Source organism: Acutalibacter sp. 1XD8-33, from assembly GCF_003612555.1.
In the GTDB taxonomy this organism is placed as follows: Bacteria; Bacillota; Clostridia; order Oscillospirales; family Acutalibacteraceae; genus Acutalibacter.
Genome location: NZ_RAZF01000004.1, coordinates 115,343 through 173,013, shown reverse-complemented (window position 1 = coordinate 173,013; position 57,671 = coordinate 115,343). Strand labels below are relative to the sequence as shown.

General features: G+C 52.0%; 56 protein-coding genes, 1 tRNA gene and 3 pseudogenes (1 of these 60 cut by a window edge). 24 read left to right on the top strand and 36 right to left on the bottom strand.

Features of this window, described 5'->3' with window-relative positions:
• Positions 1-339, bottom strand: the start of a protein-coding gene (locus tag D7X94_RS05220) for a glycoside hydrolase family 130 protein (protein ID WP_120426672.1). It extends 663 nt beyond the left edge of the window; only the first 339 of its 1,002 coding nucleotides appear in the window; the start codon lies at positions 337-339; the stop codon falls past the left edge of the window.
• A 427-nt stretch (positions 340-766) separates the two neighbouring features.
• Here D7X94_RS05220 and D7X94_RS05215 point away from each other — a divergent pair, with 427 nt between their 5' ends.
• On the top strand, positions 767-1,756 hold the full coding sequence (locus tag D7X94_RS05215) for a C39 family peptidase (RefSeq protein WP_120426671.1): 990 nt from the start codon (positions 767-769) through the stop codon (positions 1,754-1,756).
• Between the two features lie 13 nt (positions 1,757-1,769).
• Complete coding sequence (locus D7X94_RS05210) at positions 1,770-2,213, top strand: hypothetical protein (protein WP_120426670.1); 444 nt, start codon at positions 1,770-1,772, stop codon at positions 2,211-2,213.
• Positions 2,214-2,300: 87 nt separating this feature from the next.
• Here D7X94_RS05210 and D7X94_RS05205 read toward each other — a convergent pair whose 3' ends face one another.
• Complete coding sequence (locus D7X94_RS05205) at positions 2,301-3,296, bottom strand: carbohydrate kinase family protein (RefSeq protein WP_120426669.1); 996 nt, start codon at positions 3,294-3,296, stop codon at positions 2,301-2,303.
• A 254-nt stretch (positions 3,297-3,550) separates the two neighbouring features.
• The gene (locus tag D7X94_RS05200) at positions 3,551-4,900 is read right to left on the bottom strand and encodes a glycoside hydrolase family 32 protein (protein WP_120426668.1); all 1,350 of its coding nucleotides are present in this window, start codon (positions 4,898-4,900) and stop codon (positions 3,551-3,553) included.
• 264 nt (positions 4,901-5,164) lie between these two features.
• Here D7X94_RS05200 and D7X94_RS05195 point away from each other — a divergent pair.
• Positions 5,165-5,241, top strand: a tRNA-Val gene (locus D7X94_RS05195).
• Here D7X94_RS05195 and D7X94_RS19815 read toward each other — a convergent pair.
• From D7X94_RS19815 to D7X94_RS05130, 14 genes are all read right to left on the bottom strand, one after another.
• On the bottom strand, positions 5,198-6,883 hold the full coding sequence (locus D7X94_RS19815; protein ID WP_120426730.1) for a recombinase family protein: 1,686 nt from the start codon (positions 6,881-6,883) through the stop codon (positions 5,198-5,200). The two genes, D7X94_RS05195 and D7X94_RS19815, sit on opposite strands and share 44 nt — an antisense overlap.
• Positions 6,884-7,104: 221 nt before the next feature.
• Positions 7,105-7,746 (bottom strand): hypothetical protein, encoded by a 642-nt coding sequence (locus D7X94_RS05185; RefSeq protein WP_120426667.1) that lies wholly within the window; start codon positions 7,744-7,746, stop codon positions 7,105-7,107.
• Positions 7,707-7,991: a hypothetical protein gene (locus D7X94_RS05180; RefSeq protein WP_120426666.1), complete on the bottom strand. Its 285-nt coding sequence runs from the start codon at positions 7,989-7,991 to the stop codon at positions 7,707-7,709. The genes D7X94_RS05185 and D7X94_RS05180 overlap by 40 nt, the downstream gene beginning before the upstream one ends.
• Positions 7,988-8,182, bottom strand: a complete 195-nt coding sequence (locus tag D7X94_RS05175) for a DUF5049 domain-containing protein (protein ID WP_120426665.1) — start codon at positions 8,180-8,182, stop codon at positions 7,988-7,990. Before D7X94_RS05175 ends, D7X94_RS05180 begins: the two co-directional genes overlap by 4 nt.
• Positions 8,167-8,637, bottom strand: a complete 471-nt coding sequence (locus D7X94_RS05170) for a gamma-glutamylcyclotransferase family protein (RefSeq protein WP_442857883.1) — start codon at positions 8,635-8,637, stop codon at positions 8,167-8,169. The genes D7X94_RS05175 and D7X94_RS05170 overlap by 16 nt, the downstream gene beginning before the upstream one ends.
• Positions 8,624-9,571 (bottom strand): amidoligase family protein, encoded by a 948-nt coding sequence (locus D7X94_RS05165; protein WP_120426663.1) that lies wholly within the window; start codon positions 9,569-9,571, stop codon positions 8,624-8,626. The genes D7X94_RS05170 and D7X94_RS05165 overlap by 14 nt, the downstream gene beginning before the upstream one ends.
• Positions 9,572-9,799: 228 nt before the next feature.
• Positions 9,800-9,970, bottom strand: coding sequence for a hypothetical protein (locus D7X94_RS18355; RefSeq protein ID WP_158590901.1), 171 nt, complete (start codon positions 9,968-9,970; stop codon positions 9,800-9,802).
• Positions 9,970-10,971 carry a DNA-methyltransferase gene (locus D7X94_RS05160; protein ID WP_120426662.1) on the bottom strand — a complete coding sequence of 334 codons (1,002 nt, stop codon included), beginning with the start codon at positions 10,969-10,971 and terminating at the stop codon, positions 9,970-9,972. Before D7X94_RS05160 ends, D7X94_RS18355 begins: the two co-directional genes overlap by 1 nt.
• The gene (locus D7X94_RS05155; protein WP_120426661.1) at positions 10,965-11,918 is read right to left on the bottom strand and encodes a replication-relaxation family protein; all 954 of its coding nucleotides are present in this window, start codon (positions 11,916-11,918) and stop codon (positions 10,965-10,967) included. Before D7X94_RS05155 ends, D7X94_RS05160 begins: the two co-directional genes overlap by 7 nt.
• Positions 11,918-14,077 carry a type IV secretory system conjugative DNA transfer family protein gene (locus D7X94_RS05150; RefSeq protein ID WP_120426660.1) on the bottom strand — a complete coding sequence of 720 codons (2,160 nt, stop codon included), beginning with the start codon at positions 14,075-14,077 and terminating at the stop codon, positions 11,918-11,920. The genes D7X94_RS05155 and D7X94_RS05150 overlap by 1 nt, the downstream gene beginning before the upstream one ends.
• A gap of 23 nt (positions 14,078-14,100) precedes the next feature.
• Positions 14,101-14,298, bottom strand: a complete 198-nt coding sequence (locus D7X94_RS05145; RefSeq protein ID WP_120426659.1) for a hypothetical protein — start codon at positions 14,296-14,298, stop codon at positions 14,101-14,103.
• Positions 14,299-14,301: 3 nt separating this feature from the next.
• Positions 14,302-14,889 (bottom strand): MT-A70 family methyltransferase, encoded by a 588-nt coding sequence (locus D7X94_RS05140; protein WP_120426658.1) that lies wholly within the window; start codon positions 14,887-14,889, stop codon positions 14,302-14,304.
• 196 nt (positions 14,890-15,085) lie between these two features.
• Complete coding sequence (locus D7X94_RS05135) at positions 15,086-15,307, bottom strand: hypothetical protein (RefSeq protein ID WP_120426657.1); 222 nt, start codon at positions 15,305-15,307, stop codon at positions 15,086-15,088.
• A gap of 2 nt (positions 15,308-15,309) precedes the next feature.
• On the bottom strand, positions 15,310-15,627 hold the full coding sequence (locus D7X94_RS05130; RefSeq protein ID WP_120426656.1) for a hypothetical protein: 318 nt from the start codon (positions 15,625-15,627) through the stop codon (positions 15,310-15,312).
• Between the two features lie 400 nt (positions 15,628-16,027).
• Between D7X94_RS05130 and D7X94_RS05125 the strand changes: the two genes are divergently transcribed.
• Both D7X94_RS05125 and D7X94_RS05120 read left to right on the top strand, forming a co-directional pair.
• Positions 16,028-16,600 (top strand): hypothetical protein, encoded by a 573-nt coding sequence (locus D7X94_RS05125; RefSeq protein ID WP_120426655.1) that lies wholly within the window; start codon positions 16,028-16,030, stop codon positions 16,598-16,600.
• Positions 16,601-16,727: 127 nt separating this feature from the next.
• Complete coding sequence (locus D7X94_RS05120; RefSeq protein WP_120426654.1) at positions 16,728-17,972, top strand: hypothetical protein; 1,245 nt, start codon at positions 16,728-16,730, stop codon at positions 17,970-17,972.
• Between the two features lie 974 nt (positions 17,973-18,946).
• On the opposite strand, the gene D7X94_RS05110 is transcribed toward D7X94_RS05120, so the two are convergent.
• Both D7X94_RS05110 and D7X94_RS05105 read right to left on the bottom strand, forming a co-directional pair.
• Positions 18,947-19,990 carry a hypothetical protein gene (locus D7X94_RS05110; protein WP_120426653.1) on the bottom strand — a complete coding sequence of 348 codons (1,044 nt, stop codon included), beginning with the start codon at positions 19,988-19,990 and terminating at the stop codon, positions 18,947-18,949.
• Between the two features lie 224 nt (positions 19,991-20,214).
• A complete protein-coding gene (locus D7X94_RS05105) occupies positions 20,215-20,787 on the bottom strand; it encodes a tyrosine-type recombinase/integrase (protein WP_120426652.1) in 573 nt (190 codons plus the stop codon).
• 168 nt (positions 20,788-20,955) lie between these two features.
• Here D7X94_RS05105 and D7X94_RS05100 point away from each other — a divergent pair, with 168 nt between their 5' ends.
• Positions 20,956-25,740 (top strand): InlB B-repeat-containing protein, encoded by a 4,785-nt coding sequence (locus tag D7X94_RS05100; protein ID WP_120426651.1) that lies wholly within the window; start codon positions 20,956-20,958, stop codon positions 25,738-25,740.
• Between the two features lie 58 nt (positions 25,741-25,798).
• On the opposite strand, the gene D7X94_RS05095 is transcribed toward D7X94_RS05100, so the two are convergent.
• The 4 genes and pseudogenes from D7X94_RS05095 to D7X94_RS19800 form a co-directional block, all read right to left on the bottom strand.
• Complete coding sequence (locus D7X94_RS05095) at positions 25,799-26,377, bottom strand: hypothetical protein (RefSeq protein ID WP_147401668.1); 579 nt, start codon at positions 26,375-26,377, stop codon at positions 25,799-25,801.
• Positions 26,378-26,463: 86 nt separating this feature from the next.
• Positions 26,464-26,712 (bottom strand): annotated as a pseudogene (locus D7X94_RS19810) (integrase core domain-containing protein); the annotation flags it as partial.
• Between the two features lie 29 nt (positions 26,713-26,741).
• Positions 26,742-26,987: pseudogene (locus D7X94_RS19805) on the bottom strand (transposase); the annotation flags it as partial.
• A 79-nt stretch (positions 26,988-27,066) separates the two neighbouring features.
• Entirely contained in the window at positions 27,067-27,582 is a 516-nt protein-coding gene (locus D7X94_RS19800; protein WP_120426648.1) for a helix-turn-helix domain-containing protein, read from the bottom strand.
• A 580-nt stretch (positions 27,583-28,162) separates the two neighbouring features.
• Between D7X94_RS19800 and D7X94_RS05080 the strand changes: the two genes are divergently transcribed.
• The 3 genes from D7X94_RS05080 (at position 28,163) to D7X94_RS05070 (ending at position 30,773) form a co-directional block, all read left to right on the top strand.
• Positions 28,163-28,366: a helix-turn-helix domain-containing protein gene (locus D7X94_RS05080; RefSeq protein ID WP_120426647.1), complete on the top strand. Its 204-nt coding sequence runs from the start codon at positions 28,163-28,165 to the stop codon at positions 28,364-28,366.
• Between the two features lie 46 nt (positions 28,367-28,412).
• Positions 28,413-29,693 carry a metallophosphoesterase gene (locus D7X94_RS05075; protein WP_158590900.1) on the top strand — a complete coding sequence of 427 codons (1,281 nt, stop codon included), beginning with the start codon at positions 28,413-28,415 and terminating at the stop codon, positions 29,691-29,693.
• A gap of 165 nt (positions 29,694-29,858) precedes the next feature.
• Complete coding sequence (locus D7X94_RS05070) at positions 29,859-30,773, top strand: hypothetical protein (RefSeq protein ID WP_120426645.1); 915 nt, start codon at positions 29,859-29,861, stop codon at positions 30,771-30,773.
• 861 nt (positions 30,774-31,634) lie between these two features.
• On the opposite strand, the gene D7X94_RS05065 is transcribed toward D7X94_RS05070, so the two are convergent.
• Both D7X94_RS05065 and D7X94_RS05060 read right to left on the bottom strand, forming a co-directional pair.
• On the bottom strand, positions 31,635-31,994 hold the full coding sequence (locus tag D7X94_RS05065) for a flavodoxin (RefSeq protein WP_330558171.1): 360 nt from the start codon (positions 31,992-31,994) through the stop codon (positions 31,635-31,637).
• A gap of 97 nt (positions 31,995-32,091) precedes the next feature.
• Positions 32,092-32,790, bottom strand: a complete 699-nt coding sequence (locus tag D7X94_RS05060; RefSeq protein WP_120426644.1) for a nitroreductase family protein — start codon at positions 32,788-32,790, stop codon at positions 32,092-32,094.
• Between the two features lie 45 nt (positions 32,791-32,835).
• Here D7X94_RS05060 and D7X94_RS05055 point away from each other — a divergent pair, with 45 nt between their 5' ends.
• Genes D7X94_RS05055 through D7X94_RS18120 form a run of 3 tightly spaced genes read left to right on the top strand, consistent with a single transcriptional unit; the run spans position 32,836 to position 33,812 of the window.
• The gene (locus tag D7X94_RS05055) at positions 32,836-33,036 is read left to right on the top strand and encodes a hypothetical protein (protein WP_199715017.1); all 201 of its coding nucleotides are present in this window, start codon (positions 32,836-32,838) and stop codon (positions 33,034-33,036) included.
• Between the two features lie 33 nt (positions 33,037-33,069).
• Entirely contained in the window at positions 33,070-33,381 is a 312-nt protein-coding gene (locus D7X94_RS05050) for a hypothetical protein (RefSeq protein ID WP_120426643.1), read from the top strand.
• A 2-nt stretch (positions 33,382-33,383) separates the two neighbouring features.
• A complete protein-coding gene (locus D7X94_RS18120) occupies positions 33,384-33,812 on the top strand; it encodes a hypothetical protein (protein ID WP_147401667.1) in 429 nt (142 codons plus the stop codon).
• 390 nt (positions 33,813-34,202) lie between these two features.
• Here D7X94_RS18120 and rbr read toward each other — a convergent pair whose 3' ends face one another.
• Entirely contained in the window at positions 34,203-34,742 is a 540-nt protein-coding gene (rbr, locus tag D7X94_RS05040) for a rubrerythrin (protein WP_120426641.1), read from the bottom strand.
• 223 nt (positions 34,743-34,965) lie between these two features.
• Here rbr and D7X94_RS05035 point away from each other — a divergent pair, with 223 nt between their 5' ends.
• Both D7X94_RS05035 and D7X94_RS05030 read left to right on the top strand, forming a co-directional pair.
• Positions 34,966-35,361, top strand: coding sequence for a zf-TFIIB domain-containing protein (locus D7X94_RS05035; protein ID WP_120426640.1), 396 nt, complete (start codon positions 34,966-34,968; stop codon positions 35,359-35,361).
• A 43-nt stretch (positions 35,362-35,404) separates the two neighbouring features.
• A complete protein-coding gene (locus tag D7X94_RS05030; protein ID WP_158590899.1) occupies positions 35,405-36,592 on the top strand; it encodes an AI-2E family transporter in 1,188 nt (395 codons plus the stop codon).
• A 153-nt stretch (positions 36,593-36,745) separates the two neighbouring features.
• Here the strand turns inward: D7X94_RS05030 and D7X94_RS05025 are convergent, their stop codons facing one another.
• On the bottom strand, positions 36,746-38,341 hold the full coding sequence (locus tag D7X94_RS05025; RefSeq protein WP_120426638.1) for a VanW family protein: 1,596 nt from the start codon (positions 38,339-38,341) through the stop codon (positions 36,746-36,748).
• 946 nt (positions 38,342-39,287) lie between these two features.
• On the opposite strand from D7X94_RS05025, the gene D7X94_RS05020 reads away from it, so the two are divergent.
• Positions 39,288-40,427, top strand: coding sequence for an MGDG synthase family glycosyltransferase (locus tag D7X94_RS05020; protein ID WP_120426637.1), 1,140 nt, complete (start codon positions 39,288-39,290; stop codon positions 40,425-40,427).
• Positions 40,424-41,140 (top strand): DNA alkylation repair protein, encoded by a 717-nt coding sequence (locus D7X94_RS05015; protein ID WP_120426636.1) that lies wholly within the window; start codon positions 40,424-40,426, stop codon positions 41,138-41,140. Before D7X94_RS05020 ends, D7X94_RS05015 begins: the two co-directional genes overlap by 4 nt.
• 12 nt (positions 41,141-41,152) lie before the next feature.
• Here the strand turns inward: D7X94_RS05015 and D7X94_RS05010 are convergent, their stop codons facing one another.
• Positions 41,153-42,013, bottom strand: coding sequence for a C39 family peptidase (locus D7X94_RS05010; RefSeq protein WP_158590898.1), 861 nt, complete (start codon positions 42,011-42,013; stop codon positions 41,153-41,155).
• Positions 42,014-42,427: 414 nt separating this feature from the next.
• Between D7X94_RS05010 and D7X94_RS05005 the strand changes: the two genes are divergently transcribed.
• Positions 42,428-45,496: a CAP domain-containing protein gene (locus D7X94_RS05005; protein ID WP_147401665.1), complete on the top strand. Its 3,069-nt coding sequence runs from the start codon at positions 42,428-42,430 to the stop codon at positions 45,494-45,496.
• Between the two features lie 555 nt (positions 45,497-46,051).
• Here the strand turns inward: D7X94_RS05005 and D7X94_RS04995 are convergent.
• The 4 genes from D7X94_RS04995 to D7X94_RS04980 form a co-directional block, all read right to left on the bottom strand.
• Entirely contained in the window at positions 46,052-46,249 is a 198-nt protein-coding gene (locus D7X94_RS04995) for a hypothetical protein (protein ID WP_147401664.1), read from the bottom strand.
• Between the two features lie 84 nt (positions 46,250-46,333).
• Positions 46,334-46,537 carry a recombinase family protein gene (locus tag D7X94_RS04990; protein WP_442857881.1) on the bottom strand — a complete coding sequence of 68 codons (204 nt, stop codon included), beginning with the start codon at positions 46,535-46,537 and terminating at the stop codon, positions 46,334-46,336.
• A gap of 123 nt (positions 46,538-46,660) precedes the next feature.
• Positions 46,661-46,861: a hypothetical protein gene (locus D7X94_RS04985; protein ID WP_120426631.1), complete on the bottom strand. Its 201-nt coding sequence runs from the start codon at positions 46,859-46,861 to the stop codon at positions 46,661-46,663.
• Positions 46,862-46,955: 94 nt separating this feature from the next.
• Complete coding sequence (locus D7X94_RS04980; protein WP_120426630.1) at positions 46,956-47,192, bottom strand: helix-turn-helix domain-containing protein; 237 nt, start codon at positions 47,190-47,192, stop codon at positions 46,956-46,958.
• Between the two features lie 182 nt (positions 47,193-47,374).
• On the opposite strand from D7X94_RS04980, the gene D7X94_RS04975 reads away from it, so the two are divergent.
• A complete protein-coding gene (locus D7X94_RS04975) occupies positions 47,375-47,689 on the top strand; it encodes a recombinase family protein (RefSeq protein WP_120426629.1) in 315 nt (104 codons plus the stop codon).
• Positions 47,690-48,094: 405 nt separating this feature from the next.
• Positions 48,095-48,394: a hypothetical protein gene (locus D7X94_RS04970; RefSeq protein ID WP_120426628.1), complete on the top strand. Its 300-nt coding sequence runs from the start codon at positions 48,095-48,097 to the stop codon at positions 48,392-48,394.
• 77 nt (positions 48,395-48,471) lie between these two features.
• Here D7X94_RS04970 and spoIVB read toward each other — a convergent pair whose 3' ends face one another.
• The 3 genes from spoIVB to D7X94_RS04955 form a co-directional block, all read right to left on the bottom strand.
• On the bottom strand, positions 48,472-49,614 hold the full coding sequence (gene spoIVB / locus D7X94_RS04965) for a SpoIVB peptidase (RefSeq protein ID WP_147401663.1): 1,143 nt from the start codon (positions 49,612-49,614) through the stop codon (positions 48,472-48,474).
• 556 nt (positions 49,615-50,170) lie between these two features.
• Entirely contained in the window at positions 50,171-50,788 is a 618-nt protein-coding gene (locus tag D7X94_RS04960) for a class I SAM-dependent methyltransferase (protein WP_120426626.1), read from the bottom strand.
• A gap of 335 nt (positions 50,789-51,123) precedes the next feature.
• Positions 51,124-52,353, bottom strand: coding sequence for a helix-turn-helix transcriptional regulator (locus D7X94_RS04955; RefSeq protein ID WP_120426625.1), 1,230 nt, complete (start codon positions 52,351-52,353; stop codon positions 51,124-51,126).
• A 218-nt stretch (positions 52,354-52,571) separates the two neighbouring features.
• Here D7X94_RS04955 and D7X94_RS04950 point away from each other — a divergent pair, with 218 nt between their 5' ends.
• The 5 genes and pseudogenes from D7X94_RS04950 (at position 52,572) to D7X94_RS04930 (ending at position 55,619) form a co-directional block, all read left to right on the top strand.
• Positions 52,572-53,132, top strand: coding sequence for a TetR/AcrR family transcriptional regulator C-terminal domain-containing protein (locus D7X94_RS04950; RefSeq protein ID WP_120426624.1), 561 nt, complete (start codon positions 52,572-52,574; stop codon positions 53,130-53,132).
• 316 nt (positions 53,133-53,448) lie between these two features.
• Positions 53,449-54,015: a ParA family protein gene (locus D7X94_RS04945; protein WP_120426623.1), complete on the top strand. Its 567-nt coding sequence runs from the start codon at positions 53,449-53,451 to the stop codon at positions 54,013-54,015.
• 1 nt (position 54,016) lies between these two features.
• Positions 54,017-54,438: pseudogene (locus tag D7X94_RS04940) on the top strand (ParB/RepB/Spo0J family partition protein); the annotation flags it as partial.
• A 92-nt stretch (positions 54,439-54,530) separates the two neighbouring features.
• Complete coding sequence (locus D7X94_RS19000; RefSeq protein WP_243111181.1) at positions 54,531-55,142, top strand: leucine-rich repeat protein; 612 nt, start codon at positions 54,531-54,533, stop codon at positions 55,140-55,142.
• A 63-nt stretch (positions 55,143-55,205) separates the two neighbouring features.
• Positions 55,206-55,619: a leucine-rich repeat protein gene (locus D7X94_RS04930; RefSeq protein WP_120426622.1), complete on the top strand. Its 414-nt coding sequence runs from the start codon at positions 55,206-55,208 to the stop codon at positions 55,617-55,619.
• Positions 55,620-55,755: 136 nt separating this feature from the next.
• Here the strand turns inward: D7X94_RS04930 and D7X94_RS04925 are convergent, their stop codons facing one another.
• Positions 55,756-57,579, bottom strand: a complete 1,824-nt coding sequence (locus tag D7X94_RS04925; RefSeq protein WP_120426621.1) for a GmrSD restriction endonuclease domain-containing protein — start codon at positions 57,577-57,579, stop codon at positions 55,756-55,758.
• Positions 57,580-57,671 lie beyond the last annotated feature (92 nt).

Sequence of the window (57,671 nt, the reverse complement as noted above, 5' to 3'; positions counted from 1 at the left end):
AATATAGCACACCCGGGGGTCATAGCGGTATTCCTTGCGGATCACGTCCTTCTCGCCCTCAAAGACGATGGGATCCGGGTTGATGTCCCAGTGGATGCCGTCTTTGGAGAAGCCGGCGAAAATGTCCATCTCCACGCCCCGGTTGTCACAGCGGAACACGCCGGCATAGGCGTCGCCGTAGACCACCACGGCGGAGTTGAAGATGCTGTTGGAGGTGGGGATCGCGTCCCGGGGGATGATGGGATTTTCCGTGTAGCGCCAGACCGGCTTGTCGAAGCCGGCGGGCTTATCCTGCCAGGGCATGTTGGGCAGAGCGGGTTTTCCAATGATTTTTGCCATTTTTGAAGCACTCCTTTTTATATGACTTCGCTTGAAACCGGCAGACCGGGCGGTTCCGGTCCGCGTCCTTTCTTCTTTAGTATACCGCAAACCGGGGAAAAAAGAAAGAACTTTTTGGCAAATTTCACAAAATAATTTCAGGAAACAAATTGACAAAACATATATGATATGCTAACATATAAATATTATATAATATTTCAGACAAAAAGGAGGTAGTTCAGATGGGATTTCACCCTTAGCAATAGAATTTTGATATTACGGACTGCATAAAATAAAAAGGAGCGAATGAATATGAAGCGTTGTATTGCGTTGGTTTTGGCTTTTGCCATATTCCTTTCATTGAATGTGTTCGGCTCTGCAAAGGAAGATGGTATACTAGTTTCGCCTTATTCTGAGTGAAGAAGTAAGAAATTACGCGATTGGGTTTATGACATATTCCCAAGAGAAAGATGATATCTGGATCCGAGACTTTTCACCGCTGACCGATGGTGGCAGTAATGTGACCGGATATTACATCACATTTAATGATTCAGAGGCTCCTGCTGGATATCTTTTATTGAGCTTAATTTCAGGAGAGCCTTCAATCATCGAATTCGCTTTTGAGGGGCCTGGAATTATCGACTTTGAGGCATCGGAAATTTCCGCTGACGGAAACTCCGGAACAGAGGATATTATTTTCACCGGGCCTGGAGAGTTATATTTATATGGAGGCGGGGGGAAATACTATTCAGTTTATGATCATGAAATGGTTGATGATGGTATCCAAACGGTAATATCACCAAGAAGCTCCATATCAAGTGGCATTCTCGACTGGAGCGAAGCGGGAATAAAAAATTCGTCTGTTTTTAAAATATCAAATTTTGGTTCTGGTGGGGACTATTGGATTGTTGAAGATTTTGACCATCCCGATGGTGGGTGTACTCCTGCTGCGGGCACAAACATTTTGTGGTACTGGTGCAAGAAGCGATACTGCAAAAGTATTGATATGCGAGTTCCTTTCCCGGCCTCAGATTTTGATATGGCAAATACAATTTATACTTCTTTGAGAACAGGAATGAAAACTGATGACAAGCAAGGTACATATGGGAATATGATTATAAATGGATTTGAATTCTTTTTTGTACACCCGGCCGACAGCAATGGACCTTGGAACTATAAGTATTTTGATTCTGGAACATCTTTCTCAAGTTATAAAACTGCGTTGAACGGGAATTGCCCTATTCTGTTCAATATGGCAACAAAACCGCTTTCAAACGGAAAAAGAGACGGCCACTCTGTTATGGCGATGGGGTATGCTCAAAACAATAGCGGAACCAACTATTTGATGGTAATGGATGGTTGGTATAAGTATGGGAGATTTATAAAGAAAGGAACCTTTTACACTGAAAATGGAGATAAGATATGGGTAAAGAATTAGGAGGCGCATTTTTGTGAAAACAGCTCTTTCCGCCCTGATCTTTTTGGGCGTTCTGACGGGGGCCTCTTCTATGCGTCCCGCCATCTCCGCCGCCGACCCCGGCCGCATTTGGTTTTCCCACTGGCGCGCAAGGGAAGTGGTGGTATCCTATAAGGCCAGCAGCGGCCCGGTTCATTATATCGGCGTGCTGGAATTCTCCGGAAACAAGGAAAAGCCCGAAACCTGCGTGGCATATGAGACGTTTTTGAAGTGCCCCGCCAAGGAATATGACCAGGTGGAGGTGGGGGACATCATCGACTGCGACAGATACGTGCTGGAGCACAGCCGCATGGGCACGCTGGACCCGGGGGACATCAAAGCGAACCGGGGCAATTGGGAGCAGTATCCGGACGATCCTTTCTATAAAATGATGGAGCGCTATGAGGCCCAGACGGCGCAAAGCCCATCCCCGCCCTAGGCCATATTCAGCTTATGTGAGCACGCCCTAAGACAGAACAGGACCAACCGGTTTTCCGGCTGGTCCTGCTGGTTTTTGAACTATATTTTAGAAGGGCGAGAAGCCTGTCTCCAGCAGGGGAACCTCCTCCATGCAGGCGAGGATCTCCTCCCGCTGGGCCAGGGCGGGAATGCCGCCGGGCTTTGTGGCGCACATGGAGCCCGCCGCGTTGGCAAACCGGCAGAAATCCGCCAGCTGGCCGGGATCCAGGGTGTCCAGCTTTTCCGGGCTGTCAAAACCGTTCTGGTAGAGCTGAGACAGAAACGCCCCCCAGAAGCTGTCGCCCGAACCGGTGGTGTCCACCACTTTGGTGTCAAAGGTGGGGTGGTGGCTCAGCTGGCCCTTATAGGAGGAGACGCAGCCGTCCGGTCCCAGGGTGACCAAAATCAGGGTGATGCCCATCTGGTGGAGGGCCTTCACCCCCTGGGAGATGCTGTCCGTGCCGGTGAGCAGGCCCAGCTCCTCCTCGGAGATCTTCAGCAGGTGGCACAGGGGCAGGCCCAGGGCCATCCCCGCCACACCCTCCTCCTGAGAGGGCCAGAGCACCGGCCGCCAGTTGGGGTCGTAGGAGATGAGCTTGCCCAGGGAGCGGGCCTTCTTCACCAGCTCCAGGGTGGTGGTTTTCCCCGGCTCGGTGGTGAGGGAGAGGGAGCCGAAGTGGAGCACCGAGCAGCCCTCCACCGCCTCCATGCGGACCTCCTCCAGGCGCAGCTGGGTGTCCGCGCCGGGGTTGCGGTAGAAGGTGAAGCTTCGGTCCCCACGCTCGTCCAGGTGGACGAAAGCCAGGGTGGTGCGGAAGTACTTGTCCTCCACAAGGTTCTCCACGTCCACGCCGTTTTCCCGCAGGCAGCGGCCCAGGGACTTGCCGAAGCTGTCGTCCCCTACCTTGCCGATGAAGCCTGCGCTGACCCCCAGCCGGGCCAGCTGCACGGCCACGTTCCCCGGCGCGCCGCCGGGATTGGGGCACACCGCCTGGGAATATCCCTCCGCCTTGACGGGGGTGAAATCAATGAGCATCTCGCCGGTCGTGATAATCTCTGGCATAGAAACCGTCCTTTCTTTAATGCTTTATGTGTGGCCTCCGGCGGCTGGGGGTTTCACCCCCCGTCCCCCACAGCCTTTGAAAAGGCTGGCGAAACTTTTTCCCTGGTCAGCTTTGACCGGTCCAGCTGGTCTTAAGCTGGTCGTCGTGTGGGGGCGAAACCCCACGACCTTGCCGTAGCCGCGCCCTTTGCGGCGGAGGCCACACAGTATTGCTATGAAAAGTCTATAGATCAGGCTACGTCTCCCACGAAGCCTCACTTCAGGCCATGGACCAGGACCTCCGCCCCGGCGCCGGCCTCCACGTGGGTATAGGGCTTGTTGGGGTACACCAGCTGGGTGAAGGTCCGGGTGCCGTTGTCCACAAACAGCTCGCAGACCGAGTGGTCGAACACCAGCTCCATGGTCCATTCGCCCTGATAGAACCGGGGCTCGGCGGTCCTGCTGCTCCAGTCCGCCGCGAACTCCCCGTCAAAGTCCTGGGCCCCGGCCTGGGTCCGGTCCGCAAAGGCCCGGTTGGCCTCGTCTACCCCGAAGCGGAAGGCCTCGCCGTCCTCGTTGGACAGGGTGACCGTGCAGGCCCCTTTGCCGGTGACCGTGAGCTGGAACACCTCCCCGGGCAGAGCGCTACCGGGAACCCCCGGGCCAAAGGCCTGGGCTGCGGGCTTCTGGGCCAGACGGATCCCGCCCGTCTCCGTATTGACCAGGGAGAGCTCCCGGGGCAGGGTGTGCTGACAGCAGAACTCCCCGGTGGGCAGATTGCCCGCGTAGACCGGGTTCGCAGCCCAGCCCACCAGCACCTGGCGGTCCAGATTGGCGAAGGTGACCCCGGCGTAGTTGTCGAACCCGGCGTCGATGAACTCCGCCTGGGTGAACCGGCCGTCGCAACGGAAGGTGTCCCCGTCGAAGGTCCCGGTGAAGTACTGGGTACGGGCCCCGTGGTTCACCGGGTTGGGGCCCATGCTCACCAGCAGCACCCAGAGGGTTTTGCCTTCCACCTCCAGGGGGAACAGGTCCGGGCACTCCCAAACGCCCTCTGAGTAATTCCCCTGGGGGCCGAAATCGCCGGTTTTTTCCCAGTGGAGCAGGTCGGAGGAGGCGTAGAACTCCACATGATCCCCCACGGCCAGGGCCATGGTCCAGCCACCCTTGATGGGGTTGGGAAAGACCTTGGGGTCCCGGAAGTCCTGGATCTCCGTGTTGGGGATGATGGGGTTGCCCGGGTATTTGGTGAAGTTCACCCCGTCCAGGCTATAGGCCAGGCACTGCTGCTCGTGGTCGCCGTGGGCGGTGTAGAAGAGCAGGATAGGGGGGCGGCCCTCCTCTCCCAGACCGGAGGCGTTCTCCTGGTCCAGGATGGCGCTGCCGGAGAACATCATGCCCATCTCGTCAGGGGCCAGGGCCGGGGACAGGTGCTCCCAGTGGAGCAGGTCCCCGCTGACGGCATGGCTCCAGTGCAGGTCGCCCCAATGGGGTTCTGGGCCGTACTGGGCAAAAAGATGGTATTTTCCCTGGGCGAAGATCAGACCGTTGGGGTCGTTGATCCAGCCGGTCTTAGGGGTATAGTGCAGTTCGGGGCGAAAATCTCTGATGCCTTGGGTACTCATGGAAGGACCTCCTTGAAGAGTTTGTAAAGCCGCGCATAAGGGCGTGGGGGAGGGAATGCTATCGTTGTCATTTTCCTAATAAACAACCCATAAAAACCCCAGGCTGCGCTGCGAACCTCGGAATGTTTGCTCTCGTACATTATAGCACGACGGAGGAAGGATGTAAAGGCGCGGATGGGAAAAGCCTGGAGGATATGGAAAGAAAAGTTTCCAAAATTAGGGATTGACTTTTCGGTGGAGATCTGATATACTAAACACTGTCATGGGGGTATAGCTCAGCTGGTTAGAGCGCCTGCTTCACACGTAGGAGGTCACAGGTTCGAGTCCTGTTATCCCCACCAGATTGTCGTTATTCAAACCATGTCCAAAAAAATGCGAGATGCGGTTTGCGATGACGGAGAAGATGTCCGTGAGTGCTTCGGCACCACGGGCTTTTTCTTTGTTGTAGTGGGCAATTTCGCCTTTAATGGGGCCTATTAGCATATTGAAGGGTTCCCGGAACTCAGCCGTAACGTTGCCGTCTTCACCCACCCATAATTTCGAGAAAATGGCTTGGTTGAGCATCTTCTTATACCGATCATCTACCAAGCGGTAAGTCAACCCACAGTCCTCAATCAGTTCCAGTGCTTTTGAGATACTCTCCGAGACACCAGCGAAAGTCTGCCCGTATATTTTTATTTGGTGTTCTATCGCCGCCAGCTGTTTGGCAATTTTTTGCTGTTCACTCTTCATGAGGTCGAGCGGAATCGCATCGTTATAGTGTGCCTCCAGCAGTTTCTTACGTTTACGTTCCAGTTTGTCCTTCTCCCGGCGCAGTCCATCCAATTCTGTCTCGTATTTTTCCTGCTCGGCTTTGATGTTGGCCTGGAGATATTTCTCCAAGTATTTGCGGAGTTCTGGCGACAAAGAGTAGCGGTCATAAATCTGTTCTACCTGTCGCTCAACTTCGTCAATGAGAACGGCTTTTTGCTTACAGTCTTTCTCTCGCTTGCTATGCCTCCCAGCGCAAATAAAATAGGGGTAGCGGACGCCAGAACGGGCTTTGGCATAGGTCACAATCATCCGCGACCCGCATTGGCGACAATAGAGGCTCCCTTTGAGGAAATGCGGATGTTCACGGGTGCGTTCACCGTTGACGTGCGAGGCTAAAACATCCTGAACCTGTTGCCAGACATCCGTAGCTACCAAAGCTGGGTGGTTTCCGGCATATTCCACCCCTTTGTATGTCACCACCCCTTTATAATAAGGGTTTACAAGGACTGTGTTCAGCACTCGCTTATCGACAGGAACGGAAGGGATTCTGGGCGTGGCACGAGTCGTAAGACCGCAAGCTGCCAAGTGCTCCGCGAGATCATTCACCGTCCAATTTCCGGTGGCATATTCCTCAAACGCCAGCTTTATCAGCGGAGCGCGTTCCTCGTCCAGCACAACTGTCCGCTCTTCGCGCCCCTTATCGTCCATCCGGCGGATATTGAGGTAACCGAGAGGTGCGCGGGTTGGCGTCCCGCCGCTTTTGACTTTTTCACCCATCCCCTTTTTGACTTCGTTCGCCAGATTTTGCGAGTAGAACTCAGCAATAGAGCTCATGATGCCATGGAGCAACATTCCCGCCGGGGTGTCGTCGATACTCTCCGAGGCAGATACCAACTGGACACCGCACTCTCGGAGCGTCCGCATAATGTCGATGTCGTCGCCCCGGTTTCGAGCCAGTCGGTCAACCTTATGGACGATGACATAGTCCACTCGGTCAGCGTTTTCTTTGACATACTCCAGCATCTTCTGGAGTTCCGGGCGGTCGGCAGACTTGGCGGACGCGCCCCGATCGACAAACTCTTTGCCAACAATCGCCCCCATGGAGAGGGCTTTTCTTTTGTTCGCCTCCCGCTGGGCGGGGATGGAAAATCCCTCGTCCGCACCGCCGCCGCGCTCCGCCTGTCCCCGTGTCGATACACGCAAGTAGGATACGGCGAACTTTGGCGACATATCAGCGACGAACGCTTCCATCATATTGTTTGTAGAAAAACTCACCTAAAAGGCCTCCTTTCGCAGTTTTTCATAACCATTATAACTCTGGTGACCCCTATAAGCAAGGGACGCCAGCCATCGTTATCTCTTTGTTAATATATACATAATTCCGTGGTGTTCCTTTGAAGCCAGCCCGCCGGAGCGGGCTGGTATTGCGGCAAAATCGCCGCTATAAGGTGCTACGCCTGTTCAATTTTACAGGTCATTCCGTCCACTTGGATAATACGGTAGTTTTGGTTTTGCCAGCGCACTGTCACAATACGAACGCCAGTATATTCGTTACTGCGCTGTTCGTCCGACAGAATTGTGCCAGAAGAAGTGAGCCATGCGGCGAGTCCCTCCAGAAGATTACAGCCTTTCGCAAACGGAAGTGTCGGACTCAGCGGTGGCGGTGGCACCCGTTTCCGGTTTCTCCTGCGCGACCTCCGCTCTGGGGGAGGCCCCGCCAGCCAACTGCTGTTCCCGGTGAGATTGCGGAGCAGGAGCGTCCGCGCTGTCTGGTATTCCGGGCCGATAAAGCCCAGCCGGATCAGGAACACCCGCATCGTGAACTTGTCGTTCGTGATGGTGCGTTCTCTGGCGACCACCCGCTTCTGGCGCTTTGCCATGTCGCAGATACCGACAATCAGCTTAGTGTAAGCATCGACCTCGCCCTCCAGCCCATCTAGCGTGAACCACGGGAACCGCAGCTTGTTCTCCAGCACTTCCACGTCTACTGTGTCCGTGCCGAGTGCCCGCTTGAACAACTCCGCTTTGCTGGCGATGATTTTCTGGAGGTTGTCTAGTGCCGTGGCGGAGAACCCCGCCCTCGGCAGCTCCACCGTGAAGCATTGTCATTCTCAGGCGTGTAACCGCGCTCCCGGAGCCGGGAAACCAACTGCCGCACATCTTCCGGACTGATATTATCAGGGTAGCTCAAGGTGCCGTTTTTGTCCACGCTGTAAAAGTCGATGGCATAGGCGAAAGTGGGTGCGCCCTGATAGACGGCAGGCTTACCCAAAATCTCGCTGATGGTCTGAACCAGGGCTTTTCTGGCTGCGCCGGTGAGGTTGTAAGGGACACTCATTCCGCTCCCTCCTCTCCAGCGTCTCCGGTGTGGATAAAGTTTACATATCCCCGCCGATACTCCTCCAGATAAATCACCAACTCGTAGAATCCCATGCGGCTGGCAATCACCTGCACTGTGCGGGTGTCGAGCATATTCGTCTCGCCAGTAGCCCGCACCGCCAAAATCTGCTTTCTCACAGTTTTGTCCATTCTGCTGCCTCCTTCGAGTCGCTCACGGCTTTCGCCAAAATGCTGCCGTCGAACCCCGCGCTCTTATAGCCTTCGCGGATGGTGTTGAGGTAGCCCAGAGAGGGCGTGCCGTAAGGATGTCCGGCCTCGTTCATGATGTAGACCATGGCGTAGACCCGTCTGCCATTCACAGTGAGCCGCAGAGTTTCTTTGTGGTAGAGATGCGGCCACCCTTCATAGCGATCAAGCGCCCGCTCATCCTGGGGCTGAATCCGCCAGATGAGCACTGGGACTTCACAGCCCCGCTCCCGCTCGACTGTCGCCACGGCTCCGCCGTTCCCGCCCCGGAACCACAGCCGCCAGCCACGCAAAGTAGCCGTTCCCACCACTTCCGCTGTCGGACAGCGGTGCGCCATCTGCTCCAGATTGAGGTTGGAGCCGTAGGCGATGTAAAGCCTGTCTTTAGGTTTCATTATTCTGTCCTCCATTTCTGATGTGGCTGCGCACATTCTCGCGGGAACCATATCGCCAGGCGGCGTTGCCAGACAAATGCTGGTAAAGATGTTCCCGACAGTTCTTGAACTCATCGCCAATAAAACCGATCCGGTTGAGATAAGTTCTCATGGCGAACCGTTCGTTTTCTTCCTGGACTTTCCGGTAGCTGGCGCTCTTTTGCGTTAGTGCCTGATGATTGAGCGCCAGGGCTAACACGACATACGCCCGGATTTTCCCAGCGTGAAGTGTGCCGTTGAACCCTCTGAGCTCCACCGTGTAATGTCCGTGGAAGAAACTGTGGAGATTGAGAAAATGGTAGCGGCTGTTGTGGTAGTGCTGGTTGCGGTTTTCCCGATAGCCCTCATACCAGATATTCTCTATATCGGCAAAGGTTTTGGGCTTCGTCTGATTCAGCCGATGAACCAGCCAGGTGTCCATTTTCTTACAGTAGCGCATCCGCTCCGGTTCAATCTGTAAAGCCTTGTAGAACAAATCGTTATGACTGGCGATAATGTTCACGAAGTTGCGAATGCTCCGAGGCGTATGGTTGGAGCCGTCCAGATGGATGTGGATGCCGCAGGACGGGTTGGCAAACCCGCCAGCTTTGCGGAGCCTTCGCACCAGCCCTTGTAGCGTGTCGATGTCCTCCCGGTAAAGTAACACCGGGCTAACCAGTTCCACGCTATACTTTCTGGATGCGTCGACGATACGGCCTTCGCTCCGATGCTGACAGGTGAGACTGCCGTCATACATGAACTTCCAGACCCGCCCGTCCCGCGCTATGATTTGATAGGTGTCGTAGTAGTCGCCAAGTTTGGAGATGGTGCCGCCCAGATATTTCGCGGCAACCTTCGCCGCTTGGCAGCGGGTAATGCCCGTGAACTCAATTTCGATGCCAAAATGATTGGTAAACAACTGTTTTGCCCTCCTTTCGTTCTTGTGCGTGTGGTTGTTCAGAGGACATCCACGGATGCGCCTCTGAACGAATGTGCACCGTGGTTGCCAGATTTGTTTACCGAGTTAGCCTCCTTTCTTGTGTTATGTGTTTCCGCTGGCAGTGGTCATCTGTTGGCGATACGGATAACCACTGCGTTACGGAAACACTTGGAAGGTGTATGACCGACCCACAGATGGGCGGCGCGATCAGGCCATATCGTCCCTCTTGGTCTCTTCTAACTTTTTCTGCTCCAGAAGTTGTTTGGCGGCAGCTATAAACACCAGTCCCATTTTCTTGATGTCAGGGTCCTCCCTAAACTCTGGTGTGACTTTAACCGGATGAGATCCTCGCGGTCGTCCCCGCTTTCTTTTCTCCATCACGCCTCCTCCTTTTCCACCTTTTCTGGCGATTCTGGAGCATTTTGGGCAGCTTTATCTGTGGAGGCAGATACTTTAGCGGAATCTTCCTGCCGCGCCCCGTTCGGCTTTCTATGCGCTTCAGCGGCTATCCGGTCCTCCGCCAGCTTACAAAACACCGGGTTGATCTCCACACCGATATAGTGTCTGTCGTTGCGTTTGGCGGCGAGACCAGTGGTGCCGCTGCCAAAGAACGGGTCGAGCACCGCCCCTCCAACCGGACAGCCCGCCAGAATACAAGTTTCTGCCAGCTGCGGCGGAAAGGTCGCAAAGTGTGCGCCAGAGTAGGACGAGGTGTTAATGTGCCAGACATCCCGCTTGTTGCGGTGGGTCGGCAGTTCTTCCTCAGAAACACCAGCCTCACGAGGGCGATTGATAGCCTGTAAGGTCTGCCCCGGCACCCGTTCAGCATATTTATTGCTGCCGCTGCGTCCACTGCGCATCCTGACCAGTGTCGAGGGCGCGATTGGTTCGGCAATAGCGGCGCGGTCAAAATAATAGTTCTTGGATTTGCTCAGTTGGAAAATGTGTTCATAACTTCGGCTACAGCGGTCGGTGACGCTCTCTGGCATGGCGTTGCCCTTCTCCCAAATGATGTTGCTGCGCAGATACCAGCCATCGCTCCGAAGCGCCAAGGCCAGCCGCCACGGGATGCCCAGCATATCCTTCCGTTTTACGCCCTGTTGGGGACGCTTACAGTAGGTGTCGGCAATGTTCAGCCAGAAGGTGCCGTCCGGACGGAGCACCCGCTTCACTTCGTGGAATACCTCGACTAGCCGTTCTATGTATTCTTCCGGTGTAGCTTCACGCCCGATCTGCCCCTCCGCTTCATAATCCCGCAGAGCGTAGTAAGGCGGCGATGTTACGCAGCAATGGATGCTGTCGTCTGGCAAGGTCTGGAGAACAGCGCGGCTATCCCCAGCCAAAATAGTGTCAATCGGAATCGTGATTTTCTCTAGCATAACGTCCCTCCTTCGCCGCCCTGACAGACCAGCGCCCACAGTTCGTCCTTCGTGATGACCGTAAACAGCCGAGGCTGTTTGTCAAAGGCTTCTCTGATATGCTTAATCAATTTCTCTTTCCGCTCCACAGTCGGCACGATCCAGACCGTAAGCGGGAACACGCCCGCCTCCTGCTGTTCCAACCCACTGCGGTAATACTTGTGGTAGCGTTCACACTTATCGACCACCTTGGAGGGCGATTCGGTGGCGAGGTCTACTTCAATGAACCACCTGTCCTCATACTGGCCAGATACCGTTATGGCGAACAAGTCGGGTTTGAGCGACAGCATGGAACCATACTCACTATAGGTGCGCCAGCACTCTGGTTCAGGCTGGAGGGCGGTCAGCTTCATGCCGTGCTGCTCTCGACAGATTTCTGTCAGATGGACAGCCACCTCAGCCACCGCCAGCGCATGAGAGAGGAAAAATGGACTTGGCTCGAAGAACCTCCTCACCGGGCTGGTGGTCTGTTCGTGGAGACGGAGCAACCGCTCCCCAGCATGAGTCAGATGCCAGACCAACCCACCGGAGCCAGCCCGCACCCCACCGATGCGGCGGGCGAGATGGTCAACCAGCCCCAGCCCCCTGAGCCGTTTCAGGGCACGGGCGGCGGCGCGGTGTGCGGCAGTCGGCGTGGCGGAACTATAGAAATACAACCGCTGAATCTGTCCAGTCAGGAGGTAGCGGTAGCGTTGGACAGCGGTGAGAATGCCCCTGTCCCTCTCACTGAGCGCGGCGGCGGTTTCCTCCAGCTGCTGACGGGAGAGGCGGTGCGGCTCCTCCCCGGTGGCAGATGGAAAAGAAATGGAATTGATAAAAGAGTCGTGAACCATAAACTTGGAAAAATCCGGCGCGGGGCGGCTTTCCCGGCTTTTGTCACCCTCTTGAGGTGTCATGCGGTTTGACATTAGCGTTTCCTCCTTCCGATAGGCGTTTCCCCGGCGTTATCGCCTGGGGTGCTGTGGTTGATAACAGTTTTGAGGTAGCTCTCCTCAGTTTCCTCGGCTGGTGTGCCGTAAGTTTTCATGCTCCGGGCGTAGAGTTCCGCTGGGTCGCGGAGTGCTGGCGGTGGCGGCAAAGTCCGCCCCATCACCCAGCCGGTGTTACGTCCTCCCTGTTGGAACGATGTATAAATCTGGTAGCGGGGCAGCGTCATAAAATCCTCGGCAGTAAGTTCCGGAGCCATCGCCGCCATGTCTCTCGCATCCTTGCTGTTTAGCCCGAACACGATTTTGTTCCGACAGTTAGCGTCTATTCCGGCCCGGATCTCTGGCGGCAGTTGGTCGCGGTATTGGTGCGCCAGTGTCATGCCCACACCCAGCCCCCGCGCCTGTGCCAATGCGTCGCTTAGGTCAGCAGAAAGTGAGGATAGGTAGTCCTGTAGTTCATCCACATAGATACTGACGATGTGCCTCCGCTCCGCTGGGATGCTCGCTCTGGACAACGCCAGCACCCAAGTTAGACCTACAATCAGGCTTCCCAGCAACCGCCCTGTTTCATGGCCTACAATCCCCCGGTTAAGCGGCACCAGCACGATTTTCCGTTTGTAGAACAAATCCGTTAGAGAAAACTTTGGCTGGGCTTGTCCGAGGACATTCCTCAGTCCCGGACGGAGCGTAAATTGGCGCAGCTTGTTTAGCACCGGCTCAATCTGCTGCCGCCTTTGTAATTCCGACAGCGCCTCAAACTGCGCCCAGAACGGCATAAGTGCCACTTTGTCCTTCACGCCGCGAGTGATTTTCCGGCGGAAGTTCTCATCGATGAGCAATGGCTGGAGCCAGAGTAGCGAGGCTCCGTCTATCTCCACCAGCGTCAAGAGCGCAGCAGAGAGGATGTCTTGAATGCGCACTCCCCAGCTATCTGCCCACAACTCTTTGAGCACAGAGAGCACCGCATCAGCAATCAGGGCTTTGTTCTGGTAGTTTGGAAACGCCAGCGGGTTGAACCCCACCGGAGCATCACTGGACGGGTCGATCACCACCACATCCTCGGCACGTTCTTCCGGGATACGGGCAAGGATGTCCGTTACCAAATCTTGTTTTGGGTCGAGGACTAGGACGCTGCGCCCAGCCTTGATGTCTGCGAGAATCAGGTGTAACATAGCGGTAGACTTGCCGCTGCCAGTCCCGCCTAGGAATACGCAATGTTCTGTGCTATCTTTGGGCGAGATACTGAGCTTTTTCGGCACCATGTCCATACTGACAGCAAAACTGCGGTCATTTTGAGGACTGGTCGGCTCCCAATACCACAGGGGCGCGAGCAAAAGTCGCGGATGTAGTCCCGGTGTTCCGGGCAGTTCTTCCTCCCCAGCCGGGAGCAACAGGAAGCTGGCGAGTTCTTTCACCGACAGCCGCAGTGGAAAATGCCACGGCACATGGGCGGTGTTGATTTTCTCAGGGCTTTCCGTTTCATCATAGATGCGCACCCCAGCGGACTCCAGGACTTTAAGGGCAGAGATGAGATTGCGGAGGCGGGCGGCAACTCTCTCGTCCGATACACCGATGCGGATCGCCGCCTCGAACCCGTGTTGCTCAGCCTTTTCCCGCACAGTTTTGCGGGTTTCTGCGGTCGCCTTGCTGACCGAGCCGAAGATAACCTCCAGCCAAGTAGCGTGCGGGTCGGGGAGTTCGGCAGATACCGGAGAGGGGGCAAAGCCCCTCCCCAGCACCACCTGTAGGACAGTTTCTGTGCCACGCTTGTCCTCAGCCATCGCCGCCAACGCTGCCCGGATCACTGACTGCGCAAGGTTGGTGTTGAGCGACAGCACCGGACGGGTGATTTTGAGTTGGCGCGCCAACCGAACGGGTGTGCGGTCGTTCCCATAAACCTCGCAAAGTTGGATGTCCCCGTGAGCGCGGAGCGCCTGTGCGATTTTGTCAATATAAATCCGGTCGGCTCCCAGCAGATACGTCACCCGTCCGTTCTTGCCCCGACACTCCCAAATCACTGCCCCGCGAGGGCTGAGCGCCGAGAGGTGGGTGAGAGCCTCCCACACGTCCTCAATGTTAAAAGGTCGCTGCCAGCTGACCTCCAGCCAGCAGATGTTTTCTATACAATGCTTACGCATAAGCCCACTCCTTTTTATCCACTCTACCACTTTCCTTGGGAACGATAGAACTTGTAAACACGCCAGCCGATGACCCCAGCTATGGCGATGACCGCGATGACGAGCAGATACACCCAAATCTCCAACAGATAGGCCACTGCCAGTCGGAGCAGGAAGGCGCTCAGCGCCAGCAGAGCGCACGCTTCCACGATCCGGGTGATAAGTTTCTTGGGCGGCTCCAAGCATTACACCTCCTTCCGTTTGCTAGGTCGGATTATTTTGTCAGAATAGGTCGGGACAGGGTAACCGGGGATAACAAGGTCACTACCTCCGGGAACCTCATTTCCCCAAGCCTCCCACCCCAGTTGTCGGCGGCGGGCGAAAAGCTCAAGGTAGGGACCGTCTGACAGCCGCTCGATGACTGCGAACTGCTCAGCGGGCTTTTCCGAATGCCTGCTTTGTTGCGGGCAGAACATCCAGTTCGGCTGCGCGTGGAACTTCACCGGGGCTTTGCCGCGAGTGGCAAACAGACAGGTTTCGCTGGCGTTACGGATGTAGACTCCAAGACCCAGCCGAGGCTTGATCCAGTAAATCGCTGAACGGTAAGTGAATCCCCATGCCTTGATAACCTCCAGCGCCTGTGGTATCAGCCCATTCGGGCACCAAAGATACAAATGGGCATTATCCTCGCACAAATCCGCCACCGGCATCGCCTTGATACGCTCCAGCGGCATCAGGTCGTAATGTTTGATGGCTCCATAATTTCCGCGCTGATTGATGTCCCACGGCGGGTCTGCGAGGATAGTCTTGTATTTCTTGGAATTGGTGTCCATAAATCTCCTGTTTCTTGCTTTTGGTGGACACTTTACCGAAAATAGCCCTCAGTTGCAAAGTTAAGCGTTATCAGTTTTATTAGCGAATAGACACACCATAACAGGGGTAAAAAGTCAAATAAGGGTAGCCATTAACCACTGTTGTAATTTTTACAACACTATCTTGACAACAGCCCATTTCCCATCTTTTTGACGGTCAAAACGGCTGTCCGCCCATGTGCCGTTGCGCCTCCCGGAGCATAGCGATATAAGCATCCAGGCTCATCTCGTGGAGCCTCGCCTGGTCTGATAAAAGCCGCCAGAGCATCCGGTTTTCCCGCCTCAGATGCTGGACTTCCCGGTCATAGACGGCCTTTACAATCACCCAAGTGATAGCAGCGACAAGGACCGTGATAAACAGCACATCATCTAAAGTCATCCTCACCACCTCCGAACCATGCCCGCCGCTTGCTGTGCGTAAGCGTCCACAATCTGCCGATACCGCGCCGCCGCCTCTGGAGTCATGCTGGAGAACTGCTGCTCCATCATGGAGAGGGCGGCAGTGTGCTCCATTCCGGATTTCGCTAACAGTGCCAGACAGCGGTCGTGGGTTGCCAGCACCATCGCCTCCTCCATCACTTCGCCCATCACCACGCTGGTGCGCCGGGGCAGAAGGTGCGCCCCGATACCGCGCTGGGCAGGGATAACCTCCACATACTCCGCATCAATGACCTCTCCGGGATACCTTTGATAGCTCATACTGTGTTTCTCCTTTCTGATTTTCTGGGTGTGCCGCAAGGACAATGGGACTACCGAGGGGCACCTCCTTTCCCACCTGGGGTGTTCGCCCTTGCGTGATTGGAGCATAACAGAAACGCCGCAAAGTGGTCGATTTGGGGAAAAGTTTTATTTTGCGGGGAAACACGGGGAAATGCGGGGTTTTACGGGAAGCAATTTCTGAGGCAGAATATTTGCCGTTTCTGGCATAAAAACCGCTAATACTTGACATTTTTAACAATGTGTGCTACAATGGTTAGTATAGATTAACTCTAGGCACCTTGACAGCTTATAACAGCGTATCTCCCTGATTATTACAGATTTTGCTTGTTCTCTCTGAGGACGGGCAATCATGTAATAATCAAAAATAAGGGGGATAATTATGAGAATGTTAGAATACCGCCTTGACTTGGTCGGACAAGGTTACACCGTGGTTAGCGGCGATAAACGCTATGAGGACATACTCACAAGGAAGTGTCTGCCCATCCGCATGTATCGGCTTATCGAGTATAATAAGCCGGTCGACCAGTTTGAGGATTTGTTCGAGAATCTTCGGTTTAGCTACGACCTCGACAAAGGCACCGAGGAAGAGTTCCGCGAGAAATATGCCAACATCCTGCTCGGCAAAAGTCCTGAGTGGATAATCATTGCATTCCAAGTAACTGTCGGAGAGGTCTATGTAGACCTCTATAACACCAAGACTGAGGAAACTAGTTATTTCTCACTAAAGACCGACAAACATGGTTTCGGCCTCCGGTTTGAGGTTCCTCGCGCCGATGACGGGCCCGTTGCTGTCTACGATGTCAGAATCTATGGTGTTAAATCCGAGGCAGAGGATGCCCGCACAACCGTCACAGAATACATCAACCATGTGCGGCGGAAGATTGAGTTCTTCCGCAAACCCCCAAGCGGCGAAGAAACCTACATCGAAGTAACCGAATACGCTGATTTGTAAGCAAAAAATGACAGCTGCGGCATCGCCGCAGCTGTTTCTGCTTCTTTTGGTCTGGTATTTGATTTACGCTTTTCTTTTGCTACAAAATATGGTATAGTGAAGAACACAGCGACAAGGGCTGGAGGTGATGGCTTTGATCGAAGACGTTGAGAGTGGCAAAAAGAATATCCGTGACTATCTGGAAAATGCTCGCTCGAACCCGGAAGGGCGTGCATATGAGCTCATCGAATTCCTAGAAGACGGAGATGTTTTGTCTGAAAGGTTTCCTAACAGAATAATCTCCAGAAATTATAGAACCGACAGAACCGAATATAATGCTTTTTGCAAAGCATACATGATCCATCTCTTCAACACCTTTATCGTAAATCCTGAAGATGCCGAAATTATGCTTGTTTCGTTCAACTACTTGCCTGAGTATGAACACGAAAAACGAGCCATCCAGCGTCGAGCCTTATACGCCCGCGAAAAATATGAACCACGCCATCCAGAAAAGAAGTTGGGTAAATCCATAGGTGCCAAAAGCAGAAGCCTTTACGACCAAGAATCCCGCATTATGAACGAACTGTCAAAAGTATTGGCAGAGCAGGCCGTTGCGCTGGGCGGGACGCTGGATATAGTTGATAAGGTTCTGGCAGAACGGGAGCTCGCTGAAGTCGTAGAAACTGTTGATCCCGTCCCGTATGATGTCGAACCGGACGAGCCTCCCGAAACACAAATACCCTCGCAGCTGATACCGCTTATGGAAGTCGAGCAAGTCAAAAACTTCCGCCAGAGCCGCACTCCCAACAAAGATGCGCTATCCCCGATGCCGGATGTTTATGTAAATAACACAGCGGACGCTACCAATGTAACAAACGTGCAGGTAATCGTTGTGATGCCCGAAACCGCCGAAACGGCAACAAACACTCGAAAGCAGCCGTCAATAGAAATGAGAACCACAGCCTTAGCCCCACATCCCAAGACAAAACGGCTCCCTGCTCCCAAGTTCGCTCCAACTCCGCACTACCATCAGAAAAAGAACTTCTGGCTCATAATTCTGGCTTTGATTGTTGTTGGGCTGAGCGTAGTCTATATAGCATTTTCTCATTTGCCTGATTCCAAGGAGCCTGACAATCCTGCTATTGTGGGTTCAGAAAATGTAGAGCCGAGTAGCGGCATCACAGATACCCCGGATAATAGCGGCCCCGGTAACCGTGTTCAAGCTGATGAAAGCGATAGCTCCGGTCCTGATGTTCAAATTGTCGAGAATACCGGTCCCGGCCTCAACATCCAGCTCGACGACCCGCCTAACGAAAACCGTGGCCCTGGCCTTAACATTCAGTTCGACGAAAATACCAACCCAGGCCTTAATATCCAGAAAGGCCAAGAATAGTCCCTATCCCCAGCCCTTCGTGGGCTGGGATTTTCTAATATTACATAGCTTTGGAGATCGGGCACAACAAAGGCAACGAACGGAGAAGCCGTTGTTCCGATTCGCGTTGTCGGACGGCTTGATGTTACTGGTGTCGTTGAAGTAGAAGTAGTAGGCGTTGCTACCGTCAGATTTCGGGGTAGATGACCAATAGTCGCCCTCGTTGCCGGCGCCTCTGAACAGGTTGCTGGTATTCTGATTGACGTAGCCGCCCCTCAGCGTATATCGTCTGTGCCGGATTATTAAGGTAGTTCGTTGTAAGCGAACCTAAAGAAGCCGCTTTATTCTCATTTCGCCATAGCGAGTTAAGACTCAAGTCTAAGGCTGTTGCTATTCGCACTTCGCCGAAGAGGACTTCACGATCTCCCGATAAGAGGAACACAGCCGAGCCGGAGCATGGAGGCTCAAAGCGCGGAATTGTCCCCATAGGCTTTTATACCTACATCACAATTATAACATCGTGCGCATGCTGTAAGCCCCATCGAAAACTAGGTTTGTGGAGATCGGGCACAGAAAAGGCAGCGAACGGAGGCCGTCCCGGGCCGATTGATGCTGTTGGCCGGATTGATGCTGCTGGTGTCGTAGAATTCGAGGCTGTAGGCGTTGGTGCCGTTAGAATTCGGCGTAGATGACCAGTAATAGCCGTTGTTCCCGGCGTTGGCGAACAGGTTGCTGGTATTCTGGCCGACGTAGCCACCCCTAACGAACCACGCTGAAATACGATGTCGGATAGAAACCATTTGAGTTCGATATAAGTCGTAACTTACATAAATTATCTGACCTGTCGCTTTTTATCGCTTGAGGAGGTTTCACGATCTCCATAAAAAGAACTCTGTCGAGCCGGAGCATAGAGAACCCAGGGCGCGACCGCTGTTCCCATAGGGTTTTATGCCTACAGAATCATTATAACACCCGACATTGGTAAGGTGCCGTTTCTAAACCCGTTCCAACGCCTCAAACACATAGTTTTCGCCATCCCAGACAAACGTCCACTTAAACTTGTCAAAAATCTCATCAGCCCCAGGGTAGCTGATAAGACTGGGGATGCTTTCAGATGAAAGGCCATCTATTACAATACTCCACAGTCCATTATCACCAAGCCTACAGAATGTTCCATCGCAACCAGCACCCCCGCCCGGTGACACATAAACCGCCATTTCATATAGATAAATCCTCTTTTCGTCTTTTTCAGCTTTGTATAACTCTCGCTGAACATGCGCTGGAAACCAGCCTCCACAGCCGATTGTTGTCGTGTGAAATTCATCGTTTTGTTCATCGTAACCATGCGGGCAAATTTGAGGCAGCATATCATCCTTTGTAAAAGTATAATCAAGTCCGAAAAGTCTCTTAATTTCTTGTCGCATTTCTGCCCCACTATAGCATTCCGTTACTTTCCAGGTTTCCCCGTTGACTAGTCCAATCTCATAATCACCCACACAGGTCGAACTTGTTAAATTGAAGAAAGCAATTTCCATTATCTTCTTTCGACTCAAATTGTTATGGAGAGCCTGCGCATAAAAAGCAGTTCCACCAGTTGCCGAACCTGTTATTGGGTTGAATTCAGAAAACAGCGTTTGAACAATCTCATTATCTAGGCTTAGCTCAACAATTTTCAGTTCTGGCTTTGGTTCCGGCTCGAACTCTGGTTCCTTGTCACTGTCGCCATCTTTATCCGCATCATCCTCACTCAACACTTCCTCCTGCTCACCCCCAGCTTCGCTGTTCGCAATCACAAACCACGTTACCCCACCAACAGCACCGAGAATCAAAGCCACGGCCAGCGCAATTAACCTCTCCTTTTTCTTTTGTGGATGTAACGGCTCCGTCTCTGGTGCTATCGGCACGGATTCTGCTACATCTTCCACGGGTTGCGGTGGCATCTCCTGTATTGCCGTCATGTTATCAAGTTGCGGCATATCAAGGGTCGGTAAACCAGAATCCTGCCCTGCTACTGTTTTCTTTTCTTCCAACTCGCCCATCTTTGGTCTCCATGTTATCTTTTGACTTTTGGTGACCTCAAACAAAAAGCGACACCGCAAGGTGTCTTATTTCCATTCATAATCACGTTTTTAACGCCGATTACTTATGCGATGTCGCTTAACTAGGCGTTAAAAACCATAATTATAGTTCAAACGTAACTATGCTGAAAATAAGACACTACTATTATAACATACCGGCTTCATCCTTCTCGATTTTACTTGCTTTAGAACAATTCCACTCCCAAATACGCTCTGTCCAGATCGTCCTGCGCTACGCCGAGGTATCGGCGGGTGACCTCGTAGCTGCTGTGATTATAGATATCCATAATCACCACAGGCGACACCATTTTGCTCGTCCAGGCATGATAGCCCCAGGTCTTGCGGAGGCTGTGGCAAGCGATTTTCCCTATAATTCCGACAGCGATAGCCGCCGCATGGATGATGCGCCACGCTTGAACCCGGCTGATTGCTTTCGGCTCCTTCCGGTTACTGGCGAAAATGAACTCGCCCCGTCTGTGCGGGAAATATAGCCGCAGGGCGCTCAAGACAGACTTGTTCAGCGCGATGGTCTTGGTTTTCCCGGTTTTCTTCTCTGTGACCGTCACATGGGCGCGAAACTCCCCTCGTTCCTCATCATATACATCCGACCAGCGCAACCGGAGCAAATCGCTGATCCGGAGCGCCGTGTGCGCCCCTACGACGATCAGGGCATAATTGCGAAGCTGTCCCCGCTTCAAAAAGTATTCTCCTAGTGCTCTCAACTGATTTTTGTCCCGAATCGGTTCTGTCGCTGCCATAATAATAGCCTCCTCGTCTTTGATGCGTTACAGTATAGCGCATCTCTGGGCGAGGGGGCTTTGTAACATTTTGATAGGTCGGTTACATTCTGCCGCCCCTCGGCACCCTGCGCCCTGCCTGTAGGATGCCCATTTCCGGATTTTTTAGTTGAAGGCTGTGGAAAAGGCTTGAATATCGCCGTCCAGAGTGCTAAAATAGGTATCACTTCTATCATTCTGTTACATCTTGAAATAGGGGGCGCGTTTTTTATGCTGAAAAAACGGATTCTGTCGGTGATTTTGTGCCTGTGTATGGTAGCGGGGATGCTACCAGTGACGGTAACTGTAGCTTTCGCGGAGAGCAATCCATTTGATGGGGCTAAGTATCAAGAAGTGAAAGTCAATGGTCAAGTGCGCAAAGTCGTAACGTGCGTTTGGTATGCGTGGCAACAGGCTTATGATAACCTTGGCATAGCTATTCCTTGGAGAGGCAATGCCTGTGATTGGCTGGTAAACGCACAAAAGAGCGGTTATGAAACCGGGACTGAAGCGAGAGTGGGCGCGATAGCTTATTGGGAAGGCGCTGATTGGAATTACGGCTGGGGCCATGTTGCTTATGTAACAGCAGTAAGCGATGGCAGCATAACGTATAACGAAGGCGGCTCAGTAAATTCACGAGCAAACAGCGAAGGCATTTTTATCGGGCATAAGCTTCCAGATGGTTACGGTGGACTCTGGCCAGACGGTTACATCTACCTCGAACCCACCGCATCCGCCCAGAACATTGGCAACGACTTCTACGCCTATATCAGAAATACTCACAGTGGGCTTGCTCTGGAGAATCACAGCAATAACGTCCAGCTTGCTACAGTAGACGATTATGATCCGCGCCAAATCTGGCATTTCACTCATCTTGGATATAATCAGTATAAAGTTATCAATATGTATGATGGCCGCTGCTTGGATACTGACGGGGCAAGTGTGCGGACAATGCCGTATATAGGAGCCTCAAAGCAGCTCTGGCAAGTATGTGCGGCAGAAGATTACTCCACTTATACCCTCTACTATATCGCCCCTCCTGAGTATGGTGAAAGTAACGTCAATCATACAAAGGTTCTTGATGTAGCGTATGGAAATGACGACTATGTTCCCGCCGGGAGAGATGTCCAACTCTCGCAAAACTGGTTTGGCGGCAGTGGCGACAGTTTTTTGAATGGAGGTCCCTTCCATAAAGCGCAGACATTCCAAATTATAAAAATCAGCCAAAAAGATATATCGCGTCTCATGGCCAGTGATCTTGGCAGTGATTTCTACTCCCGCATCGAGTTTAACGGCACCTATCTGCAAACCACAGGCAGTGGAACCCTTATTGAAAACCACAGAGGAATAAATGTCGCAACGACCAAAACACAGGCGGATGATCCGCGCCAAATCTGGCATTTTATGCGACAGTCCGACGGTTCTTATAAAATTGTAAACGAGCATAACAGCTGGTGCTTAGATATTCAAACAAAAACTGCGGGAAACAATAAAAATATTTGGACTTGGAGTGACGACCACGGCGGCAACTCCGAACGCTGGTATCTGGTTCATTCTCCCGGCGATTCTACATACCGAATCGTTTCCGCGCTCAATTATCCCAGTGAACTATATTCTATCGACATTCCAAACAGCAGCACGGCTGAGGGCACAAATGTCGAACTCTTCTCGCAGCAATGGGGCGCAAACCAACAGTTTGCGATTTCCGGCATATCTTATACACACCCCGATAGACCGACAGAGCCAACTAATATCCATATTCAGACAACATCAAATTCGATTACAGTCACCTGGGATGCGGTGCCATCTTCCAGCATATATGACAATCGTCAATATGAAGTGTGGCTGGAATATGAAAATAATGAAACCAGCCCGGTAGAAGAATCTTATCAGATTGTGGATGAGACCAGCTGCGTTTTTGACGCTGTTGATGCCGCGCTCCCCACCGGCAACTATACCGTAGGTGTCCGCTCTGTCAACACGTTGTATCGTGGCTACCGTTCTAATGATTCAACCATAAACCTCACCATCGCGCCCGAAGCCACAACCTATATAGTCAACGTCAGCGCCACAACGGGCGGCACCGCCAGCGGCGGCGGAACTTGCCAGGACGGAGCTTCTATCACCGTCACCGCAACACCCAGCGATGGCTATCACTTCGTCAAATGGACGGAGGGCGGAACTCAGGTCAGCACCGACGCCAGTTACACTTTCACCGTCGATAAGGACAGAACTCTCACCGCCGTTTTCGCGGAAGATGAACAGCCTACTCCAACCTATACGGTTAGCGTCACCGCCTCGGTGGGCGGCAGCGTTTCTGGCGGCGGAACCTATGACGAGAATACTTCCGCTACAGTGATCGCCACCCCTGACACCGGCTATCAGTTCAAAGGCTGGACGGAAAATGGAACTCAGGTCAGCACCGAGGCTCGCTACACTTTTACGGTCAGCGCAAACCACACACTCGTCGCCGTTTTTGAAAAGGAGACCGAGGAGCCGCCCACACCACCGACTCCGGTCACCTACACAGTTGATGTCCATGCCAGCCCCTCCGGAGGCGGCACTGTGACGGGCAGCAATACTTATCAGTCTGGCGAATCCGTCACAGTTACTGCAACCGCTGCCAGTAGCTATGAGTTCAAAGGCTGGACGGAAAATGGCAGTCAGGTGAGCGCCAGCGCCAGTTATACATTTAACATCACTACCAACCGCATCCTCACCGCAGTTTTTGAGAAAATCGCCATCCCTACCTACTCTATCAGCACTACCGCCAGCCCTGCCGATGGAGGCACTGTCTCTGGCAGCGGCACCTATCAGAGCGGCACATCTGTCACCGTCAGGGCGGTCGCCAATACTGATTATCAATTCGTGGAATGGCAAGTGGGCGGGCGCAGAGTGAGTTCCGATGCGACCTACGCTTTCACCATCAGCGAGAATCTGGAACTTGATGCCGTCTTCGAGAAAAAGGAAGAGAATCCACCCACACCACCCATTCCGACGACCTACACCATCAGCGTCAACGCCAGCCCTACAGAGGGTGGCTCTGTCAGCGGCGGCAAAAGTTGTGCGAAAGGCGAATCTGTCACTATCAAGGCTACCCCCAATAACGATTATAAGTTCGTGGAGTGGCGGCTGGACGGCTCTCGGGTAAGCACTAACGCCGACTACACCTTCACCGCCAATGCCTCTCAGACCTACACCGCCATTTTTGAGAAAGTCGACACCCCAACGCCTCCCACACCACCAACGCCAACAACCTATAACATCACCGTAAACGCCAGCCCGACTGTGGGCGGCAGTGTTTCTGGCGGCGACAAGTTTGAGGAAAATACTTCTATTACTGTCACCGCAGTTCCGAACGCCGGATATGAGTTTAAGGGCTGGATGGAAAATGGAACTCAGGTCAGCGCTGCTGCCGACTACACCTTCACCGTCAGCGCCGACCGGACACTTACTGCAACTTTCGAGAAAAAGGCAGAAGAACCTCCAACGCCGCCGGCTCCGGTCAAGTATACCATCAGTGTTAGCGCCAATCCCCCAGCTGGCGGCACTGTCAGCGGCGGTAACACCTACGAGAGCGGCGCGTCCGTAACTGTCGCGGCAAGCCCGTCCAAAAACTATCGGTTCACGGGCTGGTCAGAAAACGGGCAACAAATCAGCACCAATGCCAGCTATACATTTACCGCCGATTCGGACAGAACCCTTGTTGCTATCTTCTCTTATACTGGCGGCAACTCAAGTAGCGACCATACTCCCAGCATCCCTACGACCAATCCGGGCGGCACCCATAGCGGCGGCTCCACAACCACTCCCAGCCCCACACCGTCCCTTCCGGTCAGCACCAGTGAAACCACCAGCAACACCACAACGACCACGGCATCTCCTTCTGCCACGACTAAAGGAGATACGGCAACAATCACCATTTCATCTGCGGTTGCTGATGAGATTATCGAGCAAGCCGTGTCCAACGACAGCGATCAAGTTATAATCTCGCCAGTAGTCAAAGGCGATGTGACAAAAGTCGAAGTGACGATTCCCGCCAATGTTCTGGATGAGGTTGGTCAAAAAACCGATGCCGCTCTTCTCCTTTCCACCCCTGTAGCCGATATAGCCTTCACCAACAACGGACTGTCCAACCTGTCCGAATACGGCGCAGTTACAGTCACGGCAGACACCAGCGAAAACTCCATCGCTCTCACGATCACAGCGGGAGGGCGGGGCATAGAATCCGTTAGAGGTGGCATCACACTGACCGTCCCCATCGAACAAAGCGCCTCCGGAACGGTTGCCGTTTTGGTTCACGATGACGGCACTCGCCAAATCATCCGCAAATCTGTCGCCAGCGATGGTTCAATCGCGATTCCCCTGGATGGCCCCGCCAAGCTGGAGATTATCGACAACACCAAGCCCTTTTCTGATATCCCTGCCGAGAATTGGGCGGCAGATGCGGTAGCCTTTGCCAGCGCACACGAATTGTTCAACGGTACCAGCAACAACATCTTCAGTCCCAACCTCCCCATGACCAGAGGGATGCTGGCGGTTGTTCTTCACAATCTGGAGAATAATCCCGGACAGGCTTTTAGCTCGGCATTCTCCGATGTAGCTGGCGGCACATGGTATTCCGATGCTGTCGCTTGGGCGGCGGAGCAGGGCATTGTTTCCGGCTACGGCAACGGACTGTTCGGCCCCGGCGACAACATCACCCGTGAGCAGTTAGCTGTGATGCTCTGGCGCTATAGCGGAGAGCCAGCCGCCACCAACAAAGAACTGCGCTTCAGCGATGCTGACAGTGCCAGCGATTATGCTCTGGATGCTCTGCGCTGGGCTGTAGAAAACGGCGTTATCAACGGCTATGGCAACGGTATCCTCGATTCCAAAGGGCTTGCCACCCGCGCCCAAGTCGCACAGATGCTCATGAACTATCTGAAAAAATAATCCCCTCATACCAGACCAGCGGTCAGCCAATTTCCTCGGCTGACCGCTGGCTTTTGTGTTATTTCTTGGCATAGTCCCATCGACTTCTAATCTTGACCCCGTTTGCTCTCAGGCAGCGGATCACTACTTGCGGATGGACGTGGAAACATTCAGCAATTTCCTCAGTCGTGCGCATCTCGTCATACATAGCGACCACTGCGTCAGCATTCAGCCTTGCTTGGGCTTTAGCCCTAGTAACCTCAACTCCGTGTTGTCTCAACAGTTTATTGATGGTCGTTTTACTACAGCCAAACCGCTCTGCGAGTTTGATGGTGGTGGTTTCGCCGGATTGATAGGCAGAGACCATCTGTTTGATGTCAGCCTCGGAAAACTCTCTGCGATATGGTTGTTTCAAACGTTTTACTGCTATTTCCCCAAACACATCAATTTCTCGGTTGTGCCTCTCCGCATCATCTGCTATAATAAACGTAGCGGCTTGACCGAAGTTTTTCGCGGCCTGGATGACCTTGACTTTCTGGCGAATAATAGCGTCGTATTGGTTTGGGTCAGGCTCTGTTAAGCCCACCATGTGAAGCGGAGTCGTTTTTCGAATTATTTTATCGAAAAGCGGCTCCGTTTTGCTCTGTAACCGTTGCAATGACTGGATTTTCTGAAAAGGTTGCCTACGGTATATTTCTGAAAATAAGAAAAAGCTGCAAAAAAATATTTATCCAGCTACGTTTTTTAGACACAGGTTTTCTCACAAGCCTGTGTCTTTTTCTGCCCATAAAGTTCCTCAAATCGTACCGGCGACTTGTATGCCAGCGTCTGATGGGGCCGTTGTTCGTTATAGAAGCGCACATACTCGTCCACACTTTTTCGAAAATCTGCCTTAGAGGAGTAGTCCCTTCGATACGCTTCTTCCCGCTTAAACGAAGCAAAGAATGTCTCGGCCACTGCGTTGTCACAGGGACGGCCAGAGCGGGAGAAGGATTGCTTGACGCCGCCCTGTTGAGCAACTTAAAAAGGGTGTCAGAGGTATACTGTCCTCCACGGTCACTGTGAAAAGTCAAATCTGTGGGGTTACTCCGCGCTCGGAACGCATCTTTGAATGTAGCTGTCACCAAATGAGTGCTGCATTTGCGGGAAACTCGGTATCCCACTGCCCTTCGTGAAAATAAGTCGATAATAGCACAGAGATATACTGCATAGCCCTTGATCTTGAAATATGTGATGTCACTGGCCCATATCTCATTGGGACGTGTCACGCTGAATTCCTGATTGACCAAATTGCGTTTCAAGTATGCCGATTTCGATAATTGCTTTTGGCCTTTTCGCGGATACTGATCAGGTCAAGTTCCTGCATAATCTGTCTAATGCGTTTTTTTCTATGCAGATTCCGTTCTCAGCCAGTATGACCCGTATCTTTTCAGCCCCGAAGCGCTGTTGACTGTCGTCAAAAATTCGCTGTACTTGCAGCATAAGTTCTTGCTGTCTATGCAAATACTCTGTTCGGTCGACCTTGCGGAAAATGTGGTTGTAGAATGTTCCACGGGAGATATTTAGGGCTTCACACAGTTCATGAACGCTATATTGCTCAAATTGTTCGTATAGTCTTGCCAGAACTTCAAGGCGCTTACGGCGAGGTACATTATCAATGATATTGGGAATTCGAATAATCTGTAAGATGTGGCTTTGGCGTTCGTGTTGGCGACAGAGGGCTGAGTAATCTTTCGTAGTACTCTGATCCCCCGTCTGCTGATACTCTTTGCGCCAGCGGTAGAGAGTATTTAGAGAAATGTGGTACTTTTTACTGACTGTCGCAAATGGGGTACCAGCAAGACAAATGGCATGGACTATCATCTCCTTTGTGCAGATTACAACAAAGGAGATTGGTTATGCAAGGTATTACCTTACAGTAGCCAGTTTTCAATATAGATGAACTACGCTTTGGGGATAAAACTCTGTACCCCCTCCATCAGTCCTGTCATATCCTCCTCCGCCAGATAATTCGCTTGAACGGGGACAAGCACACAGTCCAACACTTTCGGTTTCGCCATTTGGGATTTCCTTTCATAGATTTAGCCACCTACGGCGAAACAGACGGCTATGTATGGGCATAAGAAAAGCTGCCTTTTCAACAGTGAAAAGACGGCTTTTTCAGTCGGACAGTATGTGATTTTAGAGGTTAATACAAAGCGTGGAACAAAATCGTATCTCCGAATTTTCCGGTGTTTTGTCGTATCAAAGCTGATCCCCTGGTAGTAAATTCGTAGTAATTGGGGTGGATTGTCAGGAAATGCAAGGTAGTGTGCTACTTCACAAGGTTATGCGGCCACTCGCTTGATATTTCCTCAAGAATCACCAAATTATTATATAAATGCCTTGCACTTATCAACCGAATGATTTATAATGCAATTATATAATGGAGGTAGAATATGATATGGTAAGAGAGTTGTGCGAGAAAAAGAGTATTAGTCTTGCGGAGCTTTGTAAGCGTATTGGAGAAACTCCGCAAAATTTCAATAAAAAATTGAAGCGAGGCACAGTCTCTTTTGAGGAAATGATGGCAATCGCAGCGGTTTTGAATGTTGGATATGAGCAGGCATTTGTGTTACCAAATGGAGAAAGAATAGAATTAGAGTAAAAATATAAGTGAAAGTGACTAATGCCAAATCATGTTGGAGGTAAACATGATTTGTAGTAGAAACAACATAAAGGCATCATGGCTTCATGTCTCAGACTTGCATGTGTTTCCTGAAGCGGATACAACATTGATGCTGGATGACTATGTGGAATTAGCGAAAATTATTTCGCCGGAATTCCTGGTCGTGACAGGTGATTTTCGCCACAAAAGATATGAAACTAATTTCTCACTCGCGAGGGATTATTTGGAAATGCTAATAAGTATTTTCAGCATTAACAAACAAGACGTCTTTTTGTTACCTGGAAACCACGATGTGGATTATTATGATGGCAGAGCAGATGCCATTTCTGATATATGCTTGCGTTCAGAAGAAGGACATTATAATGTTTATTCGAAGTATCAATTAAGCAAAGGATTTTGTGACTATAATGATTTTGTGCGTGAATTTTACAGGGGAACAGATGTGGTCGATTCAAGGATAATAGATCCAAGCGGAGTACATTGTGTAGCTTGGAATAATTTGATTAACATCCTTGTAGTAAACACGGCTTTAATCAGTGATGGAGAAAATCATAACCAGATTCTAGATATTAATGCATTATCTCAATGTCAAATTGATTTCACCCTATTCAATTTAGAGGACATTCGCCCCGGATATGCCCATTATAAAAAAATCGATAAACTCAATGAAACACTTTGTAGCCTTCTGAATGAGTTGAAGTTTGATCGAGAACTTTGTCGTCAGGTGGCGGTGTCGATTGTTACTTACAGCCGTTTTGCGAGTGTAAGATATGATTTCCTTGACTGCGAAGCCCTGGATATACAATCTTGCAGGTGTACAATTGAAAAGGCAGAAACGGCAATGGGTGATGGCCTTCGCACGTCACTTGCGCAACTGGATGAAATGCAAAATGATCTTCGGAATGCTGATAACGATTATTATACTCCAATCTTGGTGTTTATGACGGACGGCACACCCACTGACGCTCCTCGCACGGAGTTCGCACAAGTTCGGGAGCGGGTACAAAATGGGAAATTGTTTTTATTTCCTTTGGGTATTGGCAAAGGGACTGATATGGCAAGGCTACGAGATATGTTCCCGATGGGGAAAGTACCACCAATGTTCAGTGAACGCTACAAAATGATTGAACCGGAAGACTACGAAACTATTTTTAAGGAAATCAAAGATCATGTTAGGCGAAAGCAAAGCGTAATGGTTTCCGAGGGTAATAGCATACAAAGTACACCTGTTGTTAAGGATAATAATGTTAACAATAATCAAACCGGTGAAAGTATCATGTATAGATTGTTAGCTGAATTAGCTTAATTACAATGTGAAACGGGGTCGTTATTCAAACTTTTTTATCGAAAAATTGTTCTTCCTTTGTGTAAATACTATTTGATAACTGCCGTAAAAAAAGACTGAGTAGTTTTGTCGTTGAATAAAAGAGATATGGCAATTAATTTGAAGCTCTTTTGAAGGTGGAGCAAAATGAAAGAACACAAAATAGAGAATATCATTGCTGCGCTTGGCGTCATTTTAGCCTTGCTAACATTTTTGTTTGGTAGTGGAGTTATTTATAATCAATCCGATAACCACACTATTTCCGAAAAGGATGCAAATAGTGTGACTCTCCCTGTCACCTCATCAGATTCTGTTTCTTCTGAAAACACACAACCAGAATATAATACCTTTAACACAGAAAGTCCGGTAGACAACAAACAAAAGGATGCTCTTTCTGATGGAAGTGGCTCACCTGAAAATCTCTTGCCCCCCGAGAGCAAGACACCCACAGACAAACAACAAAACAATAACTCCACAGATACAAATAACAAATTCGAACACAGCCCGATACCGGCGCAAAATCAAACAACTAATCCACAGGATAATGCTCCTGGGAACAATAATACGTTTATCCCTGAAGAAAAACATATTATCTCTTTCAATAATCACGAATATCCAGGAGCTATTACTCCCAGCCAATGGACTGCAATATCGGGAGAGACTATTAGTATTTTGTTAGAGCCATCTGACGGATATGTCATTGAACCATTTCAGGAAGTAGGCCTATACAAAGGAACAGATAACAAATGGTACTTTACTATGCCAGAATGTGATATCAAGTTTACGGTTAAACCACAGAATAGTAGTTACCCCAAAGATAGTAATACATATAGCTCAGGAGAAAAGCACAGTATCTCTTTTGATAACCATGAATATCCAGGAGCTATTACTCCCAGCCAATGGACTGCGGTATCAGGAGATATTATTAGTATTCTGTTAGAGCCATCTGACGGATATGTCATTGAACCGTTTCAGGAAGTAGGCCTATACAAAGGAACAGATAACAGATGGTACTTTACCATGCCAGATTGTGATATCTCGTTTAAAGTTAGCCGAAACTGAACTTTTATTCAAGTTTTCTCATAACTCTTTCAGAGGGGAGATAGCATATGCCGTACAACTATCAATAAAGCAGACTTTGCGCCCCCTGTCAAACACACCTCATCTGCAAAACATCACCTCCAGCACTTTCATCTATTAATTAAAAATTCCCATTTGCACAGTGTCTATAACGGTAGTACAATAAGCCATCTCCACGAACGAGGTGATGCAGATGATTTAGCGCAAAAAATCCGAATCGAGGCGAAAAACACCAAACACCATAGGATATACTAAACGCCGATGAGATTTGTAGGTTGGGGATCATAAAAAGGTAATGGCCGTGCAGATGTCAGTTTGCATATCTGTAAATCTTCTCGGCGTTTAGTATATTTAAACCTGTTCAGCTTCTCATATAATCCACCGAAACACCCACTCGAAAAAGTAGAGAAACTATTATCTATTGCATTTTCCAGACCAATTACTTTGAGATATGGCAACTTATATTCTAAAGACAAAAGTAAATCAGATAATTCTATGAACATCTGACCTACGCCCTAGTCGGAGTATCTGATTGATGAAATGTGTTTGTCTGTTGCCGAAAAACCTTGATTTCATGCGGGGTTCCGGGAGTGTCGTTATGAATACTCGGACCATCTAAGGACGGTTATTCTGATACAATACGTATCGAGATAACCGTCCTTAATTTTGCACCAGACCGCTGAAAATGGCCCTTTTTCTAACATTTTGTAAGAAAGTCCCCACCGCTGGCTGGATAAATTTCCAGACCAGCGGTGGGCTTTTTGCGTTTTGAGGACTTTAGAGAGGGAGTTATCGTGGATTTATTGGGTATCGTTATTTTATTGGGGATATCGTTAACTCATATCAATCTTTAATACAGTGACGAAAAAGCGAAACTGCCCCAGCAACATCCTCTTCGTTTGGCCTACCTTTTACAATACCACCAATTAACTTGAACGGCCCAAAGGTATCAAATCCAGGGCAGTCATAGCTCCCCATAATTTTGGCTCCTTTTGAAACAGCAATCTGCTTAATCGCGTCAAGATAACCGTTCCGCTTTACACCATAGGTATAGAGGAAAAGTTCCCTTTTCCCCTGCGGCAGATTCTGTTCTGCCCAATTCAGCACATCTTTATGAAATTTCTGATAGTAGATGCCGGAAGCAAGACCGATCAAATCATAACTGGACACATCGACCTTTGAGGCATCTCCGGCCTCGACCAATGTGGCCCCTCTTGCTCTGCAATCGCATCCAACAGTTTCTTTGTGTTGCCATGGTGTTCAGAGTGATAAACGATCAATGTTTTCATAGCAAATCTCCCTATTGATAGTCGATTTCAATGTAAAATTCTTTCCCGGTGGTGATGGGGACGATACTCTTGATTTCCTTGCCCTCTTGCATCAACGCACATACGGCATGGCGGGCGGCAATTCCGATGTCAATTTTATTGAGCTTGTTTTTCAGAATCAGTCGGGAAACGCCCCTGCCCGCATCTTTTATAAGGACCTTCCCATTTCCCAGCTCCATCTTCCAAGGCTGGGAATTTAGTGACGAGGGCGCAAGGCGAACCGCCTGCGCCACTTTGTTTTCTTTAGCGCAGACTGCCAACAATGGTTTCCGTTTAAATTCCGTTTCACTTTCTCGCACAGGAACATCTGTCTTTCCAATCGCAAGGGCAATGCAAAACCGCTCCGCATCAGCGATTGGCTTAATGTCCATAAACCATCCGCTACCCAATCCGATGCTTTGGACATACAGATCAACTTTTTGCAGGACAAAGCCGACATTGGCATAAGCGGCAAATGTTGAATCACAGTACCCCAGCAAAAAGTGAGAGGCCCCGTGATTTGCAGAGACTTCCGCCGCAGACACCAGCTTAAACGCTCCATGCTGGCCGGTGAGCTGCTCCGCTTCGGCAGCGCACTTTGATATGCCATTCAGTATACCGTCCTCAATAGAGCCTTCAAGATAATTTCGCACCTGCCTGCGGATAAAGATCGTTTCGTATAATGTAGTCATACATCGCTGCTCCTTTCCTGCGCTATGTTTATGGGAAGGGCCAGGATGTCCTTTCTCACACCCCTCGCCTTGAGCTTCAACAATCTGCGGACTAAAAAGGGCCGGACGATTTTGACGGCCCTGGCTGGGTCGATTGGCATTATCGGAATTGCTCTGATCCTGTCCCTCGCCAACGGTGTGAACCGCTACATTGCGGATATTCAGCGGAACACAATGACCTCCTATCCCATTACCATCAGCACATAAACCATTGATATGGCCGGGGGAACCCAAGGCGGTATGCGGAGCGGACGCTCTGAGGCGGAAGAAGTTCGCTCTGGCGTTTACGCGGATTACAGCGAGATAGAATCCAATGAAGCAATGGCTGGCAACATCAAAGAAAATAACCTGACTGCATTTCGGCAATATTTGAACGATCCAGACAGCGAAATCTGGCAGTACCTTGGAGAGAACGGCGCTGTCTACTCCTATAATGTCAGCTTTTCAATCTATTACTACGACAGAGAGGGCAGCTTGATTGCCTCCGATACCGACCCGGATGAAGTAGGTGCTTCTACGCTTTCCAGTGAACCCTCACAGGTCCGGCGGTAAACATGGAGCGCATGAACTCCTTACTGGAAGGAGGCTCCTCTGGCGCGGAGAATTTCTCTCAACTGATGCCTGCCGCAGACGGCGGCGCGGTCAGCCCGATTTTGATGGACAGCTACGAGGTCGTTTATGGCGCATGGCCGCAAGGATATGACGAAGTAATCTTTGTTTTGGATGAACACAATCAAATTCCTGCGAATTCCCTCTATCAGCTTGGCCTGCATCATCGCACTCATTATAAGGCAAATCCCTCTCGCTATCATTTTTTGATAAAAGCTATTTACCATATCGACAATCAAAAGTTCATATTGTTCTTGTTCCGATATTACAAACATTTTATAAATCAACTTTTTCCCCAATCCTCTATGTTTCATAAATGTTGGCAAAAAAATGTTGCTTATCTGAACTTGATGATACTGGCGATTGATAAATAGTCTTAGCAAAACAAATCAAGTTTCTAAGATTTTATGAACTTACGCGAACATAGAGAAGTCATTCCATATATTACGATTCCTAATTTTATACTTGCTTCCTTCCCTTCTTCTGAAGGCTGGACCATTTCCGTGGGGATTATGGCGGGCCCTCCAATTCCCGCGCCACCGGTCACAGTATCATTCTATACCGTCTGGAGAAGCCCAGTCCTTTGGGGCTTTTCCAGATATCCGGACAGAGGTATTGTACCATAAACCCACCGGTGGTTTCAATATCATTTCCAGCCTTCCATGGAAATTCCGAAAGCAAAAAAGGCGGCGCAACCGAAAGCCGCGCCGCCTTAAAAATAAGATCTTGCCCCTGCTTATCCTTATTTTAGATAAAATAGAGCTTTAATAGTTCTCGGGTTTTACTCGGAAGTAGGCCTGTGGATGGGCGCAGACAGGGCAGACCTCCGGGGCCTTTTTGCCAATGCAGATATGGCCGCAGTTCATGCACTGCCAGACAGCGTCCCCGTCTTTCGAGAATACAAGTCCTTCCTCCAGATTCTTTACCAGCTTGCGGTAACGTTCCTCGTGCTCTTTCTCGATCTTTGCCACACCCTCGAAAAGCCCGGCGATCTGGTCGAAGCCCTCTTCCTTCGCCGTCTTGGCAAATTCCGCATACATTTCGGTCCACTCGTAGTTTTCCCCGTCGGCCGCGGCCTTCAGGTTGTCCATGGTGTCTCCAATTCCGCCGTTCAACAGCTTGAACCACATTTTGGCGTGTTCTTTCTCGTTGTCCGCCGTCTCCTGGAAGATCTCTCCGATCTGCTGGTAGCCGTCCTTTTTAGCCTTGCTGGCGAAATAGGTGTACTTGTTTCGAGCCTGGCTCTCTCCCGCAAAGGCGGTGAGCAGGTTGGCCTCGGTCTTGCTGCCCTTTAACTCTGGCATAGAAATTCCTCCAAAATTAATATTTGTTCTTGTTTTTATAATACCCAAATTTCCCCATAATGTCAAGGGGGTGATTTGTAAATTTATCGTGAAGCCCCCAAAAACAGTTGAAAAAACGGCGGGAAGGGGCTATACTAAATTACAATTATTGATATACTTTGCTGAAAGACAAGCGCGCAGAGATGCTTTCTATCAGTAAAGTATGGAAAAGGATTGTGATAGTATGTGGTATCAACGGTTTCAACGCTTTTTGTACGGACGTTATGGTACGGACACGCTCAACATCGCTCTACTGATTCTGGGTGTAGTGTTCACGCTTTTTGGCGTTTTATTCTTCTGGCCCCTCACCTTTCTGGCGGACGGGATCTATATCTACGCCCTGTTCCGCACGTTTTCCCGGAATATTGCTGCCCGCCAGCGGGAATATACCGCCTTTTTGAAGCTCTGGAATCCGGTTTCCTTTTGGTTTCGTACGGAAAAGTTGAAATTCTCCCAGCGGAAAACCTATAAATATTTCAAGTGCCCTTCCTGCCGCCAGCAGCTGAGGGCGCCCAGAGGGCGGGGGAACATTGAAGTCACCTGCCAGAAATGCCATGCTGTGTTCCGCACAAAAACCTGAGAATCCACCGCCTGGTTCTCACCTGAGAGAGGGGAAGAGGAAGATGAAGGACGTTCATTACCGGCAGGCCCTGCGGTATGGCTGCCTGCTGCTCGCTTTTGCCGCCTTGATGACGCTGGCGGTGCTGCGCTTTGACCAGGTCTGGGCCACGTTTGTCAATCTTGGCAACACGCTGGCCCCTGTGCTGGGCGGCCTGGTGATCGCCTATATCCTCAATGTCTTTGTGCACTTTTTCGAGGACTTGGCCTTCCGTCCCTTCCAAAAGGTTAAGTCTAAACTCTGGCATAAGCTCAAGAGGCCTGCCGCTGTAACCCTGGCCTATCTTGTGGTACTGTTGGTGGCGGCGTTTATTTGCTTTTTCATTATTCCCAGCTTGGTGGAATCTATGAGTGGGCTGGCCGTCACAATCCAACAGAACTTGCCCATCTATGTAAACCAAGCGATTGCCTGGGCCGATGATCTGGCCCAGGAGTATGACCTGACTTTTGTTCAGGATTTCCTCACGGGCTTTAATTGGAGCTCCCTTCTCAGCGATGCCACCAAGTTTACCACAGATTTCCTGGCATCCCTTTTCAATGTGACCATCAATGTGGCGTCCGGAGTATTCTCTGTGATTATGGGGTTCATCTTCTCGGTGTATATGCTGTTCGGCAAGGAAAAGCTCATTGCCAGCACCAAGAACACCCTGCGGGCTTTCCTTCCGGAGAAGGCCGCCCGAACCGCCGGCAGAGTGGGGCGGCTGAGCAACCGAGTTTTCTTCTCCTTTATCAAAGGACAGCTCACGGAATGCGTAATTCTGGGGGTGCTCTGCTATGCAGGCATGAACATCCTGCGGCTGGACTATTCTCTTCTGATCTCCTCGGTGGTGGCGCTGGGGGCGCTGATTCCTATTCTGGGAGCATACATTGGCGCAGCGGTGGGGGCTTTTATCCTGCTGCTGGTACACCCTATCGATGCCTTGATTTTTATCATCTTTTTGGTCATCTTGCAGCAGGTGGAGGGGAACCTGATCTATCCCCGGGTGGTGGGGTCCTCCATTGGTCTCCCCCCCATCTGGACGCTGTTTGCGGTGGTATTCTGGGGAGGCGTGCTGGGCATTGTGGGTATCTGGATTGGCACGCCTGTCACGGCGGTGGCCTACCGTCTGCTGCGCACCGCTGTCTATGCCCGGCTGCACAAGCGGGAACAGCAGGCGAAGGAGGAAAGCGGATCCTCCCCCGAAGAGAATTGATTTCCTGCCGGGTTAAGGCTAGGAGACCCTTTGCCAGGGCACAAAAAGCGGTTCTTTCCAACAGAAGGGAAGGAACCGCTTTTTTCTATACTTTTATTGGGTGTGATACTGTATGCAAAAAGGCCACAGGAAATTCCTGCAGCCTCGGGCTTGCTATTCTCCTTCCTCTCCGCCGTCCGGGTTGTCTGTGGGATCCACAGACGGGTCCGGCGTGGGCGTTTCCTCAGGGGGCTCCGGCGTAGGCATTTCTACAGGGGGCTCCGGCGTAGGCACAGGAGTCGGCTGAGGAGGCACCGGGGTGGGTTCGGAAGTGGGCTTGGCTGTGGGTGAGGGCGAAGGCGTCGGCTCTGTGCTGCCGCTCTCCTTCCCTGTGTCAATCTTGCTGGTATCCGTGCCGGGACCTACCGCAAACACCCTTCCTGTAGGCCGGTAATACGAACTGGGCAGATCCTCGGTCTTAACCTGTTGGCCTCCTTTATAAAACACTCTCCAAGCGCTGGCGGAATAACCGTTGTTTCCCGAAGATTTGCGCACATACTGCCCCTTGGCCAGGGACAGGTCCTCCTCAAAGCGCACATCGCTTAAGGGCCCCTCAGATCCTGTCTGCTGGGATCCCAGCTCGATGTTGTCCCATTCCGCCGGGAAGCAGCCGTAGAAATTCACCGTCAGGGTCACCCCGTCCATCCATGCGGAAATATAGACCGGATTCTCCAAAACATTCTTAAACCGGAAATCAATGGAGCCATAATCCACCGTGGCGTCCAGCCCAATGGGGCAGTAGCCGGAGGGACTGCTGTGGCAGTCGCGCTCCACCACCTCCATCCCGGCCATCATAGCGGCGTTATAGATCGTAGTGGAGCCTTGACAGATACCGCCGCCATAGACCTGCACGCTGATTCCCCCCACCAAGCCCCCGGCCTGAAGCCAGCCGTCATTGGGGTTTGTGCTGTCGCCGATGGTGGAATTGTAGGAAAAGACCTCGCCGGGCTGAAGCACGGTGCCGTTCACCCGAGAGAGGGCCAGGGCCATGTTGCTGTTGCCGTTCGCGTTATTGTTAGAGACAGTACTGTAGGTAGAAAGCTGCTTAAAATTCTCCTGGAGGTATTTCTTGGTGAGCTTGGGCTTGGTCTCCACGAAAGCCGCCTGAATAGCCCCGCCGTGCTTCTGGGCCAGAAGCTGCCGCACGCTTTTCATGGTGGCGTTCAGATCCACTCGCCGGCCTCCCTGCTCATCAGTAAACACAAAGGCCCCAGCATTGGCGTCGTAGCTCTCCACGGTGGAATTCTTTGCCTCTTGAAAGCACAGCTTAGCAGCCTCGGTGAGCTTATCCTTTCCCTGCTGGGACAGGTCCGCCACAAAGGGAATCGTGAAATCTTCTGTCCTGCCGCTTTTCAGCATGTCCTCCACAGTCAGCTCCAGAATATCCTGTACTGCGAAATCCTCACCCTTCAAGGACACTGTGTCATCCTGAAACCGCACGCTGATCTCCAGAGAATCCACAATCTCATTCAGCGCGGACCGAGCCGTCTCCAGAGCCTCCGCCGCAGTTTTTCCCGCGACATTTTTTCCGCCAATGGAGGCCCCCTCCGGGAACACGCTAGGGTCTGCCGCCGTAGAAGAGATCTGACTGGACTCTTCACTGGACTCCCCGTCCTTTCCCTTGCAGGCGGATAAGCTGAGGGCCAGCAGAAGGGCCGCCGCCAAAACCGCCGTACGCTTCCATGTAATGTGTTCGCTACGTTTTGCCATCTATCTGATTCCTTCCTCCCGCACAGGCGGGCAAGCTGATTGCAGAATTTGTTTCCATAATATTATACATTGCCTTTTCCCAAATGTAAAGGCGCTGGAACGGGGAATTTGGTTTCAATTTTGTTATTATTTTCTCCGCTTCTCAGAAAATCCTCTGTTTGCTTACAAAAAACTTACGCTTTTGAAAAAAGCTGGAAACCCACGTCTCAAAGTGTTATAATGGATATAATTCCGGAAGGGGCCCTTTTTTTGAGGGGCGCGCACTAGGCTGGGTGAGACCAGCAGGCTTTCAGCCCGCGCCGTGTGCCCCGCTCGCATTTTGCGGCCCGCCGCAAAATGGCCGTGGGGAAACGGGCCTTGCCCGTTTCCCCGGCGGTTCGTCCGAAGGACGAACCCGGGCGGGGCAAATGCGGAGAACGCCAGCTCTGCGCGCGGCATCCCAGCCAGAAAGCGCGCCCGGACTTGGTGTTCCTTGCCCAGCCAACGCGCCCGCTGTCCCCTCCCCATCAAAAAAGCATACTGCCCATATGGCTGGCGGGTTCCGGCTTGCAGGCCTTTGTCTCGCCTGCTCCGCAGTCGAGATAGGGGGTCTCGTCTGCCGACTCGGTCGGCGCTAGACGGTCTCCACCGGAGACCAGCGCCCCATACGTGGGTCCCCTACGCAAAACGTCCCACCGGGACGTTTATGCTACCCTCCTGCGTTGTTTTCTCAGGCTATGAAGGTCAAGGGCAAGACCGTGGGACTCCGTCCCACACCCTGCCACTTTTGAAAAAGTGGACAAAACTTTTACGGTGGTTCGGTCAGCTCGTCAAAACATCAAAACCTTCACGACGAGCAAAGCGAGGAGTGGGTAAAAGTTTCGTCAACCTTTTCAAAGGTTGCGGAGGTTTGGAGGCAGAGCCTCCAAGGTCTTAAAAAGTCACGAAAAAAGGAGAATCGGATAGGATGAAAGTCTTGCTTCTGACCGCCGCCACAGGTGCCGGCCACATCAAAGCCGCCAACGCGGTGGAGGAATACATCCGGGAGAACACCGGCTGGGACGTGCGCACCGTGGACTGCCTGAAGGCCGTAGGCCGGCTCCTGGACAAAACTGTGTGCGACAGCTACCTCTTTATGGCCAAGAAGGCCCCCATGCTCTTCGGCCGGCTCTATAAGCGGACCAACCGGCAGAACGTCATCTCCAGCCTGGTGCCCAAGCTCAGCGGGCTGTTCAGCAATATGCTCTATCCCTCCATTGAGGGCTACGGCCCCGATGTAATTATCACAACCCACCCCTTTGCCACCGAAATGGTGGCCGACCTGAAACAGGACGGCCTGGTCAAGGCTCCTCTGATCTGCGTTATCACCGACTACGGCGCCCACCGGGCCTACATTGCCCAGGAGGTGGACAGCTATGTGGTTGCCAGCGACGACATGATTCCCGAGCTGCAGGAGTTCGGCGTGCCGCTGGAAAAAATCTGCCCCTTCGGCATCCCGGTACACGGGGTGTTTTTCGACCCGCAGGACCAGAAGATGTTGCTGCGCCAGCTGAACCTGGACCCGGATCTGCCCACCCTACTGTTCATGGCCGGGAGCTTCGGCGTGTCCGGCATCATCAAGCTCTACCGGGATCTGGCTGCCACGCCGGTGAAAATGCAGATCATCGTCATCACAGGGCGGAACCAGAAGCTCTTCGAAGCCTTCGAGAAGGAAATTGCGGCCACCCCAGCCATTCCCACCCGGCTGATTTATTTTACTGACGAGGTGGAAAAGTACATGCATGCCGCCGATCTGCTGGTCACCAAGCCCGGCGGCCTCACCGTGTCCGAAGCCCTGGCCTGCAACCTGCCCATGGCTGTGTTTGACGCTATCCCCGGCCCGGAGGACGACAACGCCCGGTTCCTCAAAACCCACGACATGTGCGTGCACCTGGAAAAGGGTAGCGACTTCGCCCAAGAGATCTCCCAGCTTTTGCAGGAGAAAAAGCGCCTGCGGGCCATGCGGGAGAACTGCGCCGGGTTCGACAAGTCCCAGTCCATCCCTAACATCCTCATCCTCATCCAGAAGCTGGTCAGCGCCGCCCAGAAGCCGGGGGAGAGGGCATGAGCGCCGGGTTCGCCCCCGAGGACTATCAGGAGATTTTACATCGCTTCGCCTCCCTTTCCGACGAGACATACAAGAAATTCAACGAGAGCCTGATCCCCGGCACAACCACCGCCTACGGGGTGCGGGTGCCGGAGATCCGGGCTTTGGCCTGTCAGGTGATAAAGAAGGACCCCAAAGGCTTTTTGGCGGTCAGCCAGCCGGGATCCTACGAGGAGATTATGCTGCGGGGCATGGTAATCGCCGGAATGAAGCAGCCCATAGAGGAACGTCTCCCTCTGGTAAAAGACTTTCTCCCCCTTATCGGTAACTGGGCCGTATGCGATACCTTCTGCGGCAGCTTCCAGCTGAAGAGCCCCCAGGACCGAACGCTCATGTGGCAATTTGTTCGCCCCCTGTTTACCGATAGACGGGAATTTTACGCCCGCTTCGCTGCGGTAATGTTTTTGGGGCATTTTGTAACCGAAGATACCGTGGACGAGGGCCTGGCCCTGCTGGAATCCATGACCCAGGAGGACTACTATGCACGCATGGCGGCGGCCTGGGCGGTATCTGTGTGCTATGTAAAGTTCCCCGCACGCACGCTGCCTCTCCTCCAGCGGCGGACCCTGCCCCCTTTCACCCAGAATAAGGCTATCCAGAAGATCCGGGAGTCCTACCGGGTGGCGAAGGAGGACAAGGAGATGCTGCTGGCGTTCAAGCTGCCCCCACGGTAAAAACCGCCGGGGTCAGCTCCGCCGCCCACCTACAATGGCCAGGGCCTGGCTTCCCAACGCCTCATAGGCCAGCTCCACCTCCGGCTTCTCATAGGGCACGGATTTACCCGCCATTGGGTCGTTAAAAAAGTAAGAGTCCTGGTCCGCACCCACCAAAAGCAGGCAGTGCTCCGGAGAAATCCAGTCGAACCGTTCCTCGGTGTCCTGTATGGTCATGGTCGCGGCATACCGGGGCTCCTCCATCCCCATAGTAGCCCACAGCATCACCGGCACCCCCTCCTGGATGTAATCCGCTGTGAGGCTTTCCAATGATTTTCCACCCAGATCCTCCACCTGGAGGCTGGGCTTTTTTTCCGCCAGAATCCGCTCCAGGGCGTTCTTGATCACCGGGCTATAGCAGCCCCAGCCGTCCTCTGAATAGGGATTTCCCAAAAAGACCGCCTTGGGGTCCCCGCAGACGTAGCCGCCCCGCCCATCTTCCCAGGGACTGGAGGTCTGGGGCAAATAGCCGTCGATGAACTCCTCTACGGTCAGCTCCACCCCGGCATAACTCAGGGCCATCACCGCCGTGATGCTTTCGCAGCCAGTGGGATACTTCTCCCGCTGGTCGATCCAGGGAGCGTCAACCATCGCCTGCCCCTCCATCCCCATCTCCTCGGGCACCACGTCCTGCGCCTGACGTTCCTGGCCGAAAATGCCGCCCACTACCATGCCCGCTACAAAGACTGCGGCGGCGGTCCACATGTATGCCAGCAGCCTCACTCCCCAGTGGGCCGGTTCCCGCCGAGCGCGCTTTCTCTCCTGTTCTTCCCGCACCAGGACCTTCAGCTCCTCCAATTCTTGCGAATCCTTCATGTTTTCCATGTTCTCCATATTGCCGCCTCCTTTTTGTTGCTTGTCCATTAGACGAACCAGAAAAGGAATTGGTAACACAGGAAAGGGTAGATAGCGAAAAATTTTCGGGTCGCTCAAGACAGTGGTTCCAGCTTGTGAATATTGCTCTAAGTCCTGGTGTTTTTTTGTATGCTCCTCCCTTCGCGAAATTCTGTAGATTTTCACAAAACCCGCCGCGCAGTCTCCGGCGAAAAACGCGGGACATTTTCTGATTTTTGCTGATGATTTCGGAACCCCTGCGGAAAATCTTTTTTGTGCAATCTTGTTATGGCGCCGCCGGCATGCTATAATAAATGTAATTTTTCCCGGTGCGATTGGGCAAAAACATGGTTTTTCAGCCGCGCCGGAAATCCGGCGGCTTGAGCCGGAAATCATGAAGGAGGTCATGAACAAGTGAAGAAAGCACTATCCATTCTATTGGCCGTCTGCCTGCTTTTGGGCGTATTGCCATTTGTGCCCGTGCAGGCCAGCGCGGCCAGCGACACAGAGATGAAAAAAGCCGTGCTGGAGCTGGTAAACCAGGAGCGCGCCCAGCAGGGCCTGCCTGCTCTGGGGGCCAACAAGAAACTGAACGCTGCGGCAGATATCCGCGCTCAGGAGATCGTGGAGAAGTTCTCCCACGACCGGCCCGACGGAAGCAGCTGCTTCACCATTTTTGATCAGGTGGGCACCGGCCAGTATTTTGCCGTTGGCGAGAATATCGCGGCGGGTCAGCGCTCTCCCCAAGCAGTGATGGAGAGCTGGATGAACTCCAGCGGCCACCGGGCTAATATTCTGGGTTCCGGCTACAAGAATATCGGCATCGGCCTGTGCCGCACCGATTCCGGCTACGGCTACTACTGGGTGCAGCTCTTCTTCACAGGTCCCAACATCCAGACCGACGCGGACGCTTTCCCCTCTTCTGATCCAACACCAACCCCTACTCCCAAGCCCTCTTCCGGAACGATTACGCTCCGGTTTGATTCCAATGGCGGCTCGGGCTTTATGCCAACGGTTTCCTTCCCCAACAACCAGAAATATACGCTGCCCCAGTGCCAGTTCACTCCGCCCGCCGGAAAGACCTTCAAGGCCTGGGAGCTCCCTGCCATCGAGGTGCAGCCTGGCGATCGTTGGACTCCACCTGACGTTGGAAGCCATACCTTTATCATAAAGGCTATCTGGCAGGACAACGCCTCCTCCGCAATCACTACCATCCGGTATGACGCCAACGGCGGCAAGGGAACCATGGCGGACGAGCAGATTGGCTACCGTGAGTTCTACACCTTCCCCCAGTGTTCCTTTACCCCTCCCGCTGGAAAAGTCTTTAAGGGCTGGGGCTTTAACGGCAGCAATGACGGGACCGGCCGCCCCGGCGCCTCCATGCAGATGGCTTTCTCATCCAGCAGGACGATTGTCGTGAAAGCCATCTGGAAGGACGCGGACCCTACCGCCACCCCCAGGCCTACGGCAAGCCCAACGCCCAGGCCCACCGCCACTCCTACTCCCTCCGGCTCCTATAGCCACAGCGGCAACAAAACCGCCCCGAAAATGAGCCAGGCGGAGATTATCCAGCTGCTGCGGGACAATTCCAACGACACCCCCAGTGATGTATTTGACGAGACGCCCAGCTGCCAGGCCCCTTACAAGACCGGCAGGGTGAAGCGGTCTGTTCTTCAAAAGGCCACAAACCGCCTGAACGCCCTGCGCAAAATCGCCGGCGTCCCGGACGTAACCCTGGATGACAGCCTCAGCGCCAACGCCCAATACGGCGCGGTGATCATGGGCAAACTGGGCACCCTGAGCCATACCCCCTCCCGTCCCAGCGATATGGACGAGAGCTTCTACCAGCAGGCCTATAGCGCCTGCGGCAGCAGCAACATCTATGCCGGTCCCCAGCTGTGCGATACGCCGGATGGATTTATGGATGATTCCGACAGCTCCAATATCAGCCGCCTTGGACACCGTCGCTGGCAGCTGAACCCCAAGCTGGGCAAAGTCGGCTTTGGCTATGTGGACAACGGCTCCGGCTACCGGCGCTTCACGGCGGAAAAAGTATTCGACAGCAACGGAGCCGGGTGCGACTATGACTACGTCAGTTGGCCGGCCTCCGGCAACTTCCCCACAGGCGACTACTTTACCAGAAATACCGCCTGGAGCATCAGCCTGAACGAAAGCAAATTCAGCCGTCCCTCTTCAGGAGAGGTATCCGTGGAGCTCACGCGCCAGCGGGACGGCCGGGTCTGGCGCTTCTCCCGCAACTCCAGCAATGGGTATTTCAACGTGGACACTGGGGGATATGGGATCTCAAACTGCATTATCTTCCGGCCGGACGGGATTTCCGCTTATGAGGGCGACACCTTCACGGTGAAGGTGAACGGCCTGAAAACCAAGACCGGCGCGACGGTCACGGATTTCCAGTACGAGGTGAACTTCTTCGACCCGGATCCCGCGCCCACGCCCAGGCCGACGGCAACGCCCACTCCTACCCCTTCTGACAATGAGGTAAACCTCGTATTTGATGCAAACGGCGGCTCAGGCTCTATGTTCGGCCCTGTCATCCGCGTGAACCAGTACTACCGTATGCCTGAATGTGAGTTTACCCCGCCTCCTGGAAAAGTCTTTCTTACCTGGCAGTTTTCTGGTTCCTACGTCAATCCGGGAATGTCATGCACTGTTGGCAGCCCCGGTACATATACCATCAAGGCCATCTGGAAGGATGCGGACCCCACTGCCACCCCCGGGCCAACGGCAACCCCAACTCCCAGCCCCACCGCCACGCCTAAGCCTACTGCCACGCCCAGGCCTACCTCTACGCCTACTTCCAAACCCACCCCCACTTCCAGGCCCACCTCTACGCCCAGGCCCACCTCTACGCCCAGGCCCACCTCTACGCCCAGGCCCACCTCTACGCCCAGGCCTACGGCTACCCCCAAGCCTACCTTCCCGGACGTGAAGCCTACCGACTGGTTCGCTGGGGCCACGGATTATGTGCTGGAGGTCGGAATGATGACCGGCATGGGCGGCAAGTTTGAACCCAACGGCACGACCACCCGGGCACAGTTGGTAACCACTCTCTATCGCTTGGCGGGCCAGCCCTCCGCTTCCGGCGGGCAGAAGTTCTCTGACGTGAAATCCAGCGACTGGTTCCACAAGCAAATTCAATGGGCCTCTTCTAATGGCATTGTCAACGGCTCGGGCGGAAAGTTCCGGCCCAACGACCCTGTCTCCCGCCAGGAGTTTGCCGCCATCCTGTATCGCTACGCCAGTAAGATGGGGTATGATACCAGCTATAGCTTCCCCATCTGGTTCTTCCCAGACGGCAATAAGGTGAGCGGCTATGCCCAGCGGCCTATGGAATGGGCCATCGGGTCCGACATCATCGGCGGCTCCGGCGGCAAGCTGGATCCCAGCGGACGGGCCACTCGGGCTCAAACGGCCACCATGCTCATGCGCTTCCATCTGTACGCCATGGACCAAAATTAAAGGGACCATTCTTTCGCAATTCCTTTTTTGCCTGTAGAAAAGAGGGCTCTTGGCAACATGCCAGGGGTCCTCTTTTCCATTCCATTTGAACGTATGCCTAGCCGCTGCCTATGCCGCGTTTTCCCTGCTTTTTCCGCCCTCTTTGCGGCCTCACGGCCCTGCTCCAGCATAGTCTCCGCGAAAATTCCATATCCCCCGGTAGGGTTCTCGTTGTACTTTGTACCCGCGCTGTCCGTGGCGGCGATATCCAGTCGGACGGAGCGCTTCAAAAGGTTCTCCACAAAGATCTGGGCGCGTACCTCCAGCGCTTTTAGGCCCGGTTTTCCAGCACAATGCACAGTACAAGCTCAATACATTCTGGACTGCCCTCAAAGCACTTGGTCATAAAATCATCGTCCAACAGCCGGAAGCCTCTTAGCCGCTGCAGGTCCTCCTAGTACAGGCGTTCTTTCACATCCACAGCAATCCCTACTTTCTATAAAATATAATATCCCGTTTTTGACGAAGCTCCAAGCCCGTAGACGGCCTGTTTCCGGCCTGCCCATTTCGGACCTTTCAGGCCACTTCATCCTCGTCTACATGAATAAAGCGGACTATGTTGGCTTCGCTTTCATTTACCTTTAAGGGTGCGTACTTTATGTAGTTGCCTGCCGCGTCCCGCTGCCTGTCATAGCCCAGCAAGGGCGGAGTCAATAGCTTGCAGTCCTTGAACCGCTGCGATAACGACCAGACCATGGCCTCCCGCTTTTTCACGAATTCCTCCTGAGCGATGGTAGCGAACATGGTTAGGGCCAGCTCGGAGTCCTTTTCTAAGGTGTTCAGGCGGTCCGTTTCAAATCATATGCCCACGGGCGGGTCCAGGTTCTTGAGCCTGCGGATCAAGGAAATGCAATCCACCAGATTTCTGGCAAAGCGCGACACGCTTTTTGTCACGATCAGGCCATATTCCCCATTTTCACAGGCATCTATCATCGCGTTAAATTCCCCGCAGTTTTTTAAGGATGTGCCGGAGATGCCCTCGTCAGCGTACACTCGCCTCAATTCCCAGTTAGGCCGTTCCAGAACCAACTGCCGGTATAGTTAACGCAGTCCCAAAGAGGTGTTTTTCCTCTTTTGGACCGGGAGGCATAGCCGCCCAGCTTAAAAAACAGTATTTACCGATTTTTAAGTGCGTTTACTATAATGCTCCTGCTGCAGCTCAAGGGAGGAGGCCTGCTCTTCATGGCCGGTGGATACCCGGCAGTATGCGCAGACCCGGAAGCGCCTGTCCAGGTCGCTGAAGCTGATCTTGGGCTTGGCCGGGATGAAGAGCCTTTCCTCCGTACTTTCTTGCCGGTTTGGATCGTCTTTTCCGTCATAGACCATGAAATCCCCTCCTATGCTATTCAAACTGATGGATCCGCCGGTTTTTCTCTGAGATCAAAAAAGCCATTTTCCAAAGTTGTGCAATATCGTCCTCCTACAGATCAAAAATATGGTCCGGCAGATGATGATTCGTCCGCCCCAAAAGGTAGTCCGTGCTTACGCCGAACACATCGGCGATCCGCCAGAGAGTGTCCAAAGAAGGCTGCCGCATGTTGCTTTCGTAAGAGGATATCGTACTCCTGTCTACGCCCAGCAGGCACGCCAGCTGCTCTTGGGCAAGATTCATGGATTGGCGAAGGGGTTTCAGCCTGGATGAGAAAAGGAAGACCACGATTTACACCACCTTGCTGGATATAAAGGATTATACCAGAAAAAGTGTGACAGCGGGTAACATTTCTGGGACAGTTTGCAACATAGCCTAAGATCCTCAATTTCCATTTTGCAATAAACTCTGCCCTATGGTATATCAGTAATGGGTAAAAAAGGATCGTCAGCCATAGCGGAAACAGGAAAATGGACCTTATTTTTGACGCCTACCTGCACGGTTGGTCCCAGGAGAGAATCGCGGGTTTCCTCTCTGATATTGGCTGCCGGACAAAAACCGGAAGCACCCAGTGGAACAGTGGGTCGGCGGCATATTTCGAGGCTTTGTCCCCATCAACCATCATTGGGTCAACGACGATCCCGGGCCGTACTACGACTCCTCCAACAGTGCCGGCAGGAAAGAGAATGCGGGTAGCGAAAAGTGTATTCTCGGCCTTTGACCTTGCGGGCTACCAGGTGGTGCGCAGCCAGTTTACACAGACCCGCTATGAGGGCCCGCAGTGACGATCTCCAGGGGACGGATCACATTCAATCTTTTTTGTATGCGAAACTTCGCGGAGATAGGCCATGTCCAACTCCTGCTGCACCCATCCCAGCGAAAAATGGCCATAAGGCCCTGCTGAGAGGGTTCCATACACAGCATCCGATGGCGCCCGGACCGGGAAAAGCCGCTATATGCCAAGACGTTGTGCTGCCGGTACTTTGGCGCCGCTCTGTTTCAGATGATGGAGTGGGACCCCGACCGTCTCTATAGGAGCAGGGGCACATGGTTGAGGCACGGTGAGGAACAGATCATGATCTTCAGCCTGGAGAATACTGTATCCGTCGCGCCCCTGCCTGCCCGATACGCCGGACTCTCTCCGCTGGGCAAAGGGTGGGACCGCGAAGGAGCTTTCCAGTCGGGACCTGTTGTGCCGGATATTCGCCGCGAAACTTTTCGATCTGATGGGCTGGGATGGGGGATACTGCTACAAGGTGATGGGGAACCCCGCCGTATATGGAGAAGAGATGCTGTTCTTGTTTCAGCAGACAGACTTCGAGCTGTTCCTGGGCGAGAAGAAGCCCAGGTCCTATCTTCCCGGCGAGTGGCGGGACTATTTCGGCACGCCGGTGGAGCTGCATGGATGGAATATGGAGCGCTCTTACCGTGTGCCTGACATGGTGGCGCAGGAGGCCCTGTGGGTTGTGTTCCATCTGGACAAGGCCTAAGCGGTGGAGTGATACCAAAGCAGGGAAGGCAGGACACCCATAGGCGCCCGGCCCTCCCTGTGCCTTTTCGCTTTGTATTATGCCACGTCCTGCTCTCCTGGATTTGCCTCATCCTTTTGGCCCAACTCCCGGCACCGCTCCAGCATGGTCTCTGCGAAAATCCCATAGCCGCCAGTGGGGTCCTCGGTGAACACATGGGTCACCGCACCCGCCAGCTTGCCGTCCTGCAAAATGGGTGCCCCGGACATTCCCTGGACAATTCCCCCCGTGGCGTCCAGAAGCCGGGGATCCGTCACCTTGACAATCAGATTTTTCGTGGGCTGGTCCGTGCCGTTAATCTTCTGGATCTCTCCATCATACAGCGCTGGCCCATTTTCGTTGATACTGGCAAGCAGTTTTACCGGCCCGGTATGCACATCCTCCCGGCTTAATACTTCTACCGGCCGGCCTTCCGGCGCTTCATTCAGCGTCCCATACACGCCGGTTTCATTGTTGGCCAGCAGCCTTCCCAGAGGCTCGTCTGAAGAAAAATATCCCCTAAGCTGTCCCGGTTCGTCCGGCATTCCCCTGACAATCCCACACAAGGTGATGCCCGCCGGTTCGCCGCTTTTCAGGGTCATCACGTTTCCGGCGTCCGCGTCGCAAATGCCGTGGCCCAGCCCGGCAAAGGTGCCGGCCACAGGGTCATAGAAGGTCAGCGTGCCCACTCCAGCCGCACTGTCCCGGACCCACATGCCCGTTTTAAAGGATCCCTCGCCATACATGGGCTTTACAACTGCCTCAAACACCTCTTTATCCCGCCGGACTTTAAAGGTGATCCCCTCTCCTTGGCTTCTGCCAATATATTGGGCTAGGGCGGCATTGCTCTGAATTTCCATCCCATCCGCCGCCAAAAGGTAGTCTCCCGGGCGCAGGCCCGCCTCTCCCGCCGGGCAGCACACACCGTCTGCTGTATAAATATCTGACAGGGAGGCAACAATAACCCCATCTGTGAACAGTTTGATCCCAAACGCCTCTCCCAAAGGGATCACTTGGTTTTCGCTTGTGGGATATTCCTCTTTTTCTATGGGAGCTTTTGAGGCGTTAAAGGCAGAGGCCTCTTCCGCCGCGGGCGCCTGCGCCGCAGCCGGGGTGCCAGGAGCGCCTTCTAGGCCCAGCAGCCCCAGAGTGGCCAGCATACATAGCGCCGTAATTCCCACGCTGAGCGTGAACGTGCGCATAGCCTTGCAAATAGATTTTTTGCTAAATTTCCACTTTTGGATTGTTCTCACCCTTTCCCGGAGCAGATTCAAAACGGCTGCCGCTTTGAGCCCCGTTTTTAATTTGCCACCGGAAAAAGCATTTATGATGGAAATATAATTCGTTTCTACACACCACGCCCAATTTCCCCAAAATCCAATCAATCTAAAAACGCCCCTGCGTACATGACGCAGGAGCGAGAATTGTTGGTCTGCCGCAACTACCGGGTATAGCGGCTGATACAGTTAACACAGTTCAAAACTGGTCCTGCCAGTTCCAAAATATGTTTCCTAGTTCCGCAGCGGCTATTGCCGGGTTCACCCGGTAGAAGGGACAGTAAACGTGCATAAAATAAGTATACGATGATATTAGACCGAATATGTTAGGCTTTTATCGTCTCTCTGTCTGTCGCTCACCTCCTTGGTTTTGATGTACTAAGTATACAGCGGATTTATGAAAAACATATCAAGACTATATAAAAGATCTGTGTGTTTTTTATGAACGCTTTTTGAACATGTCCGCCAAAAACTTCCCCATTCACCTTGACAAAGATAGCAGACCAGCACAATGAGAGAACTTCTCAAATTCCATCGTGGGGAATTCTTTCCGTATCTCGTCGAATACGAAGTAGATCTCGCCGCCATCCCAGCCATCGCCCTCTTGTTCGCGACACCGTTCCAGGTCCTGCCTGGTGGCAAAGGCCACATCGCCAATCAGGATAGCGCCTCTGTCCTTTAACAGTTTCCTCAAAAGATGAATCAGGCTGATTTTATTGTCATCCGTCAAATGGTGCAACGAGTACGTCGCAACGATGAAATCATAGGAATTCTGCCGAAGGGGCTCTGCCAGCCTCTGGGAGAAGTCTCCCTGGAACAGATGGGCGCCCGGCATTTTAGCACTTGCCAGTTCGATCATCCTGCCCGAAAAGTCCTGCCCCCATACCTCGCAGCCCTGCTCATACAGCTTTTTTGTCAGCGTGCCTGTTCCAAAGCCTAAGTCAAGAATCTTGGCGCCCTCTTTCGCCACCACGAGCTGGTAGATTCTAGACAAAATCTCCTTATAGCCCGCGAAAGGATAGCTCTGCTCCTCGTCCGAAAGACCCACGGCTTTATCATAACCATCCGCCCACAAATCAAACCCTTTTTGATCCAGCATTTTCATATCTCCTTTTTCTTCCAGTTCGAAAACTGCAAATGTATTATGATGAATCAAGATTACCCATTTATTGCCTCAAGATTTTTTCTAAATCTGCTTTTAGCTCGGCCATTTTCTCGGGACAATCTATATATTTTGATTAAATCTATCATACAAAACACCCATTCTGTGGTTTTACGTGTGATCGTAAACGCGCGTGACACCTAGTGATCAGTTTTCACGCCGGGCGGCTTTTTGCCGCCTGGTACAAGGGAATCGAAAGGTTTCCTTGTACCGCGTTCACTATTATACACGCTTCCCCAACGGAAGAGTCAAGCTTTTTCCCAAGAATATCTTTACAGGATGACAGATGAAATCTCCTTGAGAGCGTCCATTTCCAGCTCCTTGCTCCTTTGCAGGATGGCAATCAGTATTTTTCGTTTTTCGTTGGCCTCTCCGGCAGTTTCGGGGGGCTTCAGGCTGCCCAAGAACTTTTCACACATACTGACGATCTCCTCATACTTAGAGATTGCCGTTGTGATAGGCCGGTAGTCCAAACCCTCTATCAGCCGCATACAAAGCTCCAAAAATTGTTTGATACAGAGTTTCCCCTCATAATGGATGAAAATATGTGGGGACAGGCATGCCATATCTACTCTATCCTGATTGCCCTCTTTTTCAAGCTCCTGGCACCAGTTGTCGTATATGACCGATCCGTATCCGGCCAGCGGCTCGTCAGATACGCTGCGTTCATTTTGCAGGAGCGCAAGCCCTTTTTTCAGCGCTTCCCTACACTTTTCTGGGAGGGTGTCTGGCTTTGGGCCCGGCTTAATCAGCAGCATATCCGGTGTTTTCGCGTACCATCCCGGAACACTTTTTAGCTGCTGGAAAGACATGACGGAATTTTTCTCGTCATCCCCATCCAGGAATGGAAGTCCTTTCAGCACCCTTCCCTGATGAGAGAAACCTGTCGCCAGTATCATATCCGAGTATTCTCGAGGAAGGATGATCACAGGGTATCCGCTCAGGATATTCTCAACTGCCATACGGATGAAGTCCTCCTCCAGGCACTCCGTCCCCCGGCAGAGCTTGCCCGTCAGGCCATATACGGAAAGGCCGGTTTCCAGCGCGTCATCCGCGCCCCAGGAGTACCCAAAGCAGATGGAAGTAACCGCGGACTGGAGGACATATTCCGTGTCGCCGTTCAGCTGCCGCCCCATCGGGTCCCTATGCTCCTCGAGACCCATAAACAGCTTGACCGCTTGGAGCATAGCCGGATACGCCATGCTCCGGGGCCATGTCCTGCCGGAAAAGTCCGCGATGGGGGCGTATGGTAGCAGGATATGCTCAAAGTTCGCGTTTGCCGCGGGAGAGACGTTGTCCGGGAAAAGAATGGCGTCGATGGTGCTGTGGAGGATCTCCGCCAATTCCACCAGCAGAGACAGTTCCGGCATGGCGCGGCCGTTCTCCCACTTGCTCACCGCCTGGGGGCTGACATTCAGCCTATAGGCAAGCTCTTCCTGAGTTAGCCCCCTGCTCTTCCTTAAAACTGCAATTTTCTGGCCTGTCTTTATGTTGTCAAGCATCTTTTATCCTCCTTATCATGCCGTTGGAATAGGGCTGGTTTACCCTTCCAGAATATTATAGGAGAATCGGAATCTTTTCACAATACTTAGATAGTTGAAGTTGGGCGTGAAAAATCAACCTGAGGTTTACTGTATTGTTTCCACACCAGAAACACCCTTGCAAAATTCCTAAAATTTCTTTATAATATACCCAAAACAGAAAAGGACGGGGGTGCGTGATGCGTCAGACCACGAAAGAGGCCATTGCCCAGGCGTTTGAGGGCCTGCTGGAAAAGCGGAGCATTGACAAGATAACCGTCAAGGATATTGTGGCGGAGTGCGGTGTGAACCGTCAGACCTTTTACTATCATTTTCGGGATATCTATGACCTGATGGAGTGGACGCTGGCCAAAAGAACCGAGAAATACGCCGTCCTGAACCTGTCCGCCGGGACGGATTGGCAGGAACAGATCCGGCTGCTGTTCCACTTCTTTTACCTGCACCGCACGACGATTCTGCATGGGTATGACGCTACCAACCGAATGCAGTACGAGCGGGTGGTGATCAAGTGGGTGTCCCAAATGGTGCGGGAGCGTTTGGACGCCTACCCCCAGGCTGGCAAGGTGCCGGACGAGAAAAAGGCGTTCATTGCCAAAGTCTACGCCCGGGGCTGCGCCGGTTTCTTTCTGGAATGGGTGGAGGAAGGAATGCCCGATGAACGCCATGTACAGCTGAACGACTATTTTATTATTATCAATGGCAGTATCGATCATGCCCTTGACAAATTCCAGAAACTATAAAAGCTATATTTATAATCAAATATTTTGCGAGAACCGGCAAAACCTTGTGAAACAGCGCATTACGCCGCATTTCCTGACAGCAGACCACCCCAATTACTACGAATTTACTACCAGGGGATGAGCTTTGATACGACGAAACACCGGGAAATGCGGACATACGGTATAGCGCCGCCCTTTGAATTGCCCCTTAAAATCACATATCGCCCGACTGGATAGACCGTCTTTTCTGCATGGAAAAGGCGGCTTTTTCTATGCCTGTACATAGCCGTCTGTTTCGTCGCAGGCGGCTAAATCTATGAAAGGAGGGAACCCCAAAATGGCGAAACCGAAAGTGATAAGCGTAGCAAATCAAAAGAGCGGTGTTGGCAAAAGCACGACTGTCTACAACCTGGGGGCCGGTCTTGCGCTGGAAGGTAAAAAAGTCCTGATGCTGGATGTAGCCCCCCAAGGCGACCTGACCAAGATGCTGGACCAGCGCAAGCCCCACGACCTGCCCCTGACCCTTGCCAATGCCATGAACGACGTTGTGGCCGGGACAATGCCCTGCGACCACCCGGAGATCATGCAGCACCATGAGGGCTTTGAGTTTGTTCCGGGAAACCGCAGCCTGTCCGCCGTGGAGGTAGGGCTGGTGAACGGGATGAGCCGGGAAACCGTCTTAAAGCAGTATGTGGACAGCGTGAAGCGGGATTACGACTATGTTCTGCTGGATTGCCGCCCCTCGCTGGGTATGCTGGTCATCAACGCCCTGTCCGCGTCGGATTATGTGCTTGTCCCCGTCCAGGCGGCCTATCTGGCGGCGGACGCCTACCGCAGACTGACAAAGGAGGTGCTGGACATTGGCAGCAAAGAGCGCAGCCGGACTTCTGACCTCAGTAGATAGTATGTCCACCACCCAGGAGGAACGGGACAACGCCCAGCGCAGCTATGTGATCGACCTGCCCACCACCGAGATCAGCGATTTTCCCGACCACCCGTTTAAGGTGCGGATGGACGAGGAAATGGAGCAGATGGTGGAGAGCGTCAAGGAGCGGGGCGTTCTTTCCCCGTCCTGGTGCGGCCTATGCCGGACGGCAGTTATCAGATGGTGTCCGGCCACCGCCGCAAGTTTGCGTCGGAGCTGGCGGAATTGCCCACGGTGCCCTGCATCGTCCGGGAGCTGACCGATGATGAAGCCATCATTATTATGGTGGACAGCAACCTCCAACGGGAACGCGTTTTGCCCTCAGAGAAAGCCTTTGCTTATAAAATGAAGCTGGACGCTATGAAACGGCAGGCAGGCAGACCAAGCAAAGAAAATAGTGTCTCAGCGGGACACCGTTCTCCGATTACGGCCTATCCATTGATGAAAACAGCTTTGCAGACCGTATGGTAGATGAGGAAGCTAAAACCGAAAGTATGACGGTTTCTATTAAAGCATCGAACCAGGATTTTTCCTATTCTGCCCAATACGCCTTGACTTACTCTGTGGAGGAGGGTGCTTGGGTTTTAACGAATTTGGAAAAATCCGGGGAGGAATACACGGCTCAGGCATTGGCCACGGAAGAAGAGGCGGAAGCTGTCCTAAATGAAAAGTATGATACTTATTCATACATATCCCAGGAGGGCAAAGAAAATAGGTGTAAATTTTGCTATACGGCCTCTAAAGGGGAGGGCAATGTAACGATAGACTGCGAGGTCACGATCCCATTCACCTTCTCTCCGGACGGCTGGAACTGTCCAGGAAGAAGAGACGGGATATTCCGGTGCCTGCGGCGAAGATTTAACTGGACGGCTGACAGCACGGGAACGCCTTTGATCTCTGGAAGCGGGAAGGCAATGCCGGATTATGCCACCGAATCCCCCGCTCCCTGGGGCAGCCTGCCCGCTAACTTCGCCGTGAAAATCGCCAGGATTGAAGCGAAGCTTGAGCGTCTTGGAAGCAATGCTTTTGCAAATTGTCCTCAGCTCACCGAAGTTTCTATCCCCGAAACTGTGACCAGCGCGGGAGCCGGGGCGTTCTCTGGATGAGCTGGGCTGAAAGAGGTATCCTATGCAGGATCGCGCGCCCGGTGGGAGGCGTATCTGTCTGGTGTGCTTGCAGAGGGAAGTCAGGCGAATCTCAAAACTGCAGGAAGTGATGCAGAGATTATTGACTTCGGCAAATGCGGCAAGCAGATGGGATGGACGCTGGATGGTGAAGGAGTGCTGACGATTGCGGGAACTGGCGCGATGGAGGATTATACTATCTATCCAGAACAGCTTGGCACAGATACTTTGCCAGAAAACCCGATAAACTCATCTCCATGGGGAAAGCAGCTTAGTAACATAAAGACTGTGTTTGTTGAGACCGGCATCACATCTATTGGAGCAGCGGCATTTTCCCTGTGCAGAGATCTAACAAAGGTAGAACTTCCCACAGGTATAACTTCTTTGGGTAGATGGTGGTTCATTTTTTGCAAGGCACTCGTAGAGGCAAAAATCCCAGACACGGTAGTCTGTAATTGAAGGAAATGATGAGAAGCGATTTGTCAAGGGTGTTCTCACCCCAAAATAATATGAAAGAACTCAATATCTCAAGAGATGCATTGAGAGAGAAATTTGATTCGATGTTGTTGAATTGTAAAGACATACATTTCTTGGGCTATAATGATTCATAGTGGTTCCTGATTTTTTGAGCCATAAGTTGCCGCCGCTTTTCTAAAAACTCGCCATATCGGCTCTCATCCATATCAAAAACCTCCAAAGGAATACAGTTCATTTGTAAATTTTTCATCAATACATCTCGATTCGTGATGGAACCACAAGTGATTATCCCAGTATCGCACTGGGCCAATGCCTCTCGAAAATACACTGTTGGGGCCTTCTTCCCAATAGATTTATTAACTTGTGCGTCTAAAAAAGCATAATTTGCTACTTGATTATATTTTCCTCTTTCATACCCCAGCGATTTAAGATAATCTTTTGGAAATACATGGTGGACATCTGAGACAGTTAAAAGGAGATCACGAACCTGGAGATTATTGGACAATAAAGAAATGTCATTCATCGCAACCTGCGCTGCCAAGTAAACAAGATAGGAAGGATTGTTCGTAGACGTATTACAGAGATTCTGTGGAATCGCCACTTGCCAAAATGTATCGGACAATGTTGCCGCTTCAATGTCTTTCAAAGTTGAGATTACACCGTTTTCATTGATAAGACGAATATCTCTAGCAAAAGCCGACTCAGGAGAGGCGCTATATCGCCCCGTTAGCACAGATAATACATACCATTTCTGTACCAGCCTCTTCACTTCGCCCGGAGACACTTCACTAGTTCTAGTAAGTATGAGATAGAGCGTATACGCAAAGTCTAAAGCCATTTGTGAACTAACTACCTTGCTGGAAACAAATCCTGCACCTCGGAGAGCAGCCATAAACTGCTTGAAATTATACTCGCTGAATACGTTTAGCACACCTGCTTTTAGTTTTGCATAGGTGTCAGCAGTAATCTCTTCCCGATACTCTTTTGTGTCAAAATCCCGGCCAGATAATAGGCTTACGAGATCAGACAATTTAGCGCGCGGAAACTTATGCATAAATGCCACTCGAAGAACATCATCATAGTCCGGGTCATAAACATCGTCCCGTTCATCCTTTAGCCACGAAATCTTCGACCAATACTCAGTAGCAACAAATGTAGTGTCCTCACGAGTGATAAACCTTGCAAAAGAGGGTTCTACCGCCAGGTGTGCAAAGTAATCTATGGCCTTACGCAAAGTGTTGCCGCCGTACATCTCATCCGAGGCAATCTTAGACATAACAAAGTCACCTTGGCTTAAAGCGGTACCTTTGGAGTTGATGCGAATAAATATGTCTGTGACAACATCAATATCCAAGTGCTCCGAAAGTTCAATTACGCCAATGGATCGATTCCCGATAGCGCGAAGTTTAGTTATGATTTTGTCCAAATTCTCAGGCTTCATTTCTGGGTTATCAGCGCAATATTGGGTGATAAAAGAAAATACCGAAAAGTCGTTTTTAAAAACATCTGCAATGTCCGGTATCCATCGCTTGCTCTTGAGATGGCTGGAGTCCTGTACAGCAAAAATATCTGCTTCCGGATCATCAGAAAATGCTTGAAACGGGTCAAATGCGATTCTGACACGATCCTCTTTATAGCTGCTATTGATAACCGGTATTCCAGCGACAGCAGTCATTAAGGCGGTGACGCGCTGTTGTCCGTCAATTAAGATTTTCTTCCCAGCAGAAACACTTCCGTCTTTCAGCCGAACATTTGGATTTTTCCAGATAATCAGATAGCCGGTAGGATAGCCTTTATACAAAGAATCCAGAAGGTCTCGTACCTGTGTACGCTTCCACACAAAGGGCCGCTGAATTTCAGGAACCGCAATGCCCCCCGATGCAATCAAGCCTAAAATTGCGCTGACACTCAACGAATTAGGGGTGTACTTCTCTATTTCCACAATATTTGATCTCCTTTTTCACCATTCGGCGAAACATTAAGTGCAATCCGACTCAGGTATATTTACATATGTCACTTTATACTATAGCTCTC

Coding starts and splice junctions, on each gene's coding strand:
- D7X94_RS05215 (WP_120426671.1), top strand. CDS start 767: ATGACATATTCCCAAGAGAAAGATGATATCTGGATCCGAGACTTTTCA.
- D7X94_RS05205 (WP_120426669.1), bottom strand. CDS start 3,296: ATGCCAGAGATTATCACGACCGGCGAGATGCTCATTGATTTCACCCCC.
- D7X94_RS05200 (WP_120426668.1), bottom strand. CDS start 4,900: ATGAGTACCCAAGGCATCAGAGATTTTCGCCCCGAACTGCACTATACC.
- D7X94_RS19815 (WP_120426730.1), bottom strand. CDS start 6,883: ATGTCGCCAAAGTTCGCCGTATCCTACTTGCGTGTATCGACACGGGGA.
- D7X94_RS05180 (WP_120426666.1), bottom strand. CDS start 7,991: ATGAGTGTCCCTTACAACCTCACCGGCGCAGCCAGAAAAGCCCTGGTT.
- D7X94_RS05175 (WP_120426665.1), bottom strand. CDS start 8,182: ATGGACAAAACTGTGAGAAAGCAGATTTTGGCGGTGCGGGCTACTGGC.
- D7X94_RS18355 (WP_158590901.1), bottom strand. CDS start 9,970: ATGGAGAAAAGAAAGCGGGGACGACCGCGAGGATCTCATCCGGTTAAA.
- D7X94_RS05160 (WP_120426662.1), bottom strand. CDS start 10,971: ATGCTAGAGAAAATCACGATTCCGATTGACACTATTTTGGCTGGGGAT.
- D7X94_RS05155 (WP_120426661.1), bottom strand. CDS start 11,918: ATGTCAAACCGCATGACACCTCAAGAGGGTGACAAAAGCCGGGAAAGC.
- D7X94_RS05150 (WP_120426660.1), bottom strand. CDS start 14,077: ATGCGTAAGCATTGTATAGAAAACATCTGCTGGCTGGAGGTCAGCTGG.
- D7X94_RS05140 (WP_120426658.1), bottom strand. CDS start 14,889: ATGGACACCAATTCCAAGAAATACAAGACTATCCTCGCAGACCCGCCG.
- D7X94_RS05135 (WP_120426657.1), bottom strand. CDS start 15,307: ATGACTTTAGATGATGTGCTGTTTATCACGGTCCTTGTCGCTGCTATC.
- D7X94_RS05130 (WP_120426656.1), bottom strand. CDS start 15,627: ATGAGCTATCAAAGGTATCCCGGAGAGGTCATTGATGCGGAGTATGTG.
- D7X94_RS05125 (WP_120426655.1), top strand. CDS start 16,028: ATGAGAATGTTAGAATACCGCCTTGACTTGGTCGGACAAGGTTACACC.
- D7X94_RS05120 (WP_120426654.1), top strand. CDS start 16,728: ATGGCTTTGATCGAAGACGTTGAGAGTGGCAAAAAGAATATCCGTGAC.
- D7X94_RS05110 (WP_120426653.1), bottom strand. CDS start 19,990: ATGGGCGAGTTGGAAGAAAAGAAAACAGTAGCAGGGCAGGATTCTGGT.
- D7X94_RS05105 (WP_120426652.1), bottom strand. CDS start 20,787: ATGGCAGCGACAGAACCGATTCGGGACAAAAATCAGTTGAGAGCACTA.
- D7X94_RS19800 (WP_120426648.1), bottom strand. CDS start 27,582: ATGATAGTCCATGCCATTTGTCTTGCTGGTACCCCATTTGCGACAGTC.
- D7X94_RS05080 (WP_120426647.1), top strand. CDS start 28,163: ATGGTAAGAGAGTTGTGCGAGAAAAAGAGTATTAGTCTTGCGGAGCTT.
- D7X94_RS05075 (WP_158590900.1), top strand. CDS start 28,413: ATGATTTGTAGTAGAAACAACATAAAGGCATCATGGCTTCATGTCTCA.
- D7X94_RS05070 (WP_120426645.1), top strand. CDS start 29,859: ATGAAAGAACACAAAATAGAGAATATCATTGCTGCGCTTGGCGTCATT.
- D7X94_RS05060 (WP_120426644.1), bottom strand. CDS start 32,790: ATGACTACATTATACGAAACGATCTTTATCCGCAGGCAGGTGCGAAAT.
- D7X94_RS05055 (WP_199715017.1), top strand. CDS start 32,836: ATGTCCTTTCTCACACCCCTCGCCTTGAGCTTCAACAATCTGCGGACT.
- D7X94_RS05050 (WP_120426643.1), top strand. CDS start 33,070: ATGCGGAGCGGACGCTCTGAGGCGGAAGAAGTTCGCTCTGGCGTTTAC.
- D7X94_RS18120 (WP_147401667.1), top strand. CDS start 33,384: ATGGAGCGCATGAACTCCTTACTGGAAGGAGGCTCCTCTGGCGCGGAG.
- rbr (WP_120426641.1), bottom strand. CDS start 34,742: ATGCCAGAGTTAAAGGGCAGCAAGACCGAGGCCAACCTGCTCACCGCC.
- D7X94_RS05035 (WP_120426640.1), top strand. CDS start 34,966: ATGTGGTATCAACGGTTTCAACGCTTTTTGTACGGACGTTATGGTACG.
- D7X94_RS05030 (WP_158590899.1), top strand. CDS start 35,405: ATGAAGGACGTTCATTACCGGCAGGCCCTGCGGTATGGCTGCCTGCTG.
- D7X94_RS05025 (WP_120426638.1), bottom strand. CDS start 38,341: ATGGCAAAACGTAGCGAACACATTACATGGAAGCGTACGGCGGTTTTG.
- D7X94_RS05020 (WP_120426637.1), top strand. CDS start 39,288: ATGAAAGTCTTGCTTCTGACCGCCGCCACAGGTGCCGGCCACATCAAA.
- D7X94_RS05015 (WP_120426636.1), top strand. CDS start 40,424: ATGAGCGCCGGGTTCGCCCCCGAGGACTATCAGGAGATTTTACATCGC.
- D7X94_RS05010 (WP_158590898.1), bottom strand. CDS start 42,013: ATGGAGAACATGGAAAACATGAAGGATTCGCAAGAATTGGAGGAGCTG.
- D7X94_RS04985 (WP_120426631.1), bottom strand. CDS start 46,861: ATGGTCTATGACGGAAAAGACGATCCAAACCGGCAAGAAAGTACGGAG.
- D7X94_RS04975 (WP_120426629.1), top strand. CDS start 47,375: ATGGACCTTATTTTTGACGCCTACCTGCACGGTTGGTCCCAGGAGAGA.
- spoIVB (WP_147401663.1), bottom strand. CDS start 49,614: ATGCGCACGTTCACGCTCAGCGTGGGAATTACGGCGCTATGTATGCTG.
- D7X94_RS04960 (WP_120426626.1), bottom strand. CDS start 50,788: ATGCTGGATCAAAAAGGGTTTGATTTGTGGGCGGATGGTTATGATAAA.
- D7X94_RS04955 (WP_120426625.1), bottom strand. CDS start 52,353: ATGCTTGACAACATAAAGACAGGCCAGAAAATTGCAGTTTTAAGGAAG.
- D7X94_RS04950 (WP_120426624.1), top strand. CDS start 52,572: ATGCGTCAGACCACGAAAGAGGCCATTGCCCAGGCGTTTGAGGGCCTG.
- D7X94_RS04945 (WP_120426623.1), top strand. CDS start 53,449: ATGGCGAAACCGAAAGTGATAAGCGTAGCAAATCAAAAGAGCGGTGTT.
- D7X94_RS19000 (WP_243111181.1), top strand. CDS start 54,531: ATGACGGTTTCTATTAAAGCATCGAACCAGGATTTTTCCTATTCTGCC.